The sequence below is a fragment of the Eoetvoesiella sp. genome (assembly GCF_035555955.1).
Classification (GTDB): Bacteria; Pseudomonadota; Gammaproteobacteria; order Burkholderiales; family Burkholderiaceae_B; genus Eoetvoesia.
Map to the genome: position 1 here is coordinate 1 of NZ_DATMGA010000009.1, position 57671 is coordinate 57671.

At 62.5% G+C, this 57671-nt stretch carries 53 protein-coding genes (1 of these 53 running past the window's edge); 15 read left to right on the forward strand and 38 right to left on the reverse strand.

Annotation, left to right across the window (positions count from 1 at the left end):
- On the forward strand, nt 1-344 hold a 344-nt coding region (locus VNT00_RS01480), incomplete at its 5' end, for a hypothetical protein (RefSeq protein ID WP_325583779.1).
- Between the two features lie 45 nt (nt 345-389).
- Nucleotides 390-560 carry a hypothetical protein gene (locus VNT00_RS01485; protein ID WP_325583781.1) on the forward strand — a complete coding sequence of 57 codons (171 nt, stop codon included), beginning with the start codon at nt 390-392 and terminating at the stop codon, nt 558-560.
- 39 nt (nt 561-599) lie between these two features.
- Here the strand turns inward: VNT00_RS01485 and VNT00_RS01490 are convergent, their stop codons facing one another.
- Nucleotides 600-1352, reverse strand: coding sequence for a carbonic anhydrase (locus tag VNT00_RS01490; RefSeq protein WP_325583783.1), 753 nt, complete (start codon nt 1350-1352; stop codon nt 600-602).
- Between the two features lie 182 nt (nt 1353-1534).
- Between VNT00_RS01490 and VNT00_RS01495 the strand changes: the two genes are divergently transcribed.
- The 4 genes from VNT00_RS01495 (at nt 1535) to VNT00_RS01510 (ending at nt 6679) form a co-directional block, all read left to right on the forward strand.
- Complete coding sequence (locus VNT00_RS01495; RefSeq protein WP_325583785.1) at nt 1535-2116, forward strand: hypothetical protein; 582 nt, start codon at nt 1535-1537, stop codon at nt 2114-2116.
- A gap of 95 nt (nt 2117-2211) precedes the next feature.
- Entirely contained in the window at nt 2212-3795 is a 1584-nt protein-coding gene (locus tag VNT00_RS01500) for an EAL domain-containing protein (protein WP_325583787.1), read from the forward strand.
- A gap of 74 nt (nt 3796-3869) precedes the next feature.
- Complete coding sequence (locus VNT00_RS01505) at nt 3870-5687, forward strand: cation:proton antiporter (protein WP_325583790.1); 1818 nt, start codon at nt 3870-3872, stop codon at nt 5685-5687.
- Nucleotides 5688-5812: 125 nt separating this feature from the next.
- A complete protein-coding gene (locus VNT00_RS01510; RefSeq protein ID WP_325583792.1) occupies nt 5813-6679 on the forward strand; it encodes a c-type cytochrome in 867 nt (288 codons plus the stop codon).
- 15 nt (nt 6680-6694) lie between these two features.
- Here the strand turns inward: VNT00_RS01510 and VNT00_RS01515 are convergent, their stop codons facing one another.
- Nucleotides 6695-6958, reverse strand: coding sequence for a DUF2249 domain-containing protein (locus tag VNT00_RS01515; protein WP_325583794.1), 264 nt, complete (start codon nt 6956-6958; stop codon nt 6695-6697).
- 258 nt (nt 6959-7216) lie between these two features.
- Between VNT00_RS01515 and VNT00_RS01520 the strand changes: the two genes are divergently transcribed.
- Both VNT00_RS01520 and VNT00_RS01525 read left to right on the forward strand, forming a co-directional pair.
- Nucleotides 7217-7792 carry a transglycosylase SLT domain-containing protein gene (locus tag VNT00_RS01520; protein ID WP_325583795.1) on the forward strand — a complete coding sequence of 192 codons (576 nt, stop codon included), beginning with the start codon at nt 7217-7219 and terminating at the stop codon, nt 7790-7792.
- Nucleotides 7793-7956: 164 nt separating this feature from the next.
- On the forward strand, nt 7957-10269 hold the full coding sequence (locus VNT00_RS01525) for a nitric-oxide reductase large subunit (protein ID WP_325583796.1): 2313 nt from the start codon (nt 7957-7959) through the stop codon (nt 10267-10269).
- 66 nt (nt 10270-10335) lie between these two features.
- Here the strand turns inward: VNT00_RS01525 and VNT00_RS01530 are convergent, their stop codons facing one another.
- Nucleotides 10336-11178 (reverse strand): class I SAM-dependent methyltransferase, encoded by an 843-nt coding sequence (locus VNT00_RS01530; protein WP_325583798.1) that lies wholly within the window; start codon nt 11176-11178, stop codon nt 10336-10338.
- 227 nt (nt 11179-11405) lie between these two features.
- Here VNT00_RS01530 and VNT00_RS01535 point away from each other — a divergent pair, with 227 nt between their 5' ends.
- From VNT00_RS01535 to VNT00_RS01545, 3 genes are all read left to right on the forward strand, one after another.
- A complete protein-coding gene (locus tag VNT00_RS01535) occupies nt 11406-12287 on the forward strand; it encodes a lipid A biosynthesis lauroyl acyltransferase (RefSeq protein WP_325583801.1) in 882 nt (293 codons plus the stop codon).
- A 135-nt stretch (nt 12288-12422) separates the two neighbouring features.
- Nucleotides 12423-13343, forward strand: coding sequence for a LysR family transcriptional regulator (locus VNT00_RS01540; RefSeq protein WP_325583803.1), 921 nt, complete (start codon nt 12423-12425; stop codon nt 13341-13343).
- Between the two features lie 167 nt (nt 13344-13510).
- On the forward strand, nt 13511-14581 hold the full coding sequence (locus VNT00_RS01545; RefSeq protein WP_325583805.1) for an aromatic ring-hydroxylating dioxygenase subunit alpha: 1071 nt from the start codon (nt 13511-13513) through the stop codon (nt 14579-14581).
- Between the two features lie 54 nt (nt 14582-14635).
- Here the strand turns inward: VNT00_RS01545 and VNT00_RS01550 are convergent, their stop codons facing one another.
- The gene (locus VNT00_RS01550) at nt 14636-15208 is read right to left on the reverse strand and encodes an NADPH-dependent FMN reductase (protein ID WP_325583807.1); all 573 of its coding nucleotides are present in this window, start codon (nt 15206-15208) and stop codon (nt 14636-14638) included.
- Nucleotides 15209-15244: 36 nt separating this feature from the next.
- The gene (locus VNT00_RS01555; RefSeq protein ID WP_325583808.1) at nt 15245-16492 is read right to left on the reverse strand and encodes a YbfB/YjiJ family MFS transporter; all 1248 of its coding nucleotides are present in this window, start codon (nt 16490-16492) and stop codon (nt 15245-15247) included.
- A 234-nt stretch (nt 16493-16726) separates the two neighbouring features.
- On the opposite strand from VNT00_RS01555, the gene VNT00_RS01560 reads away from it, so the two are divergent.
- The 3 genes from VNT00_RS01560 to VNT00_RS01570 all read left to right on the forward strand — a co-directional run bounded on the left by VNT00_RS01560 (nt 16727) and on the right by VNT00_RS01570 (nt 20157).
- The gene (locus VNT00_RS01560) at nt 16727-17620 is read left to right on the forward strand and encodes a LysR family transcriptional regulator (RefSeq protein ID WP_325583810.1); all 894 of its coding nucleotides are present in this window, start codon (nt 16727-16729) and stop codon (nt 17618-17620) included.
- Between the two features lie 62 nt (nt 17621-17682).
- The gene (locus VNT00_RS01565) at nt 17683-18144 is read left to right on the forward strand and encodes a MaoC family dehydratase (protein WP_325583812.1); all 462 of its coding nucleotides are present in this window, start codon (nt 17683-17685) and stop codon (nt 18142-18144) included.
- An 87-nt stretch (nt 18145-18231) separates the two neighbouring features.
- On the forward strand, nt 18232-20157 hold the full coding sequence (locus tag VNT00_RS01570) for a cytochrome c/FTR1 family iron permease (RefSeq protein ID WP_325583814.1): 1926 nt from the start codon (nt 18232-18234) through the stop codon (nt 20155-20157).
- A gap of 58 nt (nt 20158-20215) precedes the next feature.
- On the opposite strand, the gene VNT00_RS01575 is transcribed toward VNT00_RS01570, so the two are convergent.
- The 33 genes from VNT00_RS01575 to metE form a co-directional block, all read right to left on the reverse strand.
- Complete coding sequence (locus tag VNT00_RS01575; protein WP_325583816.1) at nt 20216-21073, reverse strand: GNAT family N-acetyltransferase; 858 nt, start codon at nt 21071-21073, stop codon at nt 20216-20218.
- Between the two features lie 69 nt (nt 21074-21142).
- Complete coding sequence (locus VNT00_RS01580; RefSeq protein ID WP_325583818.1) at nt 21143-21904, reverse strand: SDR family NAD(P)-dependent oxidoreductase; 762 nt, start codon at nt 21902-21904, stop codon at nt 21143-21145.
- A gap of 93 nt (nt 21905-21997) precedes the next feature.
- Nucleotides 21998-23038 carry a branched-chain amino acid ABC transporter permease gene (locus VNT00_RS01585; RefSeq protein WP_325583820.1) on the reverse strand — a complete coding sequence of 347 codons (1041 nt, stop codon included), beginning with the start codon at nt 23036-23038 and terminating at the stop codon, nt 21998-22000.
- A complete protein-coding gene (locus VNT00_RS01590; RefSeq protein WP_325583822.1) occupies nt 23035-23934 on the reverse strand; it encodes a branched-chain amino acid ABC transporter permease in 900 nt (299 codons plus the stop codon). The genes VNT00_RS01585 and VNT00_RS01590 overlap by 4 nt, the downstream gene beginning before the upstream one ends.
- Nucleotides 23931-24662 (reverse strand): ABC transporter ATP-binding protein, encoded by a 732-nt coding sequence (locus VNT00_RS01595; protein ID WP_325583824.1) that lies wholly within the window; start codon nt 24660-24662, stop codon nt 23931-23933. Before VNT00_RS01595 ends, VNT00_RS01590 begins: the two co-directional genes overlap by 4 nt.
- Nucleotides 24659-25438, reverse strand: coding sequence for an ABC transporter ATP-binding protein (locus VNT00_RS01600; RefSeq protein WP_325583826.1), 780 nt, complete (start codon nt 25436-25438; stop codon nt 24659-24661). Before VNT00_RS01600 ends, VNT00_RS01595 begins: the two co-directional genes overlap by 4 nt.
- Nucleotides 25435-26829, reverse strand: coding sequence for an ABC transporter substrate-binding protein (locus tag VNT00_RS01605; protein ID WP_325583828.1), 1395 nt, complete (start codon nt 26827-26829; stop codon nt 25435-25437). The genes VNT00_RS01600 and VNT00_RS01605 overlap by 4 nt, the downstream gene beginning before the upstream one ends.
- 287 nt (nt 26830-27116) lie before the next feature.
- Nucleotides 27117-28703, reverse strand: a complete 1587-nt coding sequence (gene guaA, locus VNT00_RS01610; RefSeq protein WP_325583830.1) for a glutamine-hydrolyzing GMP synthase — start codon at nt 28701-28703, stop codon at nt 27117-27119.
- A gap of 114 nt (nt 28704-28817) precedes the next feature.
- On the reverse strand, nt 28818-30278 hold the full coding sequence (gene guaB, locus VNT00_RS01615) for an IMP dehydrogenase (RefSeq protein WP_325583832.1): 1461 nt from the start codon (nt 30276-30278) through the stop codon (nt 28818-28820).
- A gap of 147 nt (nt 30279-30425) precedes the next feature.
- Entirely contained in the window at nt 30426-34478 is a 4053-nt protein-coding gene (gene purL, locus VNT00_RS01620) for a phosphoribosylformylglycinamidine synthase (RefSeq protein WP_325583834.1), read from the reverse strand.
- 69 nt (nt 34479-34547) lie between these two features.
- A complete protein-coding gene (greB, locus tag VNT00_RS01625; protein ID WP_325583836.1) occupies nt 34548-35120 on the reverse strand; it encodes a transcription elongation factor GreB in 573 nt (190 codons plus the stop codon).
- Between the two features lie 39 nt (nt 35121-35159).
- The gene (locus VNT00_RS01630; protein ID WP_325583838.1) at nt 35160-35492 is read right to left on the reverse strand and encodes a DUF192 domain-containing protein; all 333 of its coding nucleotides are present in this window, start codon (nt 35490-35492) and stop codon (nt 35160-35162) included.
- The gene (locus VNT00_RS01635) at nt 35486-36361 is read right to left on the reverse strand and encodes a type II secretion system F family protein (RefSeq protein WP_325583840.1); all 876 of its coding nucleotides are present in this window, start codon (nt 36359-36361) and stop codon (nt 35486-35488) included. Before VNT00_RS01635 ends, VNT00_RS01630 begins: the two co-directional genes overlap by 7 nt.
- Before the next feature lie 98 nt (nt 36362-36459).
- The gene (locus VNT00_RS01640) at nt 36460-37311 is read right to left on the reverse strand and encodes a type II secretion system F family protein (protein WP_325583842.1); all 852 of its coding nucleotides are present in this window, start codon (nt 37309-37311) and stop codon (nt 36460-36462) included.
- 96 nt (nt 37312-37407) lie between these two features.
- Nucleotides 37408-39204, reverse strand: coding sequence for a TadA family conjugal transfer-associated ATPase (locus tag VNT00_RS01645; protein WP_325583844.1), 1797 nt, complete (start codon nt 39202-39204; stop codon nt 37408-37410).
- Between the two features lie 3 nt (nt 39205-39207).
- A complete protein-coding gene (locus VNT00_RS01650; RefSeq protein ID WP_325583846.1) occupies nt 39208-40623 on the reverse strand; it encodes a type II and III secretion system protein family protein in 1416 nt (471 codons plus the stop codon).
- A gap of 6 nt (nt 40624-40629) precedes the next feature.
- Complete coding sequence (gene cpaB, locus VNT00_RS01655) at nt 40630-41673, reverse strand: Flp pilus assembly protein CpaB (RefSeq protein ID WP_325583905.1); 1044 nt, start codon at nt 41671-41673, stop codon at nt 40630-40632.
- A gap of 27 nt (nt 41674-41700) precedes the next feature.
- Entirely contained in the window at nt 41701-42384 is a 684-nt protein-coding gene (locus tag VNT00_RS01660; RefSeq protein ID WP_325583848.1) for a hypothetical protein, read from the reverse strand.
- The gene (locus VNT00_RS01665; RefSeq protein WP_325583850.1) at nt 42381-43196 is read right to left on the reverse strand and encodes a hypothetical protein; all 816 of its coding nucleotides are present in this window, start codon (nt 43194-43196) and stop codon (nt 42381-42383) included. Before VNT00_RS01665 ends, VNT00_RS01660 begins: the two co-directional genes overlap by 4 nt.
- Nucleotides 43189-44520 carry a hypothetical protein gene (locus VNT00_RS01670; protein ID WP_325583852.1) on the reverse strand — a complete coding sequence of 444 codons (1332 nt, stop codon included), beginning with the start codon at nt 44518-44520 and terminating at the stop codon, nt 43189-43191. Before VNT00_RS01670 ends, VNT00_RS01665 begins: the two co-directional genes overlap by 8 nt.
- The gene (locus VNT00_RS01675) at nt 44517-44795 is read right to left on the reverse strand and encodes a hypothetical protein (protein WP_325583854.1); all 279 of its coding nucleotides are present in this window, start codon (nt 44793-44795) and stop codon (nt 44517-44519) included. The genes VNT00_RS01670 and VNT00_RS01675 overlap by 4 nt, the downstream gene beginning before the upstream one ends.
- A 207-nt stretch (nt 44796-45002) precedes the next feature.
- Nucleotides 45003-45134: an entericidin A/B family lipoprotein gene (locus VNT00_RS01680; RefSeq protein WP_325583856.1), complete on the reverse strand. Its 132-nt coding sequence runs from the start codon at nt 45132-45134 to the stop codon at nt 45003-45005.
- Between the two features lie 150 nt (nt 45135-45284).
- Nucleotides 45285-45821, reverse strand: coding sequence for an inorganic diphosphatase (ppa, locus tag VNT00_RS01685; RefSeq protein WP_325583858.1), 537 nt, complete (start codon nt 45819-45821; stop codon nt 45285-45287).
- A gap of 35 nt (nt 45822-45856) precedes the next feature.
- On the reverse strand, nt 45857-47365 hold the full coding sequence (locus VNT00_RS01690) for a heme biosynthesis HemY N-terminal domain-containing protein (protein ID WP_325583860.1): 1509 nt from the start codon (nt 47363-47365) through the stop codon (nt 45857-45859).
- Nucleotides 47366-47368: 3 nt separating this feature from the next.
- A complete protein-coding gene (locus VNT00_RS01695) occupies nt 47369-48706 on the reverse strand; it encodes a uroporphyrinogen-III C-methyltransferase (RefSeq protein ID WP_325583862.1) in 1338 nt (445 codons plus the stop codon).
- Between the two features lie 27 nt (nt 48707-48733).
- The gene (locus tag VNT00_RS01700; RefSeq protein WP_325583864.1) at nt 48734-49546 is read right to left on the reverse strand and encodes a uroporphyrinogen-III synthase; all 813 of its coding nucleotides are present in this window, start codon (nt 49544-49546) and stop codon (nt 48734-48736) included.
- Nucleotides 49547-49554: 8 nt separating this feature from the next.
- Nucleotides 49555-50505: a hydroxymethylbilane synthase gene (hemC, locus tag VNT00_RS01705; RefSeq protein WP_325583866.1), complete on the reverse strand. Its 951-nt coding sequence runs from the start codon at nt 50503-50505 to the stop codon at nt 49555-49557.
- 4 nt (nt 50506-50509) lie between these two features.
- Entirely contained in the window at nt 50510-50638 is a 129-nt protein-coding gene (locus VNT00_RS01710) for a hypothetical protein (protein WP_325583868.1), read from the reverse strand.
- Nucleotides 50625-51344 carry a TerC family protein gene (locus VNT00_RS01715; protein ID WP_325583870.1) on the reverse strand — a complete coding sequence of 240 codons (720 nt, stop codon included), beginning with the start codon at nt 51342-51344 and terminating at the stop codon, nt 50625-50627. The genes VNT00_RS01710 and VNT00_RS01715 overlap by 14 nt, the downstream gene beginning before the upstream one ends.
- 348 nt (nt 51345-51692) lie before the next feature.
- Nucleotides 51693-52574, reverse strand: a complete 882-nt coding sequence (gene sucD, locus VNT00_RS01720; RefSeq protein ID WP_325583872.1) for a succinate--CoA ligase subunit alpha — start codon at nt 52572-52574, stop codon at nt 51693-51695.
- Between the two features lie 22 nt (nt 52575-52596).
- Nucleotides 52597-53757, reverse strand: coding sequence for an ADP-forming succinate--CoA ligase subunit beta (gene sucC, locus VNT00_RS01725; RefSeq protein WP_325583874.1), 1161 nt, complete (start codon nt 53755-53757; stop codon nt 52597-52599).
- A gap of 84 nt (nt 53758-53841) precedes the next feature.
- Entirely contained in the window at nt 53842-54417 is a 576-nt protein-coding gene (locus tag VNT00_RS01730) for a DUF2889 domain-containing protein (protein ID WP_325583876.1), read from the reverse strand.
- A gap of 127 nt (nt 54418-54544) precedes the next feature.
- Nucleotides 54545-56842, reverse strand: a complete 2298-nt coding sequence (gene metE, locus VNT00_RS01735) for a 5-methyltetrahydropteroyltriglutamate--homocysteine S-methyltransferase (protein WP_325583878.1) — start codon at nt 56840-56842, stop codon at nt 54545-54547.
- A gap of 262 nt (nt 56843-57104) precedes the next feature.
- Between metE and VNT00_RS01740 the strand changes: the two genes are divergently transcribed.
- A protein-coding gene (locus VNT00_RS01740; RefSeq protein ID WP_325583880.1) for a LysR family transcriptional regulator crosses the window boundary here: on the forward strand, nt 57105-57671 show its 5' portion. The gene runs 366 nt beyond the window's last position; the window shows 567 of its 933 coding nt (coding positions 1-567); the start codon lies at nt 57105-57107; its stop codon lies off the right edge, out of view.

The window sequence follows — 57671 nt, forward strand, 5'->3', positions numbered from 1 at the left end:
CACGCTCGACGCGTTCAATCAATACATCTCGGATTCCTAAGATAAAATCGACGGGGGACATCGGCATTCCTTCCATTAAGCTCGTTCTTCGCAAAAACAAGTTTAATGAATGTCGCTGTCCCCCTTTAATGAGGAAGAGCCTTTCTTTTTTCAGGATTCAGTTTCCAGTTCTGCCTGCTGACACTACCAACAAGGACTACCAACAAGGCGGCGGCAGGCGCACATCAAACCGGCGCCATCCCATTGGCCGACAGGCATTGCCTGCCATTTGGATTTGGCGAAAATACGAAACAGCCGGTCACACGGCGGCATTCTTTCAATACAATGGTTGCCGCGCAGCCTGATCACAGGTGCCGGCGCACCGGCCCACCGAAGGAGACTCCGTCGCCATGTTCTTTCACAGCAACACGATTCTGGTGATCTTCATCCTGGGGATGATCGCCACCTTCATCGGCTTCGGCCTTCGCGATCGCAACCTCGGCATCACCCTGCTGGGGCTGGGCTTGCTGGCCGCGCTGTTCGCCATCATCAACAAGGCCGCGTCACTGTTCGGCGGCTAGACATGCCGGCGCGCGGCCAGGGCGGTTCGGATCAGGCGGTCAGGTAATGAGCTCGACCCGCCCAGTGTCGAGATGATAAAGCCCGCCCACCACCTTGAGTTTGCCGGCCTGGACCGCCTTGTCGAGAATTGGCGTGGCTTGTTGCAGGCGCTGCACGTTTTGCCTGATATTCTGGATGGTTGCGGCCATGAGCAAGGTGCCTTTTTTGGGCGATTCGCTTGCGGCAACCCGCACGGCAGGCATCAGTTCGGTGACGATGTTTTGAATATGGCCGGGAAATTCGGCTGGCTTTTCGAAGGCGCCTACCGCTGCATTTACCGCGCCGCAACTGGTGTGACCCAACACCATGATGGCCGGCGTATTCAGAACCGCGACGCCGTACTCCAGGCTTGCCAGAATATCGTTGGTGACATAGTTGCCGGCCACCCGCGTCACGAACAGGTCGCCTCTTTCCGCGTCAAAACATAATTCGGGACCGACCCGGGAATCGGCGCAACTCAGAATGCCTGCATAAGGGTTCTGCCCGCGCACCAATGCCGCGCGTGTGGATGCGTGGTTCCGGCTTTTGGTCTTGCCCGAGGTGTATCGCTGATTTCCGGCAAGCAGGCGTATGACGGCCTGATCAGGTGAAAGAACGTTTTCGGGCTTGGGCGGTGATTTTGCATAGGCACGCCCCACCGTCGCGGACATACCCATCAGTGAAAACGCAGCTATCGTGCCAAGGGCGGCACGCCTGGACAGCGACTCGGGCGCCCCCGCTACGGAATCCCGGCCTACGCATAATTTGCACATGTCCTGCCCCCTGTCTTTTACGTTATGGTCATAGGTTACATTTCAGAGTGAAATACAGCATTCAAGACTTTTCAGCATCTACCCGAAAACGTGCGGGCCTTTCGATGGTAATTACTTCTTGACACAAAAACAACTACAAGGATTATTCTAGATACAAAGCAATCGTCGGTACCGGAGGCCTTATGACAGCGTCCATCAGCGACACCCGCCCTGATCCACAGTTGATTCGGTGGCGTTATTTATGGTACGTGGCGGCGGCGCTTCTGGTAATGATCGCCGCCATACTCTACGGCAATACCTGGTTCCTCAATTGGGTCCACGTCATGAGCGGTGTGCTCTGGACGGGCATCGACCTGTTCATGGGATTCGTCATCGGCCCCATACTGCGCCGCGTTTCAGTCCCCGTCCGCAAGGAAATCCTGATCCGGCTGACGCCGGTAACGCTGTTCCTGCTGCCGGCCCTGTCCGTCATCACTGGCACATCGGGCTGGTTTCTTGCCGTACATCTCGGCTTCACGCAAATGCCCTGGCCCCAATTCGGCTGGATCGCCGCCGCCCTGGTTCTGATCACCCTGATGACCATACAGGGGCTCGGCTACCTGTTGCCGACCAGTGTGCGCGTCTGCCTGGAATTGCAAAAGCCGGATCCCGACGGGCAGAAGATCGGACGGATGATGAGCCGCTTTTACTATGTCGTGGCCAGCCAGGGCGTCATGCAGGTGCTGATCATCATTGTCATGGCAAGATTGGCAACCGGCGTGTAAGCCTTGCACCCCGCCGGGATTGCAACCAGGATTTATGTATTATGTAGTTCCTTTGCAAGCCCGTGCGACTCCACCCTGGTCTCGGGAATACCTGTTTGAAGAACATACACTACTGGCTGTTGCTGCAGATCGCGAAATATCCCAAGGCCTTCATATGCGGGGTGGGAGTTCTCATGGCCGCAACGCTCATGCTGGCCACGGCGGCAACGGTATTGTGGGTGGACAAAAGCGGCATCGCCGAGCGCCATGACAAGGCCATCGACATGGCTCAGGCCATGCTCGCCGAAAGCACCTCGTTGCTCGACCACCTGGCCGCGCACGGCAAGATTTCCTGCGACCAGCAAGGCCTTATCCACCTGAACGCGCATCTGCTGAAATCCCGGTACCTGCGCGAAATCGGCATGATGGACGACGACAGGCGGCTGATCTGCTCGACCGCACTGGGCCTGCTGCCCAAGCCCATCAAAGGGAACTACCCGGTCATTACATCGCGTTCGGGGCTGCAGTTGATCAATAACGTGCCGCTCGAGATGGCGAACAAAACGGTCAAGGCCACCCTCATCCAGTACAAGCACTTCAACGTGGTGTTGAGCCCCTATATAACGGACGACCTGTACACCAGCGCCGATGCGGTCTGGATGCGCACGGCAGACGGCCTGGCGCTGCTCGGATCCAGCAAGACCCTGGACGAAGCGCGGAGCATGCGCGACCGTGCGGCTCGCAGCAAAGAAACCGCGTTCACGTTTCACAATCTCGGCTACGAGCTCGTCACGGTGCACCCTCAAATAGACCTGGTCATGCAGACGCAACGCAGCCTGGGCCAGATCACGCGGCAAAACGGCGTGCTGCTTTTCTGCATGCTGATCGGATCATCGCTGATCACCGTGCTGGCGGTCGGGGTGCTGGCTCCATATGTGGCGACCTGGTCCAGCGTGCAAAACCGCGTGCAATTCCTGTGCGACGAAGAGCACCTTTTGCTGGTCTACCAGCCCGTCTTCGATCTGGCCACCATGAGGCCTGTGGGCTGCGAAGTGCTGATGCGCATGCGGGAGGGCGCAAATCTGTGGATGCCCGACCAGGTCATTCCCGCCATTTTAAGTTCGGGCCTGGCCCGCCAGTTCGACTATGCCGTTACCCGGAAAGCCGTACGCGAACTGGCCGAACACCTGCCCGCCCAGGCCGCGCCGTTCCAGATGGCCCTGAACTATTTCCCCGAAAGCGTCGACCAGGCCGCGTTGATCCCCGTACTGCAAAGCGCCTTGCGGACAGCGGCAAGAAACGATATTGAAATCTGCGTCGAAGTCACCGAGCACAGCCTTTCCAGCGAGCTCATCGCGGAAGTCAAGAGCCTGAAGGAACAGGGATTCCAGATCGCCATCGATGATTTCGGCACGGGCTACTCGAACCTGAGCTCCGTCAAGAAGCTTTCACCCGACGTGCTGAAGATCGACAAGTCCTTCATCTTCGAGCTCGAGGACGCCACGGTGCGCTCCAACCTCATCCAGGAAATCGTCAACATCGCCCGGGCGGTCGGCGCCGTCGCCATTGCCGAGGGCATTGAAAAACCCGAACAAGCCAGGCTCCTGGCCGAGCTGGGGGTTCAGTACGGCCAGGGCCATGCCCTGGCCCATCCCATGGAGCTGGAGCCGTTTCTGGCCTTCATGCGCAAGTTCAGCTAAAAACGCCGCCGCGCAGCCGTGAAGTATCATTTCCCCTACGGATCAATCCCGATCCCCGCCCACCCTCCGCGACCATGAATGAAAACGACGTCATGATTCTGGCCTGCATCGGCATGACAGCCATGTTCTGCCAGTGGATCGCCTGGAAGCTGCGCCTGCCGGCCATTCTTTTCTTGTTGATAGCGGGCCTGATCGCCGGACCGCTGACGGGCATGCTCGACCCCGACGCCCTGTTCGGCCAGTTGCTGTTTCCCTTCATATCCCTTTCCGTGGCCGTCATCCTGTTCGAAGGCAGCATGACGCTGCAGTTTCGAGAGGTGCGGGGCCTGGGGCGCGTGGTGACGCGCCTGGTCAGCGGAGGCATGCTCATATCCTGGCTGGTCACCACAACCGGCACGCACTGGATCATGGGGTTTCCATGGGACCTGGCTTTTCTGTTCGGCGCCATTACCGTGGTCACCGGACCCACTGTCATCACACCACTCTTGCGCACGGTGCGCCCCGTTGCGCCGGTCGCCCGCACCCTGCGGTGGGAAGGCATAATCATCGACCCGATAGGCGCCTTGTTGGCGGTGCTGTCCTACGAATTCATCGTCGCCTTGCATGGCAGCGCGGGCTGGGGACACGCCATCTATGTTTTCGGCGGCACGGTCTTGACCGGCGTGCTTACAGGCTTTGCCGCCGGCTTCATCGTCGGCGAAATCGTGCGCAGAAACTGGCTGGCCGATTATCTGGTGAACGTCACGGTATTGGTGCTGATGTTCGGCGCGTTTGCCGTTTCCAACGCGCTGCGGCACGAATCCGGCCTGCTGTGCGTCACCATCATGGGAATGTGGATGGCCAATCGCAAAGGCGTTCCCACCGAAGAGATACTGGAGTTCAAGGAAACCCTGAGCCTGATGCTGCTGTCGGTCTTGTTCATCCTCCTCGCCGCGCGCATGGATTTCGACAGCCTGCGGTCGCTGGGTTGGAAACCGGCCGCCATCCTGGCGGTCATGCTGTTCATCGCCCGTCCGCTGAAAGTCATCTTCTCGACCTGGGGTTCGGCGCTCAGTTGGCGGGAGCGTGCGCTGGTCGCCTGGATAGCGCCGCGCGGCATCGTGGCAGCCGCCGTATCGGCCCTGTTCGCCCTCAAGCTCCAGGCCCTGGGCATCGCCCGCGCCGAAGAGCTGCTGCCATTGACCTTCATCGTCATCATCGGCACCGTCGTGCTGCAAAGCGTCAGCGCACGGCCCATTGCCCTGGCGCTGAAAGTGGTTGAACCGGAACCCGTGGGGTTCCTCATCGTGGGCGCCAACCCCGTAGCGCGGGCCATCGGCGCCGCGCTGCAAAATGCGCAAATCCCCGTGCGGCTATGCGACAGCGACTGGAGCAGCATTGCCAAAGCGCGCATGGAGGGCCTGCCCACCTACTACGGCAATCCCATGTCGGAGCATGCACAGCGCAACCTGGATCTCACCGGCATCGGGCGCTTGCTGGCGCTGGATACCGCCGACCATTTCAATGAGCTGGCCGCCGCCCACTTTCGCGACCGGTTCGGGAAAACCAATATCTACGCGCTCCTGGGAGCGCACGAGAACGAACAGCCGAACAAACACCAGACCGCCCAGGCCCGTCGTGGATACAAGCTGTTCGGCAAAGAGACCGATTACTGGCAGCTTGCCCGCCTGATCGCCCAAGGCTGCAGCATCCACGCCACGGGGCTTACCGAAAGCTTTACCTTCGAGCAATATCTGGAAAGCTATCGGCCGGATCAGGTCATCCCGCTATTCGCCATCGACCCCGAGGGTTACGCGCGGCCGTTCGCCGTCGAGCACGCGCCAGAGCCGGGTCCCGGCTGGAAGGTGTTCAGCCTCCTGCCCCGGGACGGCCAAAGCGACCAGGCCGAATGAACTAGGCCGGATGGCCGGTCTCCTAGATCGAAATTTCCATGAGCCATTGCCGCCAACGGCAGTAATATGAGCGACGCAGCCTGGATTCGTAATCAATCGTAAAAAGAACAACGGAGACTGACACCATGCGGAAGCTTCCACAGTTGATTTCCTGTGTTTTACTGGCGGCCGGAACCACCGCGGCCTGTGCCCAGGACGACGCCGCGCTCCTCGCGCGTGGAAAGTATTTGATGGAAGGCGTCGTCGCCTGTGCCAACTGCCACATCGCCCGCAGCGACAAGAGCGAACCACTGTACGACAAGGGCCTTTCGGGCGGCATGCTGTTCGACGACCCAGCGTTCAAGGCCTATGCGCCGAACATCACGCCCGACCCCGAAACCGGCATCGGCAAATGGACGGACGCTCAACTGGCGAAAGCGATACGCGAAGGGATACGGCCCGATGGCAGCCTGATCGGCCCGCCCATGCCCATACCCTTCTACCGCAACCTGTCCGACGCGGACCTGGCGGCGATCATCGCCTACCTGAAGGCCCAGCCGCCCATAAAGCATGCCGTCGCCAAGTCGACCTACCACATCCCCCTGCCGCCCAACTACGGACCGCCCGTGGCGCACGTCACCGCGCCCGCCCAAGGCGGCACCCGGCAATACGGCGAATACCTGGCGAATATCGGGCACTGCATGGACTGCCACACCCCGCGCGGCAAGAACGGCATGCTGATCATGAGCCGTTTGGGCGCGGGCGGCCAGGTAATCAAATGGCCGGATGGCTCGGAGGCGGTTACGCCCAACCTCACGCCCGACGAAAGCGGGCTCAAAAGCTGGAGCGACGCGCAAATCGAGCGCGCGATCCGCGAGGGCATCGACAAGAACGGCAACCCCCTGAGGCGCATCATGGCCTTCGATTGGTACAAGAACATCGACGCCCAGGACATGTCGGCGCTGATCGCCTACCTGCGTTCGCTCAAGCCCCAACCCACAGGGGCCAACTGATACACAAGCCCCCCTCTACCCGCACACGACGAAATCGATCACGATCTGCCCGGGTTCGCGCGCCACATACCGGATTTGCACCGCCTCGCCGAAATGCCCCTCTATTTGGGCAAGCAGCGGCAAGGGATCGTGGTCGTTGGCGAACCGCATGGTTTCGCCAGGCTGAAGGGCCGACAAGGCGCCGAAAATGGCGGCATGGCGGAACCGTTTGGCGATGCCGCGCGCATCGAATACATGAACGGCATTGGAAAGTACGGGAATTTCGGAGTTGTTTGCCATATTGCGTCTCTGTGTGTGAAATGAACCAGGCATCGGGCCCGGGCAATGAATTAGGCCATTAACATATATTTGATATAAATCTTATTCCTCAAACCATGTTTCGCCCGACATAGTCCCTTCGACGTTATGGGTATTGCCTTCCCCGCCGCCGGCCCGCCTGATTTCTTGTAAAGTATTGTTCGACGCCCCGCCGCGAAGCCTGCGACGAGGCGCGGGGCATTCATGCCGCTTCACACCAGCAAAAAGGAAAACGGATCGATGCGAGGACTGCTTTACGCGCTGCCATTGTTGCTGCTGGCCGGCTGCGCCTCGGTTTCCCCGCCCGACAATCCCGAAAACCTGTGCGCCATCTTCCGCGAAAAACCCGACTGGCATGACGCCGCCATCGATGCGCGCGACAAATGGGGAGTGCCGCCGCAGGTCCCCATGGCCATGATGTATCAGGAATCCAGTTTCCGCGACGACGCGCTCCCGCCCCGCTACTACTTCCTGGGCTTCATCCCCTGGGGCCGGGTCAGTTCCGCCTACGGCTATGCACAGGCCAAGGACGAAACCTGGGACGACTACAAGCGCGAGGCCGGCGGCTGGCTCTCGAGCCGCGACAACTTCCACGACGCCATGGACTTCATGGGCTGGTATATAAGCAAGACCCAGCGCCTGAACGGGGTCTCCAAATGGGACGCTTACGGCCAATACTTGAATTATCACGAGGGCTGGTCGGGCTATCGCCACCGCAGCTACGACGGCAAGGCCTGGCTCAAGCGCGTCGCTCAAAAGGTGCAGGCGCGCGCCGAGCGCTTCGGCGCCCAACTGAGGCACTGCGACCTGGACTGAAGCGACTCGGCTGCAACAGTCCGCCAAGCCTCCACGCCTCTTGCGCTTCATGACGCCGTTTTAATTTACATTTAAATACAAAATTATTACGGCTGAACATAATCTGAAGCGGCAGAATGCATTCGTATGCGCCCCCAAGAGCGCGTTGACGAAGGAGAAGCACCATGAGCCATGCCGACCATATGACAACCGAATCGCTGACGGCCAACGACCCGCCGCTATCCGCCTGGTGGCTGCGCAGCATCCTCATAGTCATGGTCGTGGGGTTCGCGGGCATCATCGCCATTACCGCATTGGCGTACCGCGACGCACCACCCATTCCAGCGCAAGTCGTCGATATGCAGGGCCGCCAACTGTTCAGCCGCGACGACATCCAGGACGGCCAGGCGATTTTCCTTAGATACGGCCTGATGAACAACGGCAGCATCTGGGGCCATGGCGCCTACCTGGGGCCGGACTACTCCGCCGAGGCCCTGCATCGCTTCGGCCAGGACACCGCCAACGCCATTGCCCAGAACCAGTATCGCAAGCCGTTTGCCGAGCTCTCCGCGGGCGAGCAAGCCGCCGCCCGGGCGCAAGCCATTGTCGAACTGAAGACCAACCGCTACGACTCCGCGACCGGCGTATTGACCTTCACATCCGAACAAGCCGCCGCCCATCAGCAGGAAATCGCCTATTGGACACGCTATTTTCAAGACCCCGTGCGCAATGCGGGGCTCAAGCACGGCCTCATCTCGGATCCGGCCGAGCTGCGCCAGCTTACGGCCTTCATCACCTGGGCCGCCTGGGTATCGGTGGCCAACCGGCCGGGGAAGGCATATTCCTATACCAACAATTTCCCCTTCGATCCGGATGTAGGCAATGTTCCCACGCCAAACGCCATGTTCTGGAGCGCCCTCAGCCTGCTGGTCCTGCTGGCCGGCATTGCAACGGTACTGCTGGCCTTCGGGAAGTTCGAATACCTGGGATGGATCAGCACGGGCAACCGCGTCACGCCGCAACTGCTGCCGGGTCGCGCCAGCCCGGGGCAGCGCGCCCTGCTCAAGTTCTACGTCGTCGTGGCCTTGCTGTTCCTGATGCAGACCCTGGTGGGCGGAGCCGTAGCGCATTACCGCGCCGATCCGGGCACTTTCTACGGCTTCCAGCTGGAGTCCATTTTTCCCAGCAACCTGATGCGGACCTGGCATCTGCAAACGGCTGTCTTCTGGATAGCCACCGCCTTCGTGGCATCCGCCCTGTTCCTGGCCCGTTCGCTGCGCTCGGACGAACCGCGCGGCCTGGCCACCTGCATACACTTGCTGTTCGGCGCGTTCGCCGTGGTCATTGCCGGCAGCCTGCTGGGCGAATGGCTGGGCATTTCCCAGGTACTGGGTTCGTGGTGGTTCTGGCTTGGCAATCAGGGATGGGAATTCCTTGAGCTGGGCCGGCTCTGGCAATACCTGCTGATCGCGGGCCTGTTCGTGTGGTTTGCGATACTGTGCTGGATGCTGCGCCCGGATTCGCTGAAACTGGCGGCGGCCAGGCCTCTGGCGAAAATGTTCCTGCTGTCCACGCTGGCCATTCCCGTGTTTTACATTCCAGCCTTGTTGTATGGCGCCAAAACCAATTTCACGGTCGTCGATACCTGGCGCTTCTGGATCATCCACTTATGGGTCGAGGGGTTCTTCGAGTTCTTCGCCACCACCGTCGTCGCGCTGACGCTCTATCAGCTGGGCCTGACCCAGCGCAATACCGCCCTGCGCGTCATCTACCTGGACGCCATCCTGTACTTCCTTGGCGGCCTGATCGGCACGGGACACCATTGGTACTTCAACGGCCAGACCAACTTCAACATGGCCATGTCGGCCATGTTCTCGGTGCTCGAGGTCGTGCCGCTGACCCTGCTCACGCTCGATGCCTGGGATTTCGTGCGCACTACGCGCGGCTCGTGTTCGACCTGCAACACGCCCATCGCCGTCCCGCACAAATGGACGTTCTACTTCCTGATGGCGGTCGGCTTCTGGAACTTCGTGGGCGCGGGCATGTTCGGCTTTCTCATCAACCTTCCTATCGTCAGCTACTACGAAGTCGGCACCCAGCTTACGCCCAACCACGGCCACGCGGCCATGATGGGCGTATTCGGCATGCTGGCCATCGCCCTGACCGTATTCGCGCTGCGGCAGGCCAGCTCCGACGAGCATTGGAAGGGCATCGAAAAATACGTGAAGATCTCCTTCTGGGGCACGAACATCGGCCTTGCGCTGATGATCGTGCTCAGCCTGTTCCCCAGCGGCGCGCTGCAAATATGGGATGTCATCGAACATGGCTACTGGCACGCCCGGGGATTCGACTACGTGAACAGCGATCGCTCGCGCTTCATAGAATGGATGCGGCTGCCCGGAGACCTGATCTTTATTTTCGCGGGCGCCCTGCCCCTGGTGATCGCCACGATCAAGGGCTATCTAGGCATGAAGTCCAGCTCTGCGGCCGATCGGTAATCGATATCGGTAATAAGCGGCCTTCGCCGGCGGCCCCGGAGTTGTGCCGCCGGCCCGCGGCGTCCTTCAAGCGGCTTGCTGCTCGGGCGTAAAAAAGCGCCCGCGCATTTCCTCCAGGCCCAGCATCTTCAGCAGATTCTCCAGCCTTTCGGTCGCCTTGCGGCGCGGCAGGTTCTTGTAGGTGGCGATGATCAATTCATTCTTCAATGAATGCTCCCAGCCGACCAGTTCGGTAACCGTGACCTGGTAGCCGTGCGCCTCAAGTTGAAGGCTGCGCAGCACATTGGTGGCCTGGCTGCCGAATTCCCGCGTATGCAAGGGGTGGCGCCAGATCTCGGCCAGCGCGCCCGCCCCCAGCGAAGCGGCTTTGTTCCGTCGCAGCACACTGGCCACCTCGGCCTGGCAGCACGGCACGACGACAATGTATTTGGCGTGCTTGTGCAGCGCAAACCGTATGGCGTCGTCGGTTGCGGTATTGCAGGCGTGCAGGGCGGTTACGATGTCAACGCGTTCCGGCAGCAAGCTGGACGTGATGGAGTCGGCCACCGACAGGTTCAGAAAGGACATGCCCGGAAACTCCAGGCGCTGCGCCAGGCGGGCGGCACTTTCAACCAGTTCCTGGCGTGTTTCGATGCCATACAGATGCGATTTGTCTTTCAACTGCTTGAAAAACAGATCGTAAAGAATGAACCCGAGATAGGATTTCCCCGAGCCGTGGTCGACCAGCGTAATGCCGTCGCGGCCCTGCTTCAGGTCCTCGAGCAGGGGCTCGATGAACTGGAACAAATGATAGACCTGCTTGAGCTTGCGCCGGCTGTCCTGGTTCATCTTGCCGTCGCGGGTAAGGATGTGGAGTTCCTTAAGCAGTTCGATGGACTGTTCGGGACGGATTTCGTGGGAGGAGGACATGGGGGGCAACGCAACGAAACGTTCAGGAATGACCCTGCTAGTTTACCCAATATCGGCGGCGGGCCAGCATTGCCGGCGGCGGCTCATGCACGGGATTACCGCCCGCATCCCCGAATGGTACTATTGAGCCCTTTGGCAAAGACCGCACGCCTTCGGCAATGGCTCGCGCCTCTGTGCCTGCTCCAGCCGACGTCGCCGCTGGCCGTCGGCCCTTACCAGGCTATAACTTGAATCATAAATTACAACATGCCTTGACCGCGGGTTTATTGCGCGCACTTGCCGCATTGCCTTACGGCCTGGTCGCCCGATCGGGCGAAGCCCTGGGCCGATTGCTGTACCGGCTTCCCAGCAAGCGCAAACGCATTCTGCATACGAACCTGCGCCTTTGCTTCCCGGAGAAGACCGACCAGCAACGCGACAACCTGGCGCGCGCGACATTCCAGCATGTCATCCGCAGCTATTTCGAACGCGGTGTGCAATGGTATGGCAGCGCCACGACGCTGACCCGCCTGACCGAGCTGCATAGCGCCATAGAGCTGGCCGACGTGTATGAGCAGCCAACCATTTTCCTGGGGTTCCATTTCACCGCCATCGAGGCCGGATGCATGTATTACTCCATCCACCACGAAGTGGCTTCGCTGTATACCCCCATGTCGAACCGGGCAGCGGAAAACATCTCCCGCACGCAACGCTCGCGGTTCGGGACCGAAATGATTCCGCGCGGCAGCAGTGCGCGACAAACCCTCAGCGTCCTGAAGTCGGGCAAGCCCATCATGCTTGCGGCGGACATGGACTTCGGGCTGCGCGACTCGGTGTTCGTGCCGTTTTTCGGAGTGCAGGCCTGCACGCTGACCGCGGTATCCCGGCTGGCCAAGATCAGCGGCGCGCGAGTCGTGCCATTCGTGACCGAAGTGCTGCCCGGCTACCGCGGCTACAAGCTGCGCATTTTCGAGCCGCTTCAGAACTACCCCTGCGGCGACGTCAAGGCCGATGCGCTATTGACCAACCAGTTCCTGGAAGCGCAAATACAGAATATTCCCGAGCAGTACTACTGGGTGCACCGCCGCTTCAAACGCCGCCCGGAAGGCGAGCCGTCCGTTTATCAGTAGGCTGATCCACGTACAGGCGTCGCGGTCCATCGCGACGTATCGCCCGGGGCACGCCGAGCCGGCAGCAACGGCGCTGTCGCGATCCGCATCCATGGTTTATGCTCGTCAGACGCAAACGATCCAAGGGGACTTCGCATGCACGTTCATGCCAAGGCTATCAGGTATTTCGACGCGATACGAAGATTGGGCTCGATCCGGGCGGCCGCGCGGCAACTGCATGTCGACCCTTCCGCGGTGAACCGCCAGTTGCTGAACCTGGAGGAAGAGATCGGTGAACCGCTGTTCGATCGCCTGCCCAAAGGCCTGGAACTGACCCAGGCGGGGGAAATCTTTGCCCAGCATGTCATTACCGTGCTTCAGGACGAACAGCGCACTCAGCTCGAACTGGCGAAGCTGCAGGGCATGGAACGGGGCGAGGTACGCGTGGCATGCGCCGAAGGGCTCAATACCGATTTCCTCCCCAACGCGCTGGAAACAATGATGGCCCGCCATCCAGGGGTTCGCATCCAGACCTTCGCGCACGGCTCTACCCAGGTGGGGGAAAGAGTCCTGAACGGCGACGCGGATATCGGCGTCGCTTTTTCGTTGCCGCCGCGCGCCGAGCTTCGATGTCTTCAGGCAGAGCGCTTCAGGCTGGGAGCCATCATGGCCCCCAGCCACCCCCTTGCCAACAAACCCAGCGTCGAGCTGCGCGAATGCATCGGCTATCCGCTTATCCTGGCCAGCCCCGGCGTAGCCCTGCACACGCTGCTCGAGCCCTTTCTGGCCGCCCTGCCGTCCTCGCTGCCATCGCTCCTGCATACCGATTCCATCGAGCTGATGCGGCAACTGGCGGCGCGCGGGCGCGGGCTTGCATTTCATACCCGTGTCGGCCTGGACGCGCTGCTCGAGGATGGCCGGCTGGTCTACAAACGCCTGCGGGACAATGTGCCCGTGGCCCAACTGGGAATCTATGTCCGTGCCGAACGCACCCTGCCGCCGGCCATCGAGGTATGCGCCGCATTGCTGGGCGAAGAACTGCGGCGGTACGCCGGCCAGGAAGACCTGGAAACCTAGGAAGCAAAAACCTCCGGACTTCGGACCCGAAACATTCCCAGGCGCCACCGCGCAGCGTTGCAAAGCACGCAACACGATGCTGTTAATTTGCCAATATGCAGCAACACATCGGCTCCCTATACTGCCTCCATACAGCTTGAAAAAGTTTTGGCTGCCAAGGAGATGATATGGGCACTTTCGTGAACAACGCCTGGTATGTCGCGGCCTGGGGCAATGAAGTCAGGCGCGAACTATTGCCTCGCACCCTGCTCGGGCAGCAGATCCTGTTGTATCGCAAGGAAAACGGCGAGGCCGTCGCGCTTGTGGATCGATGCCCCCACAAATTGGCGCCTTTGTCGCTGGGCGAACTGAAAGGCGATTCCGTGCAATGCGGCTATCACGGCTTGACCTTCGATTGCTCGGGAACCTGCATACGTGTGCCGGGGCAACGAAACATTCCGACCGAGGCGCAAGTGCGGGCTTTTCCCGTGATGGAAAAATACAATGCCATATGGGTCTGGATGGGAGACCCCGAGCAAGCCGACACAACCGCCATCATCGACGTTCCCCATTACGGCGACCCGGGCTGGGGGCTGGTCGATGGCCAATACCTGCACTTCAAGTCCAATTACCTGAACATCACCGACAATCTCGTCGACCCGGCCCATACCAGCTACGTGCACAAGAACACCATCGGCAATGCCGCCGGCGAAGAGGTCGGCGTCAAGGTCGAGCAAAGCGACTCCCATGTGCTGGCTTATCGCTGGATAAACGACGCGCCCCAGGTTCCGCTCGTCGAACGCATGGGCAAGCTGGCCGGCAATGTGGATAGATGGCAGTACTACTATCTGCACCTGCCCTCGATTTCATACGTCGACTTCGGCTGTATCCCCGTGGGGACGGAGCCCACCGAAGCGAACAAGGACCGGGGGTTCCGCTCATTCAGCTTCAACTTCCTGACACCCGAGACAGAATCCACCACGCACTATTTCTGGCTTCATCTGCGAAACTACCACCCCGACGATCCGCAGGCCTCCGACGATGTGGCGCGCCTCATGAACCAGACATTCGAGGAGGACGCGACGCTGCTCGAATTCATTCAGCGCGAGCAGGAACGAACAGGAGTCAGGGAATATGCGCGCATCGCCATCGACAATGCGCCCTTGCGCATACGCAGGCAGATCGAACGGTTGCAGTCGAAGGAGCAATCCGCCGAGGCCGCGGCAATGGATTGCGAAGCAGAAACCGCCATACGCTGACGGCTGTGCGCAGCTGGACGAAGCGCCCCGATTCAGGCGGGCCCCGGCCAGCCGCTATTTAGGCCTGGCATCCAGGCAGCGCTGCACGTACTGGGCAAACCCCGCCATGAACTGGGCCAGTTGCTGCCGGGTGCCGTCGTCGACAAGATTGCCTTCCTGATCGAACCGTTCGCCGGCGCGCGACACGAGCAGGCGCTGTTCGACCCACAACTGGGTGCCCAGCGTGCGCAGCACCGGCAGCCAGCCGCTTTGCGACAACACGGTTCCAAAACCGCCGGGGGAGGCTCCGATCAATGCCACCGGCTTACCCGTGAATATGCGCACGCCGTCGGCGGGAGGACGCGAAGCCCAGTCGATCGCGTTCTTGAATACGCCGGGAATGCCGTTGTTGTACTCGGGCGTGACCAGCAACAGGCCGTCGGCAGCCTCGATTTCGCTTTTAAGCCTGGCCACCGAAGCCGGAATGCCCTGCTCCTGCTCGATGTCCCCGTTGTACAACGGAACGTCGTCGATGGATGCGGCCTGAAGCGTCACGCCATCCGGCAAGGACTCCGCCGCCGCGCGAAGCAGCCCCCGGTTGTAGGAACGGCGGCGCAGGCTTCCGGCAATGCCAACCAGCTTGATCATGAGCGTTCTCCTCGAGTAAATAATAATACCCCTAACTCATCGGAATCGAACGGTCGAGCCGGCAACGGCGCTATTGGCCTGCCTGGCGGACACCGCTATATCGAGCGCCAGCGCCATTGCCATGGCAACTGCGCCAATGAAAAACAACCAGCGGTAATCGCCACCACTGCGGGAAAAGACGAAGGACAATCCGTACGCCGCGGCCGCCTGGGACAAAGCGAACCCCACCGTGGCGGTTCTCCAGGCGGAATTCTGTTGAGCGGGACGATGCGCCAGCAATTCCTGCACACGTCCCAGCACCAAAGGAACCGTGCCGGTGACAAATGCCCCCACAACTACGCTGGATGCAGCCAGCCAGAAAGCATCAACATCCAAGGCAGGAGCCGCCACACCGAATATTTCCAACGCAAAGGCGAAACGCAGGGCACGTCCGAAACCGATGCGATCCGCCAGCATGCCAGCCAGAACCGGGCCCGCGGTCGCCCCCGCGCCAAAGAGTACCCAATATCCGGCGCCAGCTCGAAGCCCCTGCCCAAGCCCACGCGCCACAAAGTCCACGAGAAAAATCATGTGCGGCACCCAGCCAGCCGCGTTCAAGGCATATTCGATATACAGCGGCCACAAGAGAAGCCTGGCCGGAGGTGCGCGATGACAAGGTTCGGCTGACGGCGCCGGCGTCAACGCATCGGAAGGCCATCCCCGCCAGGCAATCGCCGTCAACAGCAGAGAAAGAAGACCCAAACCGATCCAGGCCCCGCTCAGGCTCCCTCCAAGCAGCCACGGAACCATTGTGCCGGATGCAACAACCCCCGCGCCGACTCCCATGAAGATGGCCCCGCTTGCCACGCCGCGACGCGCTGGCGAAATCCCGGGTAGCACCAAGGGTGCGGCAAGCACCATAAGGGTGCCACCGGAAAAACCGGCAAGCAAGCGCCATGCGAAGAACCAAAGGAATGAAGCAGGATGGGCGCAGGCAAAGAAGGCAAGTGTTGCAAGCACCATTGCGCTTCGCAGCACCGTGGGCGTCGACACCCTGCCCGCAAGAAACCCGCCGGCCAGAGCGCCAGCCAAATAGCCCGCGAGGTTGGCAGCGCCCAAATATGCAGCTTTCGATGGGTCGAACCAGCGAGCATCGACAATGGCAGGCAATAACGGCGTATACGCAAAACGCGCCAGCCCGATACCGACCAGGCTGGCGCAAAAGCCTGACAGCACTCCCCGCCATGCGGCCACAGTCCGGCCATCGCGCGTCTTGGTCTCCTGGTGGATTGCAGGCTTGCTCATGAATAGTCCTTTGTCCATGTGAATGAAACAAGGCTACGCGCGATATCCAATCTTGAAAATTGAATTTATCAGATTATTTATATCTATAAAAAAGATAAGTAGTAAACTTCAGCGGTAGATGATATTTCTGCTCAAAACGTCGCCAATGGCGCATATATTAAGAACTTCGGCCCGAGCGGCAACATCGCCCCGGCACGCTTCGCCATTACGCATTTCCATTTCAATAGGGAATATATGGACATAGCTGATCTGAAAACATTCGAGGCGGTCGCCCGCCACGAAAGCATGAACAAGGCGGCAACCGAGTTGCATACCGTTCAGTCAAATGTGACAACACGGATCCGTGCCCTGGAAACCGAACTTGGCGTCGAGCTTTTCAAGCGCCATGCGCGGGGGGTCGTAACGACTCCGGCGGGACAACGCCTCCTGCCTTTCGCAAACAGGGTCGCCAAGCTCATCGCCGAAGCCCGGACAGCCGCCAAGGATGAGGGCACGCCCAACGGCTCTCTTTTGCTGGGCGCATTGGAAACCACGACGGCACTTCGTCTGTCTCCGCTTCTAACGGATTTCGCCAGACGCTATCCGGATGTCCGCCTCGTCGTCAACACCGGCACGACGGCCAAACTGCTGCTCGAAGTCCTGGAGTCGCGGCTGGACGGCGCTTTTGTCGCAGGGCCGGTCACGCATCCCGACCTGCATCAAGAAACAATCTTCACCGAAGAGTTGGTACTAGCTACCAGCCCCGCCATCCAATCGCCAAAAGACCTGGCGAATGCCACAGAGCTACGCACAGTTGTCTTTCAATCCGGATGCTCTTATCGACAACGGCTGGAATCGTATCTATCGGGCCTGGGCATCGTGACGGCCAAACCCCTGGAGTTCGGCTCGCTCGACGCCATCCTGAGCTGTGTTTCCGCCGGCATCGGAATCACACTGCTACCGAGAGGCGTCGTCGTGCAGGCAGCCGAAACCAAGAAAATCGCCCTGCACCGCCTTCCCCGCGAACAAGCGCACGTTCAAACGCTGTTCATCCGCCGCCGCGATAGCTACGTTTCCAGTGCGCTCTCGGAATTCCTGCAAGCAGCGGCTCGCTTTCACCAGACTGGCCGATATCAGGAGCATATGTAAGAGGTTTTCCCTGCGGCCAGCCTACCGCGGCCATACACCACCGACAAAAAGGAATCCGTTAAATGCCGACAAACGCTTCTCAAGAAAAAATCCACCTCGACGATATTGCGCCGGGCGATGAATTCCTCAGCTCCGAATACCTGGTCGACGCCGGCCAGATCGTTGATTTCGCCCGGCAGTTCGACCCTCAGCCTTTCCATCTCGATGAAGCCGCCGCAAAGAACACGTTCTTCCGCGGCCTGGCGGCAAGCGGCTGGCACACCGGAGCCATCACCATGAAGCTGCTGGTGGAAAGCCTGCCATTCGCGCAAGGCGTCATCGGAGCGGGCGGCGAGATATCCTGGCCGCGCCCCACCCGGCCTGGCGATGTTCTTCACGTGAAAAGCACGGTGATCGACGTCGCCGCGTCCCGATCCAAGCCAAACCAGGGCATCGTAACGGTGGAAAGCCTCACTCTGAATCAAGACGGCGAAGTGTGCCAGCGCCTGGTCGCAAAATTGCTGGCATTCCGAAAGCCGGCCTGAACGGCGGAAAAGTCTCCGTCATGGCCGCCACGGATGCATTATCTATACTACAATTCAAGAATGATTCCTATTCAAATTAAAATCGCAATGAAACACTGGTTGATCACCATCGCAGCGTGCCTTCTTGTCGCGGGTACGGCATCTGCACAATCCGCTCCTCCCCCCGCCGATGCCAAGCAGCTGTGGCAATTGCTGGACTACGTCGCCGTGGACTACGGCGGGGCCGTGGCCAACGGCAAGGTCGAAAGCGAAAGCGAGTATGCGGAAATGCTGGACTTCACCGACAACGCCGCCAAGCAAATCCAGCAGCTTCCGGCCCATGCGTCAAAAGACGCCATCGCGGCCGCCATCGGCGGCCTTCGCGCCGCGGTCGAGCACAAAGCCGACGCGGCAGAGGTTGCCCGCCTGGCCCATCACGCCAATGCGCTGCTGATCGCCGCCTACCCCATTCCGGTGGCGCCCAAGTCGCTGCCCGACCTGATGCACGGCGCCAGCCTGTATGCCGCGCAGTGCGCCTCCTGCCACGGCGCCAAGGGTGGCGGCGACGGCCCGCTCGCCGACAAGCTGGATCCCCCGCCCATCGCCTTCACCGACGCGGATCGCGCCGCGTCGCGCAGCGTGATGGCACTTTATCAAGTCATTTCCCAAGGCGTATCGGGCACCTCCATGCCCAGTTTCTCTTCGCTGAGCGACGAAGACCGCTGGGCCCTGGCCTTCTACGTGGGCACACTTTCGCACGACGACGCCATGCGCAAGCACGGCGAGCAACTCTGGAAGGAAGACTCCACCGTAAAAAGCCGTTTCCCCGACCTGGCCGCGGTTACGACAGTCACCGAGGCGGCCGCCGCGCAAACCATGCCCAAGGAAGACGCCAGGGACGTAACCGCCTACCTGCGCGCCCACCCTGATGTGGTGGAATCGGGCGCTGCCACGGGCGGCTTGTCGCTGGCCCGCCAGCGCCTCAAGGAAAGCCTGGCCGCGCTGCATGCGGGGGACAAGACAAATGCGACGAGGCTCGGCCTGTCGGCCTACCTGGACGGTTTCGAGCCCATCGAACCCGTGGTCGGCGCGCGCAATAAATCGCTGCTGGTGGCGGTGGAAGACGCCATGCTGAACTATCGTTCGGCGGTCTCCAAAGGCGACACCGCGCAAGCCGAAACCGCAGCCGCCCACCTGCACGATCTGTTCCGGCAAGTCGACACCGAGCTGGGCGCGGCCCAGGCCGAGCCCATGACGACCTTCATCGGCGCGCTCACCATCCTGCTGCGCGAAGGCGTCGAAGCGCTTTTGATCGTGGTCGGCATGATTGCCTTCCTGAAAAAAGCCGAGCGCCGGGACGTGCTGCATCACGTTCATGCCGGCTGGATAAGCGCCCTGGTCGCAGGTGGACTGACCTGGGCAGTGGCGACCTATCTGGTGGCGATCAGCGGCGCCAGCCGTGAAGTCACCGAGGGCGTCGGTTCCGTCTTCGCGGCCGTGGTGCTGCTGAGCGTAGGCTTGTGGATGCATCAAAAAAGCAGCGCAGGCCGCTGGCAGGCGTATCTCCACGAAAAATTGTCGTCAGCCATGACGCGCCGCTCGGCCTGGGCCCTATTCGCGCTGGCCTTCATCGCCGTCTACCGCGAGGTCTTCGAAACCGTGCTGTTCTATTCCGCGCTTGCCGCCGACGGCAACGGCGGCGCGCTGCTGGCGGGTTTCCTGACGGCCGTCGTGCTGCTGGCGGTCATCGCCTGGGCGCTGTTGCGCACCAGCGCGCGCATGCCCATCGGCAAGTTCTTCTCCATCACGTCCGTCCTGGTGGCCGTGCTTGCGATTGTCCTCATCGGCAAGGGCGTCGCCGGCCTGCAGGAAGCGGGTTGGGTGGGCGTGCACCCGCTCTGGGCTCCACGCATCGAAGTTCTGGGCATCTACCCCACGCTGGAGACCCTCGTGGCGCAACTGGTCGTGCTGGTCATTGCAGTGGGAGGTTTCGGATTCAATCTCCTTAGCGCACGCAAGCCCCAGACTGCCTGACAAGGCGGAATCCTGGGCCTCCAGCCCCCGCCCGGCTTCCCGGCACTGGCGGGGCTGATCAGCCAAGCTCGAACGTGGTGACGCCGAATATCTTTTCCAGGGCGATATCCGGCGTTTGCCGGTTGTACATGCGGGCCGTGCCGAACACCTCCTGCATGCCTAGGCCCGCGGCAAGACGCATGGCGGCCGCGTTGGGTTCCGGCACATCCAGAAACACCGGCCCGCCGCCCCGGGCCTCTTTGGCCAGAGCCAGCAACAGCGAGGCCGCGATGGCCTCGTCATCGGCAAACAGCGGGCCCACCTTCCAGCCTTCGCGGCAGGGGCGAATGACGCCGTAGCCGCGCAACGCCCGGTCTTCTTGCCAGGCCAAGGCCACCGCGCCCGGCGACTTGAGCCAGGCGTCGAGAAACGCCTGGCGATCCGCCGGAAATACAAGCCGATCATAGCGTGCGATGGTGCTCGCGCCGATGCTGCCTATCTCGACAATGTTGGGAAAACACGCCGCTTCCGCGCCCGGCCCGGGTCCTTCCCAGGCATAGCGTATATTGCTGTAGGCCAGCTTGAAGCCCGATTTGCGGTAGTTGTCCTGTTGCGCCTGCACGCCATCCAGGCCCACATTGCGCGCGCCGAACTGCCGCAAGGCGCCGTTCCACAATTGCAGGCCATAGCCACGGCCTCGGTGGGACTCGGTCACGATGTAAAAACCCAGGAAACCAAAGCCATTTCCATAGCGCACCGCCGAGATGCAGCCTATGGGCTCGTCGTCCAGCAAACCCACAAGAAAGCCGCCGGGATCGGCCGCGAAAAAAGCCGCCGCATCGTGCAAACCAGGATTCCAGCCTTCAGCCGCCGCAAGATCCACGGCGAAATCCAGTTCTTCCCGCCGCATCGTGCGAACATGATATTTTCCCGCCATGGGTACCTCCTGAAACCTGTGCGCCGGCGCCTTGGGCTTATTCCGGACAGCAGCATGCCGACACGCCAATCACGCGCTCATGCCACCATCGACGACCAACTGGCTTCCGGTGGTAAAGCAGCTCATGTCGGAGGCCAGATACAACACCGAGAAAGCGATTTCGTCGGGCCGCGCGTGGCGTCCAAGCGGAATCATCTGGTTGAAGAACTCGGTGCCGTCGGCGCCGATGGATGCACCCAGTTCCTCCTCGATGCGTTTTTGAAAGCCGTTGTCCACCGGGCCCGGATGCAAGGTGTTGACACGGATGCGACGCGGCGCCAGCTCCTTGGCCAGCGCCCGCATGAATCCAACCTGCGCATGCTTGACGGTGATGTAAGCATAGACGCCCGGATCGCCACGCAAGCCGGCCACGCTGGAAGTGATGATGATGCTGCCCCCGTCGTTCATCACAGGCACGCCGTACTTGCAAGTCAGCATCGCGCCCTTTACATGGGTGGCATACAACTGGTCGAAAGCGCTCTCGGGATAATCCACGATGGGAGCGATGACGCCAAAGTTGCCGGCGTTGCTGAAGATTACGTCGACCTTGCCCCACCGCCCGACCGTCTCGCGAAAACACGCTTCCACATCCCGCGCATCGGACACATCGGCGACCGCGCCGACGACATCGGGGCTGTCGAGTTCCGCCACGGCATCCGCGAGGCGTTTTTCATCCAGATCGACCAGCGTGACACGCGCGCCCTCGGCAAGGAACAGCTGGGCCGTCGACAGGCCGATGCTGCCGGCTCCGCCCGTCAATACGCACACTTTTCCACTCAGCAACTTCTCCACGACATACCTCCTTGATCCATGCCTTGGCTTCGCCCCGCATTCATGGCGCGCAACACTCGCGGACCGCGGCCGTCGGCAACGGTTTCGGCCAGCCTACGGGCGCCGCGACAAGCTCGCCCGCAAAGCCTCCAGGCGTACCCGATAACCCACGGGAAGCAGATTGATCCCGAAGCGCCGCTCGACCGTACCCCAGATGCCGCGCGGCAGGAACAAGGCAAAGGCAAGCGCCGTCGCCCCCAGGAAAATCAGGTACCACACGCCGGTCGAACCAAGAAAATTCTCTACCAGAAAAAATATGATGGCACCAACGATGGCGCCTTCGAAGGTGCCGATGCCGCCGACCAGCGCCATGAAGATCATGAAGGCCGACCATTGCACCGAGAAGAAGGAGTTGGGCTGAAACGTAATGGTGCTTGCCACCCACAGCGCACCCGCAACCGCCCCGCCAAAGGCTGCCAGGACGTACAGGATGCGCTTGGTGTTCAGCACCTTTACGCCCACGGCCTCGGCCGCATCCGTATCGTCGCGAATGGCCTGGATGGAGGCGCCGATCGGGCTGCGCAATAGCGCAAACATGACGGCCAGAAGCGCGACCATGAAACCCAGCGCCGACCAGTAGGTCAACGCGCGATGCACCGATGGCGAATAGGCCATGAGCTGCGACAGCGACGTGCCGGTTTCGCCGTTGATAATGGGATCGAACATGACAAGCAGCACGGCAAGCTCGGCAACCACCCAGGTCGCGATCGCGAACCGGCCTTCCGTCAGCTTCAGGATGATTGCCGAAATGGGAACAGATAATAGCCCGACGCCCACCGCCCCCACAAGGATGGCGACATATGGATTCAAGCCAAAGCCCGCGAGGCGAATCACAAAATAGGCCCCAAGCCCGAAAAACCCCTGCTGCCCGATCGAAACCATCCCGCCGTAACCGGCCAGGGCATTCCACATTACCGCGAGAATCACGTAAATGAAGAGCCTGGTGAGGCTGCCGATGGCATCCGCGCCCAGGAACATGGGCCCGAAAGCCAGCACAACGAGCGCGACAACGATGGCCCCTATCGCGATCACTGCGGTCCTGGTCCAGCGCTCGATGCGAAGGGCCTCGGTCTGGGTAACGGAACCTGGCATCATACCCATTGCGCCAACCTAGCCTTGATTTGCCCGAGTGAAGGCTTTGACAACACCACTCTGCCTATGACGATCAGCAAAAACACACTATGACCGGCAATCAAGAAGCCTTGCGGGCTCAGCAAGGCGCCAAACGATTGCGCGACGCCCAGTATCATTCCTCCCAGCAACGTCCTCCACAACGAATCGGCGCCGCCGATTTCCGCGGCCTCGAAGGCAAACAGCAGCACCGCCATGCCGGAATAAGGCGTTACCCCGTCCCGCATGACGAGGAACATGCCGGCGATGCCAACAGTTCCCAGTGCAATTGCCGCCGCAATGGCATTGATCTTGCGCGCGCTGATTCCGACCAGTCCCACCGTTGCCGGATCCTCGGAGGTGGCCCGGATGGCCCGCCCCAGCTGGGTCTTGGCCAGGAACAGGCTCAACCCGCCGAATAGCGCCACCGCCACGACAAAGATCAGCACCGCCAGCTTGCCGACGTAGAGGTCGGGCCCGATGGTCCAGCTGCTGTAGGACAATGTGCCGATGTAGGGTGCGAGTGAATGCGGACTGGCGCCGAATTGAAGGAACAGCAGGTTGTTGACAAGAATGGCAAAACCGAAAGTCGCCAGTATGGGAACCAGCAGCCCGAAACGGCTGCTCGGGTCGAGGACGCCTCGTTGGAATCCCCAGCCCAGAAGGGCCATGGCGGGAACGACCCCGATGGCGGCAAGAAAGGGGTTGATGCCCCAGTTGGCGGCAAGCACCCAGAATGCAAAACTGGCAACGACCACCAAGGTCCCGTGGGCCAGATTGATGATGCGCATGACCGAATACATGAACGCGAGGCCGCACGCTATCAACGCGTAATGGCCGCCAAGCAGTATCCCTTGCACCAGCGCGCCGATCCAGTTCATTGCGTGGTCACTCCTTCGCTGCGTGTTTGACGGGTCCCGAAATACGCCTCGATGATCTGCTCCCGACTGAGCTTGCCCACGGCATCCTCGAGCACGACCCGCCCCTCGAGCATGCAAATGACGCGGGTCGCCACGGACAAGGCACGATCCAGATCCTGCTCGACCAGCAGAATGGTCGTAGCGGCGCCCACAAGACGCCCGATCGAGGCATAAACATTTTCCACCGCCGCCGGAGACAGCCCCAGCGACACCTCGTCGAGCAGCAGAACGTCCGGATTGGTGATCAGGGCCCGCCCGATTGCCGCAGCCTGCTGCTCGCCCCCGGAAAGCGTCCCGGCTTTCTGCCTGAGATGCGGGACGAGATTGGGAAAAACGTCGAACACCGAGTCGATGCTCCATGCCCCCTTGCGGCCTGCCGCGTTGGCAAGGGCGAGGTTCTCGTATACGGTCAGGTCCTTGAACAGATGGCGGCCCTCGGGCACCAGTGCGATTCCCCTTTTTACCCGCTGATGGTCGGGAACCGACGTTACGTCGGCGCCATCCAGGACCACCCGGCCCGAGGCAGGCATATGGGCGCCCGCGAGCGCGCGAAACAAGGTTGTCTTGCCTGCGCCATTGGCGCCCACGAACGCCACGATTTCGCTTCGGTCTATCTTGAAGCTCACGTCGCAAACCGCCTGCAGGAGCCCATGGCGCACGTTCAAAACCTCAACCTCGAGCAGGCTCATTGCACGCTGCCTCCGAGGTACGCCGACGTGACCATCGGGTTGGCCATGACTTCATCGGGCTTGCCGTCAGCGATGATTTTTCCTTGATGAAGGCAGACGAACCTGGCCGCTGCCTTTCGCAGCAACGGCACCATGTGTTCGATCCAGACGATGGTAATGCCCCGATCGCTCAGAGCCCGGATCATGGCCAGGAGCTCCATCGATTCGCCCTCGCTGAGGCCTCCTCCGATCTCGTCCAGCAGCAATACTTTTGGCTCTGTCGCGAGAGTGCGGGACAGCTCCAGCCGTTTGCGGTCGAGCAGCCCCAGCTCTTCGGCCCGACGATTGGCCACCCCCAGCATGTCGGTATGGGACAGGGCGTCAAGAGCACGCTGGTACGCCTCTTTGCGGCTTAGGCCATGGGTGTTCACGGCCGCAACGAATACGTTTTCAAATACGGTCATGCCGTTGAATGGGCGGGGAATCTGGTGGGTTCTGACCAGCCCGCGACGGCACCGCTGGGCCATCGACTGGTGAGTCACATCCGTGCCTTCGAAAAGCACTGCGCCCGTGACCGGGCGCAGTGCTCCTACCAATGTGCCAAAAAGCGTCGTTTTCCCGGCACCGTTGGGGCCAATGATGCCAACCAGCTCGCCGGTACGAACTTCGAGGCTGACGCCATTCAGTACGCGGGACGCGCCGAAGCTGACACTGACATCGCAAGCCGCCAGCGCCGGCCCTGACACCAGTCGCGGTGAGACTCCGACCTCGTTGTTATCCGCGACTGCTGCGGTCATAGGCTATAAGGGACAAGCTTGCGTTGAATCGGAACGTTCGGATCTTCTGCGTTGCTGACGACAACCCAATCCAGCGGGAATTTTGACCCCGGCGGCGTCTTCACCCACTGCGCCCCGATCATGGGCGTGGTGGCTGTGTTTGGATATGGACCCTTCTTGAAGTTCACCCTGCCCAGGGTCGTGATCATGTCGATGTTGGGGATCACATCGCGAATCGCTGCATGGTCCGTGGGATTCTTCGCGGCCTTGAGGGCTGCGACCCCGACTTCAAACAACGCCAATGTCGCCCCTTGCTGCTCCGCCCATATCTCGTTTTCGGCCTTCTCGTAGCCGTCGGCCAGCTCCTTCGAGGTTCCGCCGGTCAAGGGTGACTTGTAGGGAAACCCCGGTGCCCAGAACGTTGCCGCCGAGACGTTGTAACCCAGGGGGCCAAGCGCCTCGATCTGGCCGGCAAAACTACCTGACTTGCTGAACTGCGCGATTTTCAGATCCTGCAGGAAATGCAGCTGCGCGGCTTGCCGCCAGAACGCCTGAATGTCGCTCGGCAACCCAACCTCGTTGAAGATCTCGCAGCGCTCACGCCTGAACAGGGCAATCTGCGACGAAAAATCCGTGGTGCCGTCTGCGTATGCGCCGGGGTCGATGACCTTGTAGCCGTTTTTTTCCAGGATCGGCGCGAGATGCCCGCGGAACCCGTTGCCGTCTGCGTCATTGGGGTACATGACCGCGACTTTCTTGTTGGTTTCTACCAAGGGCCACTGCGCAAGGTAGGCATCCACGAATTGCGCAACGCCAAAACTGAAATCGAACGCCCACTTGAAATGCCCTTGCTTGCCGCCGCGCCCGAAATAGAAGGATTCCAGTGGGCAGTCGGTGCCGATACTAGGCACGCCTTCCGCCTCGCACGCGTCCGATACCGGGTTGACCGTCTCGGGCGTCGATGTCGTGAGCATCAGGTGAATGTGGTCTTTGTGGATGAGTTCCCGGGCGAGCTGGCTGGCCCGCGCCGGGCTTGACTGGCCGTCCCGGTCAAGGATCTTGACCGTGTACGTCTCGCCCCCGATGGTGATTCCGTTGGCCAAGGCCTTGCGGATGAGCGACAGCATGTACGGATCGGACTTGTTGAACGCGCCGAGATTGCCTGAACGAGGACTGATGTAGCCGATCCGGATTTCCTTGGCCGGGTCGGGGGCCGCAAAGGCCCGGTGGCTGCGGCCCAGCATCACTGCCGCACCCGCGGCGGCCGTGGCGCCCGCGATAAGTGTTCTACGGCGCGACATGGACTCAGGCAGGTTCTTGTCTGGGCTTGACTCCAGGTTCGGAGCCGGGCTATCTGGCGGTTGTTTTATGCTTTTTGCCTGCTCGCCATTTACTCTTTTACCAACTTTCATTGTGAAACCCTCCGTATCGCTGATTACACGGAACCCGTGCACCAGCGTGTCTGGGGCGGGTTACCTAATGCCTACTGCAAACTCGGTGAGTGCCTGAATTGTAAACCCAATCGACCAAGGTTTACCAAAATTTTCCAGCGTCTTGTAAAACCCACCCAGCCAGGCGTATCGACCCATTGCGCATGCAATGGGTCGAGCAATACGGTAGGCCTGCACAACAGTGCGAGCGACAGAGAGTTATTGATTTTTTTATTTTTAATAGTTAAATCAACAGCTTATAAAGAAAATTACTCCCACTCGATTGTCGCAGGCGGTTTGCTCGATACGTCGTAGGTAACGCGGTTGATGCCGCGTACTTCATTGATGATGCGCGACGAGACCTTCTTGAGCAGCGAGTAAGGCAGCTCTGCCCAATCGGCGGTCATGAAGTCGGAGGTCTGCACGGCGCGCAGGGCCACGACGTAGTCGTAGGTGCGGCCGTCGCCCATGACGCCCACCGACTTGACCGGCAGGAAGACGGCGAAGGCCTGGGAGGTCAGGTCGTACCAGTTCTTGCCGCTGACGGGGTCTTCGGTCTTGCGCAGCTCTTCGATGAAGATGGCGTCGGCGCGGCGCAGCAGGTCGGCGTACTCCTTCTTGACTTCGCCCAGAATACGCACGCCCAGGCCAGGACCGGGGAAAGGATGGCGGTACACCATGGCGTGCGGCAGGCCCAGGGCGACGCCCAGCTTGCGCACTTCGTCCTTGAACAGTTCGCGCAGCGGCTCGAGCAGTTTCAGGTTGAGCGTTTCGGGCAGGCCGCCCACATTGTGATGCGACTTGATGGCGACGGCCTTGCCGGTCTTGGCGCCGGCCGATTCGATGACGTCGGGGTAGATGGTGCCCTGCGCCAGCCAGCGCGCATTGCTGAGTTTGCCGGCTTCGGCCTGGAAGACTTCCACAAATTCGCGGCCGATGATCTTGCGCTTGGCCTCGGGGTCGGAGACGCCGGCCAGCTTTGCCATGAACTGATCCGTGGCGTCGATGTGGACGATCTTCATACCGAAGTGGTCGCGGAACATGCTCATGACCTGTTCGCCTTCATTCAGGCGCAGCAGGCCGTGGTCGACGAACACGCAGGTAAGCTGGTCGCCGATGGCTTTGTGGATGAGCGCCGCCGCCACGGAGGAGTCGACGCCACCGGAAAGGCCCAGGATGACTTCGTCGCTGCCGACCTGGGCGCGGATGCTGGCCACGGCCTCGGCCACGTAGTCGGGCATGTTCCAGTCGCCTTCGCAGCCGCAGATTTCATGCACGAAGCGCGACAATAGCGCCTGGCCTTGAGCGGTGTGCGTGACTTCGGGGTGGAATTGCACCGCGTAGAAGCCGCGCTCTTCGTCGGCCATGCCGGCGATGGGGCAGGAATCGGTGGAAGCCATGAGCTTGAAGCCGGGGGGCAACTGGGTAACTTTGTCGCCATGGCTCATCCACACCTTGAGCATGCCGTGCCCTTCGGTGGTGGTGAAGTCCTCGATACCGTCGAGCAGGCGGGTATGGCCGCGGGCGCGCACTTCGGCATAGCCGAATTCGCGATGGTCGGACCATTCGACCTTGCCGCCCAGTTGCAGCGCCATGGACTGCATGCCGTAGCAGATGCCCAGCACGGGCACGCCGGCCTCGAAAACCCTGGCCGGCACCTTGAGCGAGTCTTCGCTATAAGCCGAAGCGTGGCTGCCCGACAGAATGATGCCCTTCAGCCCCTGTTGCGCTTCGATGAAGGCCGCGTCGACATCGCCCGGATGGATCTCGCAATACACGCCGGCTTCGCGCACGCGGCGCGCAATGAGCTGGGTGACTTGTGAACCGTAATCAAGAATCAGGATACGCTGGTGCATGGCTGGAAAGTCTGTAGGACAAGGCCGGCTCGCGCTTTGCAGACGCCGATCCGGCCGATGGTTTGACATGAATGAAAGAAGCCGGCCATGTGGCGGCCGGCTTCGTGAACGGCATCAATCGGCCCGGTAGTTCGGCGCCTCTTTGGTGATTTGCACGTCGTGCACGTGCGACTCGCGCACGCCCGCCGAAGTGATTTCAACGAATTCGGCCTTGGTGCGCATTTGCTCGATGGAGGCGCAGCCGCAATAGCCCATGGAAGCCCGGATGCCACCCACCAATTGATAGATGATGGCGATGACGCTGCCCTTGTAGGGCACGCGGCCTTCGATGCCCTCGGGCACGAGCTTGTCGGCATTGTTGGCGGGATCCTGGAAATAGCGGTCGGCCGAGCCGTCGCTCATGGCGCCGACGCTGCCCATGCCGCGATACGACTTGTATGAGCGGCCCTGGAACAGCACGACCTCGCCCGGCGCTTCTTCGGTGCCGGCGAACATGCCGCCCATCATGCAGGTGAAAGCGCCCGCCGCCAGCGCCTTGGCCACATCGCCCGAATAGCGGATGCCGCCGTCGGCGATGAGCGGCACGCCCGTGCCTTCCAGCGCCTTGGCCACGTCGGCAATGGCCGTGATTTGCGGCACGCCCACGCCGGCCACGATACGCGTGGTGCAGATGGAGCCGGGGCCGATGCCGACCTTGACACAATCGGCGCCGGCCTCGACCAGGGCCTGCGCGGCTTCCGCCGTGGCGATGTTGCCGCCCACCACCTGAACGCGCGGGTAGTTTTTCTTGACCCAGCGCACGCGCTCGATGACGCCGGCCGAGTGGCCGTGGGCGGTATCGACCACGATGACGTCGACGCCGGCATTGGCCAGCTTTTCGACGCGCTCTTCGGTGCCGTCGCCCACACCGACCGCCGCGCCCACGCGCAACTGGCCCTGGGCGTCTTTGGCGGCGAAGGGGTGTTCGGTGTTCTTGACGATGTCCTTGACCGTGGCCAGGCCGCGCAGCTCGAATTTGTCGTTGACGATGAGCACGCGCTCGAGCCGGTGCTGGTGCATGAGGGATTGGGCCTGCTCCAGCGTTGCGCCTTCGGGCATGGTGATGAGGCGTTCCTGCGGCGTCATGACGTCACGCAGCGGAACATCGAGGCGGTCTTCGAAGCGCAGGTCGCGGTTGGTGACGATGCCGACCAGCTTGCCGCCTTCCACCACAGGCAGGCCCGAAATGCCGTGCTGGCGCTGCAGGGCGATGGCATCGCGCACCTTCATGGCCGGGGTAACGGTGACGGGGTCGATGACGATGCCGAATTCGTGGCGCTTGACCCGGGCCACTTCGCGGGCCTGCTCGTCGGCACTGAGGTTTTTATGGATGATGCCGATGCCGCCCTCTTGCGCCATGGCGATGGCCAAGCGCGATTCGGTCACGGTGTCCATGGCAGCCGAAACCAGCGGGATATTCAGGGAAATGGAACGCGTGAACTGGGTGACCAGGGAAGTGTCGCGAGGCAGGACCTCGGAATAGGCGGGGACCAACAACACATCGTCGAAGGTGAGCGCTTTTTTGATGAGACGCATTAGATAGCTCCGTACGCAAAGCAAGATTATACGCTTATCCGGGCGGGCATCCTAGCGTCCCGCCCTGTGGAACGGCAGGGCATGGGTCCATGAAACCAGCCTGCCGGGGCGCCGCTCCGGGCAAGGAGCGAACGCCCTTCCCGCCGCCTACCCGAGCCAGACCCGCGCGTTGCGGAACATGCGCAGCCAGGGGCTGGCGTCGCCGCCGCTGTCGTGTTCGCCCCAACGCTTGGGCGACCACGACATCATGACGTTGCGCGTCACGCGCTCGGGATGCGGCATCATCACGGTGAAGCGGCCGTCGGCCGTGGTGACGCCAGTCAGGCCGTCCGCGCTGCCATTGGGATTGTAGGGGTAGGTTTCCGTGGGATTGCCCCGGTTGTCCACGAAGCTCAGCACCCGCGCCACATGCGACGCCTTGCCCTGCAGGCCGAAGTTGGCGTAGCCTTCGCCGTGGGCCACGGCAATGGGGATGCGGGCGCCGGCCATGCCTTTGAAGAACAGCGAGGGCGAGTCGGCAACCTCGACCATGGACAGGCGCGCCTCGTATTTTTCGGATTGATTGCGGGTAAAGCGCGGCCAGTGCTCGGCGCCCGGAATCATGCTGGACAGGGCCGCCATCATCTGGCAGCCATTGCACACGCCCAGCGCAAAGGTGTCGGGGCGCGCAAAATACGCGGAAAACTGATCCGACAATTGCTGGTTGAAGCGTATGGTCCGCGCCCAGCCTTCGCCGGCGCCCAGTACGTCGCCGTAGCTGAAGCCGCCCACTGCCACCATGCCCTGCACGTCTTCCAGGCGTATACGGCCGGACAGCAGGTCGGTCATGTGCACGTCCCAGGCCTCGAACCCGGCCTTGTCGAAGGCCCAGGCCATTTCGACCTGGCTGTTGCAGCCCTGTTCGCGCAGTATGGCTATTTTGGGGCGCTTGCCCGTGGCAATGAAAGGCGCGGCAATATCTTCCTGCGGGTCGAAATAGACAACTGGGGCAAAGCCCGGGTCGTCGGCGTTCTTCCAGACGTCGAATTCGGCCTGGGCGCAGGCGGGGTTGTCGCGCCTTTCCATGATGCGCCGGCTGACTTCGCTCCAGTGCTGCGCCAGTTCGACGCGCGGCTTCTGGTAGATGCACTTGCCGTCGCGGTAGAACTGGATTTCGTCCTGCGTGTTCAAACCGCCCAGCACATGCGAATGCGCGGAAAGGCCCGCCGCCCGCAACTGCTGCAAGACGGTGTCGCGCTGCCCGGCGGGAACCTGGATGACGGCGCCGGCTTCCTCCGCAAACAAGGCCTGCAGCGTGATTTCGTCGCGCTGCACCGACACCTGTTCGGGGCGGATCTTGTAGTCGCCCCAATCCGACACATTGGGATCGATGGTCAGCATGTCCAGGTTGACCGACACGCCGACGCGGCCGGCGAAGGCCATTTCGCACACCGTGGCCAGCAGACCGCCGTCGGAACGGTCGTGATAAGCCAGCAAATGCCCATTCTTGTTCAGTTGGCGAATCACAGTAAAGAAGGCGGCCAGCGCTTCGGCATCGTCGATGTCGGGCGCGGACTGCCCCACCTGATTGAACGCCTGGGCCAGGATGGAGCCGCCCAGCCGCTTCTTCCCCAGGCCCAGGTCGACCAGGATCAGCACCGTGGCGCCCGCATCGGTGCACAGTTGCGGGGTGAGGGTCTGGCGCACGTCGGCCACGGGCGCAAAGGCCGTGACGATCAGCGAAACCGGCGACACCACCTCGCGCTTGCCGTCGGCCGCATCCCAGGCCGTGCGCATCGACAGGGAATCCTTGCCCACGGGAATCGACAGGCCAAGCCGCTGGCACCAGTCGCTGACGGCGGCGACCGTGTCGTACAGGGCCGCATCCTGGCCCGGCACGCCGCAGGCCGCCATCCAGTTGGCCGACAGCTTGACGTCTTTCAGCGACTGCACGTCGCTGGCAACTAGGTTGGTCAGCGCCTCGGCCACGGCCATGCGCCCGGAGGCGGCCGCATCCAGCATGGCGATGGGGGTGCGTTCGCCCATGGCCATGGCTTCGCCGCGCACGCCTTCGAAATCCGCCAGGGTGACGGCGCAATCGGCCACCGGCACCTGCCACGGACCCACCATTTGATCGCGGCTGCTCAGGCCGCCCACCGAACGGTCGCCGATGGTAATGAGGAAATTCTTGTTGGCCACCGTGGGGTGGCGCAGCACCCGCTCGACAGCCTCTTCCAGCGGAATGACCGTAAGATCCAGGGCCTGCGAAACCCCCTCCAGGCGCTGCACGTCGCGCGTCATGCGCGGCGGCTTGCCCAGGATGACGTCGATGGGCACATCGACCGGGCGAATGTCTTCGTCCGGCCCCGCCGCCGGCGCCTCGGCCACGCCCGGCAAACCTTCGCCGTTCGTGACGCGCAACTGGCGCTCTTCGGTGGCCACGCCCACCACCGCATACGGGCAGCGTTCGCGGCGCGCAATGATGTCGAAGCGCGGCAGGTCTTGCGGCGACACGGCCAGGACATAGCGCTCTTGCGCTTCGTTGCTCCAGATTTCAGCGGCAGAGAGGCCGGACTCTTCAAGATGCACCTGCTTCAGGTCGAAGACGGCGCCGCGGCCCGCGTCGTTCACGAGCTCGGGAAACGCATTGGACAAGCCCCCCGCCCCCACGTCGTGGATGGCGATGATGGGGTTTTGCTCGCCCTGCTGCCAGCATCGGTCGATGACCTCTTGCGCGCGGCGCTCGATCTCGGGGTTGCCGCGCTGCACCGAATCGAAGTCCAGCTCGACGCTGTTGGCGCCCACGCTCATGCTGGACGCCGCGCCGCCGCCCATGCCGATGCGCATGCCCGGGCCGCCCAACTGGATGAGCAGCGCCCCCGGAGGAATGGGGTCTTTGTGCGTGAGCCGGGCGTCGATGCTGCCCAGGCCGCCGGCAATCATGATGGGCTTGTGATAGCCCCAGCGCCGATCCCCGGCCGTTTGCTCGAAAGTACGGAAATAGCCCAGCAGGTTCGGGCGGCCGAATTCGTTGTTGAACGCCGCGCCGCCGATAGGGCCTTCGATCATGATGTCCAGCGGACTAGCGATGCGCTCGGGGATGCCGTGGGAGTCGTCTTCCCAGGGCTCGGGCGCGTCGTCGAAACGCAGATTGGACACGGTAAAGCCCGTAAGCCCGGCCTTGGGCTTGGAGCCCCTGCCGGTTGCGCCCTCGTCGCGGATCTCGCCGCCGGCACCCGTGGCCGCGCCGGGAAACGGCGCAATGGCGGTGGGATGGTTATGGGTTTCCACCTTCATCAGGGTATGCACCTGGGCCTGGTGGTGGCCATAGGCCGTGGCGCCCGCGGCGGCTTCCGCCCGCGGCTGGCCCGCGTAGAACAAGGTGGCTGCGCCGCCCTGCATAATGGCGGCGTTGTCCGAATACGCCACCACCGTGCCCTCGGGCTGGGCGGCGTGGGTGGCACGTATCATGCCGAACAAGGTGTTGGGCTGCGCCGCGCCGTCGATGACCCACTGGGCGTTGAAGATTTTATGGCGGCAATGCTCGCTGTTGGCCTGCGCGAACATCATCAACTCGACGTCGGAGGGGTTGCGCTGAAGCTGTGCAAAGGCCTGGCACAGGTACTCCACTTCGTCGTCCGACAGGGCCAGGCCCAGCGCGCGATTGGCTTCCAGCAAGGCATCCTGGCCGCGCCCGAGGATATCGACGGTTTGTATGGGCTTGCCCGGCAGCGAGGCGAACAACGGCGCGCCGTCGAAGGCGGCGTCCACCACCGTTTCAGTCATACGGTCGTGCAGGCAGGCGGCGATTTGCGCAAGCTGCTCGGGCTTGATGGTGTGCGCGCCCAGCAGGCCGCGCGCCGGCTTGACCGCGTAGCGGATGCCGCGCTCGATGCGGCGCACCCCCGGCAAGCCGCAATTATGCGCGATATCGGTGGCCTTGCTGGCCCAGGGCGAAACCGTGCCGAAACGCGGCACCACCCGCAGCACCAGCGTATTCTTGTCTTCGGCCGGCGCGCCCAGCCCCTCGCCGTAGGTCAGCAAGGCCAGCAGGCGTTTTTTCTCGTCGGCGCCCAGCTCGGATTCCAGCCACACATAATGCTCGTACCGGCCCTGGATGTCGCCCACCGGCAACCCCAATTGGGCAAATCGCTTCAGCAGGCGCTCGCGGCGAAATGTGGACAAAACACAAGAACCAAGGAAATGCTGAATGGAAGTCACGGTCGGGCGCAGATGAGAGAGGGAATGAAGACTGCCATTTTAACGGGTTAACCCGGGGTGCGCTTGGCGTCAGTCGCCCTGTTCGTCCGCCTCGGGATAGCTGATTTCCAGGATGTCCAGCTCGTCGGCGCCCGCCGGCGTGCGCAGCGTGACCGTATCGCCCTCGCGCGCCTTGGTCAGCGCCCGCGCCACCGGCGATATCCAGCTGATCTTGCCCTGCAGGGGCTCGGCTTCGTCCACGCCCACGATGGTGACGCGGAACTCCTCGCCGGCCTTGTCCGAATACAGCACCGTGGCCCCGAAGAACACCTGGTCCTTATTGGGCTGGGTGGCCGGATCGACCACTTCGGCGATTTCCAGCCGCTTGGTCAGGAAGCGCATGCGCCGGTCGATTTCGCGCAGACGCTTCTTGCCGTACAGGTAGTCGCCGTTTTCAGAGCGGTCGCCGTTGGAGGCCGCCCACGACACGATCTGCACCACCTCGGGGCGCTCTTCGTTCATAAGGCGGGCCAGTTCGGCCCGCAGCTTTTTATAGCCGCCCGTCGTCATGTAGTTCTTGGTGCCGGCCGGCAGGCGCACGGTTTCCGGGCCGAGATCGTCATCGCCCTCGTCGTCGGATTCTTTGACAAACGCTTTGTTCATAACACCAACCGCCACCCATGGAATTCAAATACACAAGATTCATTCTACTAAAGCCCGCCGGATCGCGGATGGGTAATCAGCATTGCCGGCGCAATAGCCGGCCGGCAGTTCCACCACCGAACGGGCGCCCAGGCAAACCGCCATTCGATTGGGAGGCACCCAGGCAACAGTCCTGACAACATCGTGCCGGGCATCCAGAAAAACCAGGTCGATGGCATAAGCCAGCCCGAAGGTGTGGACGGCATGGCAAGGGTGCAGCCACAGCCCCGTGTGCCCGGCAAGACGGGGCAAGGCATGCAGGCCGCGCAGCCGCGCCCAGAACCCGGTTGCGCGATACAGAGTCAGCGGCGTTGCCGCGCCCCGGCCTACCACGACGCCTCCAGCAATTTGGCCGCCACCGGAAAGCCGATAATCAGGAAGGTGCAGGGAAAAATGCAGAAGACCATGGGGAACAGCATTTTCACGGGAGCTTCCAGCGCCAGCTTTTCAGCGCGTAGGAAACGTTCGCTGCGGCGCTGTTCGGCCTGGGCGCGCAACAGAGGCCCCAGGCTCATGCCTAGCTGGTCGGCCTGGCCCAGGGAAGTGGCCAATTGCCGCAAGGGAGGCAAGCCCGTGCGCGCCGCCATGCGATGCATGGCCTCCAGGCGCGGCATGCCGGCGCGCATATCCGCCAGCGCATGGCGAAGCTCTTGCCGCAACGGCCCGACAGGGCCATGATGCGCGGCCTGTTGCAGCGCGCCCTGCAAATTGAGCCCAGCCTCCACACATAAGGTCGTCATGTCCAGCAAGAAAGGCAACTCCCGCAACATATGCCGCTGTCGCGCCGCGCCCTGCTCCCCAAGCCAGTAAAGCGGCCATCCAAAACCAGCCAGCGCGGCAGGCAGGCTGTAGAACACAGCCGTGAAAAAGCCGGGCGAGAAACACCAGTTCAGGACGAGAGCCGCCAACGCGGCCAGCACCAGGGCGGCCAGGCCCTGCATGGCGAAGATGTGCTCGGGCCTGTACAAGGGCTCGATGCCCGCAACCAGCAAGCGCCTGGCCAGGGATTGCCGCCGGCGCCACGAAAGCAGAAGATTGCATGCCGGCGCCAGCGCATTGACCCAGGGCCAGGACAGCCTCAGCAAAAGCCGGGTTTTATCGGTCTCGATAGGCGGGGAACGGCGCGACAGCGGCCCCGTGGCGACCCGCATGGCCAGACAAAGCGACAGGCCGGCCAATATGCAACTTGTCCAGAACAGCATAAGAGGCTCCCAAGACGACCCCTGAAGAAACAGTCTTCGCAATCCATCAAACCCGCGGCTCCCGTGGCAGGCCGAATGGCCGAAACTTCGTTAACCCTTTAAATGGCGATATTGACGATGCGGCGTATGAACAGCACCCCTGCCAGCTCCAGGCCAGCCACCGTCGCCAGCACGCCCCAGCCCGCCGGGGTGTGCCACAGCAAGGCCATGGACTCAGGGTCCAGCCATTCGAGCGCCAAGGCCAAGACGAATGGCAGGGCCGCCACGATCCAGGCCTGGAGCCGGCCCTGGGAAGTCAAGGCCCTGACGCGGCCCAGCAGATGCAACCGGGCCCTCAGGGTGGCGCTGATGCGCTCCAGGGTTTCGGCCAGGTTGCCGCCGCTTTGAACAGCAATGGTCAGCGCCGACGCCAAAAGCCCCATGCCTTCGGTGGGCATGCGCCGGTGCAGTTGCGCCAGGGCCTGCTCGAAGGACACCCCCATGCGCTGCTCGCGCAGCATCTGGCCGAACTCCTGGCCCAGCGGAGGCGGCGCCTGGGTCACGAGGTGGCGCAAGGCCGCCTGCACTCCGGAACCGGCGCGCAGCGCCCCGGCGAGGGAAAGCAGCAGATCGGGCAATTGTTCGTCGAACCGCTGCAGGCGCATTCGTTTCATGCGTGCAAGAACGAAACGCGGAGCAAGCAAGGCGGCTGCCGCGGCCAAAAGCGCCAGCCAGGCATTGCCCGTCGCGACATAGAGGAATACGGCCAGGCCTGCGCAAACCGCCAGGTTGGCCGCCCATAGCTGGGATGGATCCAGAAACAGGAAAAACTCGCTCAGGCGATCCACCGCCTGACGCTGGAACGCGGCGCGATAGTTCTGGAACGCCCGGGCGGCCCAGCCCTGGGCGAACCAGGCGGCCGCACACACCGAGATCGCGACCGCAAGCATGGCAACGGCTGTCAGCAACATGGCTTCCCGACTCCTTCATCTGTATTGCCTAGTTCCAATGTGCGGTTTGGTGAAAAACCTCGGCCCAAGGGCCGAGGCTTGCGCTTTGGCGCGTGGTCAATTGGCATACTTCACTTCAACGCCTGAAGACGCCAAAGGCGGGAACGCCGCCGACGCCTCGTGCAATATGGAATGCTCCGAAAACAGCTCGGCACCCAAACCGGCCCGTGCAAGATCCTGGGAAGAAAAGCATTCGGGCATGGCGCCGCAGCCGAAAAACGCATGGGCTTGCCCCGCCTGTCCCTCCCTGTACCGGAACAGTTCCTGAGTCTGGATACGCCCGCTTTCCATGCCGGTGACCTCGACAATGGCCGTGACGACGCGCCGGCCGTCGCTTAATCGCGCCTGCTGCACCAGAATATGAATGCTTGCCGAAATGTGTTCGCGCACAGCCTGCAGGGGCAGATCCATGCCGGCCATCAAGATCATGGTTTCCAGCCGTGCCAGGGCGTCACGCGGACTATTGGCATGCAGCGTGGTCAGCGACCCTTCGTGGCCCGTATTCATTGCGCTCAGCATGTCGAAGGTTTCAGCACCGCGGCACTCGCCGATGACGATGCGGTCCGGCCGCATGCGCAGGGCATTGCGCACCAGATCGCGGATCTCGATTCGGCCGCGCCCTTCCAGATTGGGCGGCCTGGCCTCCAGGGCAACAAGGTTCTGATGCGCCAGCCGCAGTTCGGCGGCATCTTCGATGGTGACGATGCGTTCGCCGGCGGGTATGCAGTTCGAAAGAATATTGAGCAAGGTGGTCTTGCCGGAGCCTGTTCCACCCGAAACGATGATGTTCTTGCGCTGTACGACACAAGCCTGCAGGAACTCGCCCATGGCAGGGCTAAGCGCCCCCACCGCCAGTAAATCCTGCATCTGCAGGCGGCGTTGGGGAAACTTGCGTATGGTAAGGCTTGCGCCGCGCAATGCAACGGGGGGGATCACCGCGTTGACGCGCGACCCGTCGCGCAGCCGCGCGTCCACCATGGGCGAGCTTTCGTCGATGCGGCGCCCCAATGGCGACACAATGCGTTCAATGACGCCCAGAACAGCTTGCTCGCTGCTGAAGGTCATGCGATGGCGCCTGAGCCGGCCAGCCGATTCGACATAGATCTCATCGTGGCGATTGACCATGATTTCGCTGATTTCGGGGTCGTCCAGAAGAGGCTCCAATGGCCCCAGACCCACGGCCTCGTTGACGACTTCCTGAAGCAACCCCCGCCGATCGACACTTTCCGGCAATTCGTGATCGTCCTGGATGATGTTGGACAAAGCCGCCGTGGCTTCGGCCCGCAGCGCCGCATCGCTCATGCCGGCGATATCGCGGCGGCGCAAGTCGAGCGCCTCGAGCAACTCCGCATGCAGCCGGCGCCTGTGCTGCAATAAAGAAACCTCGGCCGCGGGCGTAGCGCCGGACACCTCGGCAACGCTCTGTTCGCGGGCGCCCTGGAACGGGTTTGGCGACGCCCACATTTGGCAGGTTTCGAGGGTCTGAGCGTCATGTCCGGCTGCCAGGCCAGACGCCCCGGCCGGCTGCTTTGGCAGATCGGGCAAAACAGCCAGCGCTGCGGCGCCAGGGCCTGCGCGCACGCAAATCAGGCAAGGCCCGATGACGATTTCGTCACCGGGGCACAAAGGCCCATAGCGGGTAATGCGCGCCCCATTGACCCAGGTGCCCGAAAGCGAGCCAAAGTCTTCGATATAGGCGCCGTCCTCGCCCTGCTCGAGGCGGGCGTGGTGCCTGGCGACGCGCCATGACGAAAACCTGAGGTGGCTTTGCGTTGCGCGCCCGATATCGCAAGGCAGCGCAACGGCCTGCATGCGCGTGGCGCCGCCTTCGAAACGCAATTCAAGCTCCAGCATGGTTTATTCTCCAAAACGTCGCGGATTGCCGGGGCGGCCGCCAGCGCCTTCACTCCATTGCGAACCCTTGCCCCGATACGGGTTCCAGCCCGACGATGCATGTCCGCCGGACGGCTCGGGCAAGGCGACAGGAGCTCGCACCGGTACGTTGATGAGTTCATTCGCCTTGAACGTCGTGTGCAGGATTTCGTTGGCGTGGCGTATGCGCTGCATCAGATCGGGATGGTCGGGAACGACCACGATCGGCGTCACGAAAATCGCCAGCTCGGTTTCGCTGTGCTGAAAACGGGTGGATTTGAAGAGTTCGCCAAGTACGGGAATATCGCCCAGGCCCGGCAGCTTGCTGACATTGCGCGACTCCTCGCGCGACAGGAAACCCGCCAGCACCAAAGTTTGACCCGAGCGGACATTGAACTCGGTCGACGCCCGGCGCGTCTTGAGCGACGGACCATTGGGAACGGACAGGGTGGTATCCACGGAACTGACCTCGACCTCGATGTGCGAGCGCACCGCGCCGTTGCGCTCTATCTGCGGCGTGATGCGCAGCGATACGCCATAAGGCTTGAAGACGGTATTCGTGTTTCCGTTGGCGTCGGTGGTGGAATAAGGCACCTCGCCTCCGGCGAGGAATTCGGCGGTCGCCCCGCTTCGCGCCAACAGCTGCGGTTGCGCCAGAACGACTGCAGTTCCTGTCTGCGCCAATGCATCGATTCGGGCCGACAATACCGCATTGATACCAAAATAGCCGGCCATGGCGGCCCCGGAATAAGGCAGGAGCACGACGGATTCCCCGGGCCGCTCCGCCAGCTTTCCAGAGCCGGCGTCCCAGGCCAGTCCCGCATTGAAACCGCCCTCGGTTTCCCGTCCCCAGCGCACGCCCCACTCCTGCAATTGAGAGCGCGGCACCTCGACCACCTGGACATCCAGGAGCACCATGTGGTCCCAGCCCACCTGGCTGGTGAAATCGAGCAATTGCGGATAGCGCTTGCTCAATGCCGCCACCCTCTCACGATCGCCATCGGACAAATCGTCGCCCTCGACCAGCAGCTTGTCGCCCACCGTGGAAATGCGCACATTGGGAATGCGTTCCAGCACCTGGCGCAATTCGTGCTGTATCTGCCGGGAGCCTTCGGGAGCCACCTCGACCTGATAACGATGGCGCTGGCCGTTGGCCGACCAGATATGCACCGCGCTTGCCCCTTCGTGTCGCGCGAACACAATGACCTCTTTTTCTTCCGTGGTGACGGCATTGAGCACGTGGCCATCACCCACGGCAACCCGAGCCACATCAGGCACCGCCAGCACCTTGACTTCGCCCACCTGCATCCGCAGCAAGACTTCGGAGCGTGCGCCTGCGCAAGGACTCCAGGCCAGCGACGCCGATATGCCGAACACAACCGCGCACAGAAACGCCTTCATGCCGCGTCACTCTTCATCGAACCCGGAGGCGCCATGGAGGGAATAGCCCGATTCGGACAATACCTGCGGCGGCTCGAACGCGAAGAGATCGCGCAAACTGGAAAGCTGCGGATCGGATGCCGGCGAACCCGACCTGCCCTTTTGGGCGCCAAGCCACGCACTGACAAGCTCGGGGGTGTACGGCAGGTTGAAGACGCCGTTGTTCGAAGGTGCCGCGCGGCCTGCACTGGAGGGGCGCAGGGCCGGTACGCTGCGTGCGGCCTGATTGCCATAGATGACGGGCGCCCTCTTGGGCTTTGCCGCAATAGCGGGAGCAGCAGCGCCAACACCAATAAGGCTGGCAAGATCGCCGCGTACCGCCCTTGGGTCGGAACGGTGGTCGTCGGGACGCCGCAGCAAGGCGGTAATGGTGCCGCTTTGCCTGGCTGCCACCAGCTTGATTGCGTCTTCGGGAGAAGTATCGAGAGTTACTGTGGAATAGATCTCGGCCGCGGATCCGGGCCCATCGCTGCCTGGCCGGGTGTTGCCGCCGGTCGCCAACACCAGCACTCCTTGCAATAGCGGTGCAGTAACGCGCCGGCGCTGATGCTCGAACGATACATACAGATCGATGAAATCGCCGGGTTCCAGCAGCCCGGACACCGAATTGATGGCATCCACCGGCATCGTAATTGCCCGGCGGCCATTGCCGAGCTGGTCTGAAAACGGAGCGCTGCGCGCGCGTGCCGTATGCACCGGCAATATGGGATCGCCCGCGCGCAACGGCGCAACCAAGGTATGGCCCAATAGACTGGAAAAGCCCTCGGGAGCAATGCTGCCGCTGGACACCAGGGCGGCGGGCATCTGGCGGACCGCCAGATGCTCGGTATCGAGCCTGGTGCCCGCAGGCAGATCGAACGCGGCCACCACGCGCTGCGCCATGGGAACCTTGGCGTCGTGTTCGATTTGCAGGATGCGGTTTTGGATGTGCTGCCGGGCCGCCCATGCCGCAAACAGGCCCGCCGCTACGGCCACCAGCAACATGGCCAGGGAACGATTGAAAACGGGCATGCGCACGAGTTGTCTCCTGTACTTGGATTATTCAATGTGTTGCAGGAACACGGCGCTGTCCGGCCCCATGGGCAGGGAGGCCACAAGCAGGCTGGACGACGCCCGCCGCCAGACCTCGGCCCGGGGCCACCAGGCCATTTGCGCCTCATGCTGCCAGCCGCTGCTGCGCAAATGCCGCTGCAGATAGGCGGTGAAATCACCGGCGGACAGCGAGGCGCCATAAACCTGTTGCATGACCCGCCTGCCGTCCACCTCGGACTCCTGACTGAACCGCAGTCGCGCACTTTTCGAAAGCCACGGAAAAGCTTGCCCGGAACGCTTCTGCAGCAAATGCTCCAGCTTTTTCGGGCTGATCTGCAATATCGAAACTCGTCCGTGGGCGCCTCCGGCGCGCTGCTGGATTTCCGCAAGCCAATGCCAGTCGGCGCGAATGCCCGTAAGAAGAACGCTGTTGTTGTAGGCAATGACCCGTTGGAAACGGTCGCCATGCCCGGCCAGCTTTTGGGCCGTCGAAAACAAGGCGGCGGATGACGAAAACTCGCGCCAGTGGATGGGAACGCCATACACATGCGCGGCTTGCGGCTCGGCCCAGCGAAAGCGCTCTGTGTCCATGCCGGCAAGTTCATTGAGCGCACCGACATCGGCACGCGCCGGCGTACAAGCCAACAGCAATATTCCCATATACAAACAGAACACCGAAAGCGGATTCATGGCAGCCCCCCTGTGCCGGCGGAAAAATGCTGTTCCGGAACCATGCCTTGCCAGGCCCCGAGCCAATCGAATACCGGAGCCGGCCGCTTCCACGCGCCTTCCACCCCGACTAGCGCGGCGGCAATCTGCCGGCCAAGGGCGGAAGAAGCCGCCGTGGCATCGCCCCACGCCAATGCGGACTGTCCAACCCGGGCCTGGGTATCGCGATCGCCCGACGCATGCCCCGCGCCCGACAAAATGGCGGTATGACGAGCCAGCCTCGGATAGTAAGCGTCGAACTGACGCAACCCCGCCCCAAAAGACGCGTCCGGCAGGGAATCGGCCGCGCCCACCGCCTGCGGCGCAGCGATGACGTGTGCCGAAAATATGCCCGGGTCCTCAAGCCGCCACTCGCGCCGAAGGCGCCGGGCATCGGCATGATCGCCGCCCGGCTGAGCCTTGGAAGAAAGCTGGGCATCGCGCACAACCTGCAGCGTTACCTCGCTGCGCGAAGCGCTTAATATTTCGTGTCCCCGCCTGTCCCGCCATTGACGGCCCGGCCCCATGAAGAACGACTGGCGCACCACGCCGGCCGGCCGATAATCCGGGTGACGAGCCAGGGAAAATGCCGCGTATCGGCTGGCATGAGAGGCTTGCAAGGCCATATCCTGGAAACGCAACAGCCACGCGCTTCCAATCCACAACGACAACAGGGCCAACATAACCGCCATCCCTTCCAGCAAGGCCTGGCCGCTTTCCCCATGACCGCGGGCATGAGTATTGAGACGCCCGGCGCCGCGACGGCGAGTACGGCGTATTCGGGAATTATTCATGGCGCCGCTCCGATCCGGACTGTGATGGCACACTTGAGTCCAGCCTGGCCTGCCAATATGGGTGGAACAGGCTGGGAAGTTCGTGGCGCCCGTCTTGCCGGGGATCGGGCCTTGCGAAAAAAGTGGCCGCCGCGCTGTGCGTGACAACGGTAAGCCCCTGCGGCCCGGGATGCTGCAGCCTGACGGCAAACCGCAGCGCCTCGCCCCGGCTGCCATCGGCGCCAACGTCGATGTAGTCGGCAAGCCCGCGCCCAGGCCAACTTGGGCGGCCGGCAACCGCCCTGGAGTTGGCCAGAGGGTTGGCGTCGCCGAACACAATGTCCCATTGCGTTGCCTGCTGAACCCAGCGCCAGAAATCCTGGGCCGAAAAGTCCTCGGGTGGATCATCGACATGCGGCACGCCGGCCGAAGCCTGCCGGTCGGGCGGGATCCAGCCCCACCCCATGGGATATTCGCGGTAGTAGCAGCCTATCCATTTATTGGATCGCAAGGCATGGAAGGACTGGGTATCCAGCGACTGCCAGCGGCCCGAGGCGTCGAGCTCGGTTGCGCCGCGCCGGCGCAATTCGTGGCGCAGCCAGGGGCAGCGCGCCTGCACCACCCATGGATTGCTTGCCGTGTGGTTGCGCGGCCCCAGGAATTTGTACATATTCGCGGCCTCGACGATGAAAGGCCGCAGTATTTGCCGCGCCCCGTACCGCCGAACGTAGCCCTCCCAGTTGTCGTCGCTGATGGAGAGGTCGAAATTCGAGGATTCGGGATAGTGCTGTCCCAGGACGGCCCGGGCAGCCGCCAGCCTTGCCTGCGGCACACTGGCGACGATTTCGTCCTGGACGGCAGCCAGTACATCGTGCACGGTGCGGTCGTGCGCCGCATAGGCGCCGGCCAGGCTGCCGTGGATGGCCGCAAGGTTTTCCATGCCGGAGGCCGAGCTGGCCGCCAGATAGGCCGCGCCATGGTCGGCGCCGAACAGCATGGCAATGAGATATGCGGGGGGATTGCCCGTGCCAAGTTGACGAGCCTCGGTACCGCCAAGACTGGCCCACGACCCCAGGGTGACCAGATGCGCCATGGCCACCTGATGCCCAACCTGGGCACGATTGATGTAGGACAGCATGTTCAGGGCTCGGGCCTGAACCAGAGCCGCGCTGTATGCGGCCGCATCCAGGCCGTGCAGTTGCCTGGCCTTGGCGGCCACAACCTGCCCAACGGCAAAATAGCGCAGCAAGGCCACAGCCGCCACGCCTGCAAGCAACATGCCCAGCACCAGGGCCTGGCCCTGCTGCCTGCGGCAAGCCTGGCGCCTGCGCGCGGCGGATTTCATTGCCCCGCCCCCGCATTGCCGGTAAAGGATTTAAGGCTTTTGGCCGCGGTCTGCGCCGCCGCAGATTCGGCGGCCGACTGCGCCATGCGCGACTGCTCGGAGCCGTCTTCGCCGGCAAGTTCCTTGGCCATGGCAGCGGTTTGCGAACGCACCACCTGGCCAAAGGTTTGGTAGACGGCAATGGCCGCCACCGCCACCAGGGCCACGATGATGATGTATTCGGTCATGCCCTGACCCCGCTGTCTTGGGTAAGCTTTGCGCACCGCCGCCTCCATGATTCCACGCTACGAGGCTTGCAGTTTGGCCCACCGCTGCCAGGACCACAATTCGCAAATACCGAGATGGGCGAATTTGCGCTGGGAGTCTATGCTTTTTTGCCTTGGGGCGGCCCCAAGGCAAAAAAAACCTCCGGCATGAACTAGGCTAGTTCATGCCGGAGGTTTCCGGGTACTACTGTATGGATTGCGGCAATGCCGCAACCATTACTTGGTCGATTTGGTAATGGCGTGGCCGGCGTTGGAAATGTCTTCGCCTGCGCCGGCAACGGTGTTGGAGCAGCCAGCCAGGGCCACGCAGCCCACAACCGCCAACAGCATCAAGATCTTCAGTCGCATAAAACTCCCCTTATAGTCAGTTGGAGATTGGATTTAACAACAAAAACCTGTGTTTCGCCACTGCCTCGGCGGCCTTCTTGCGAAGGCATATTCGCAAGGTTCGCCTGCAATCCATATTGATTTTACCGGCGGCGCGCCGCGTGGCGTTGCCTACTTGGCGGCCTTGGCGTAGCGCTCGGCGCTGGCCACGATTTCCTTCCGGGCGGCGTCGGGGCCTTCCCAGCCCTTTACCTTGACCCACTTGCCTTTTTCCAGCTCTTTGTAGTGCTCGAAAAAGTGCTGGATGCGTGCCAGTTCTTCGGCCGGAACGTCCTCGGGCTTCTGGATGTGGCGGTACGGGGGGTACAGCTTTTCGACCGGCACGGCCAGCAGCTTCGCGTCGCCGCCGGCTTCGTCGTCCATCTGCAGCACGCCGATGGCGCGGCAGCGGATCACCACGCCCACCTGCACCGGCAGCGGCGCCAGCACCAGCACGTCGACGGGGTCGCCGTCGTCGGAAATGGTTTGCGGAATATAGCCGTAGTTGGCCGGGTAATGCATGGCGGTCAGCATGAAGCGGTCCACGAAAACCGCGCCCGATTCTTTATCCACTTCGTACTTTACGGGGTCGGAATTCATGGGGATTTCAATGACCACGTTGAATTCATCGGGCAGTTTCTTGCCGGCGGGCACTCGGTCTAAGCTCATTATGTCAACCTTGAGGAAAGTTAGTGAATATGTATTCAGTTCCGGCCATGGCCGCCACGGGGGGTGTCGGAGGTTTGCGATAAGTCGACCCCCGGGATCGGCGCGCTGTCGAAGTATTCGTCCAGGTCGGCATCACCGGCCATCGAGGCCGGCGTGGCGTCGTCCTTGGGCGCTTCGGCGGGCAAAGGCCGGGAAAGGTCGGCATCGGCGCCGAGATAATCGGCTGCGCTGGCGGCAATGGGCGAAGCCGGCGAAACACCGATGGGCTCGGCCTCGGGCATGGCGTCGACGTCGATAAGCGTAGGGTCGCCGCGTGTATCGGCGGCGGGCAGCACCGTGCTTGCGGGCAGCACCGGCAACACGCCCGCCACACTGGCCCCCAGCCGCCAATGCTTCATAGCGTCGTTGCTGCGGCCCAGCCTGTCGTACAGATTGCCCAGCAAAGCATGGATGCGCACGTCGCTGCGGATTTTCATGCTGCGCAGCAGATAGCGCTCGCCCAGCCCCCACAACTGCCCGGTGAGGCACAAATTGCCCAGGGCGGCCAGCAGAGCGGAATCGTTCGGATGCGATTTGAGCCAGGTTTCGGCCTTGTTCAGGCGCCTAGCCACCTGCTCGGGCGGGCATTGCGAATACGCATTGAGCAGCCGGGTATCCAGCCGCACGTTCAGGGCGGCCTCGAGAATGCGCCCGGCCTCTTCATGCTGGCCGGCTTCGTCGTGCAATGCGGCCGCTGCCAGCGCGATGTCGGGCAAGGCTTTTTCGTCGGCGCGCAAATCGCCCCAAATGCCTTTGAAGCCATCCAGGCCCGCAGTCCGTATGCGCGCCGCGGTGGAAACCTCGATGAGCTGTACGGCCTCGGATTTGTCGATGGCGCCCCGGCGCTGCAAGAACCGGGTCAGCTCGTACACATGACCGTAATCGTGCAACTGGCGATAGGCGCGCAGCAGCAGGCGGGTGGCGTTAAGATGCCGCGAACTGGCGTTATGCAGAGGCTGCAAAAGCTCCAGCGCCTCTTGCGGGCGGTTCTGGTCGAGGTACATTTCGGCCGCGGCGGTGGCGGCGGCCTCTTTGAGGCGCGGCTCGTTCCCGGCGGTCTCGCGCGCGACTTCCAGGGCCTCGTCGCGGCGGGCGAACTCACCCAGATGATGGGCCGCCCTGGCCTTGGCCAACCCGGCAAGCACCTTGGTGCTGGGCGTGCGGGTTCTGTCGAGCAATTTGGCCAGTTCCTGCTCGGCCTGCGGATAGCGGCCTTCCAGCACGTTGATCCAGCCGTTTTCAAGCAGTTCGTGATCGCGTTTTTTGGCGCGCAGGCCGCGCCACGAGCGGAAGCGCTCGGGCCCCGACGTTACCCAGGCGATGACGCGCAGCACCACGTACAGCACGATGAAGGCGGCCAGCACCAGCAACACGGCCAGCGCCAGGGAAAGCTCGATGCGCCAGGGCTGAGCGATGATGAGCACGTTGCCGCCGTGTTCGCGCAGCACCACGCCCAGGGCAACCGCCACGATCAATACCAGCAGAGTCCAGAACCATGTCCTCATTGTTTATTCCTGTGGCTGGGCAGACTGGACGGACGGAGCGGGGGCGGCTTCCGGCCCGGCGGCGGGAGCCGCGCCATCAGGGCCGGCCGGGTTTTGGCCGGCGGCGCCCTGGCCGGGCTGGTCTTCGAGCTGATCGACCGAAGACGGGCTATCGGCCTGTTCGCCGGCCGTGGCATTGGCCGCGCGCAAGGCGTCCAAAGCCTGCATGCTGTTGCTGACCGTCGGCAATTTGACGGCGATATCGGTATCGGCCAACTGGTCGGCCAGTTTCTGGGCGCGCCGGGTATCGGCGGCGGTCGTATCGTAGTGTGTCTTGAGGGCCTGAACCAGCACGCTGGTTTCCGACTTCCACACGGCGGGCTGATGCATCATGAGCGCAAGTTGGGCGGTCATGACGCGCAAGCGCAGGTTTTCACGCAGCTGGCCGGCCTGATCCGGCGACATCAGCAAGGCGGAGGAATTCTCGACGCGCCGAACGCTGATCAGGCCGCCAAGATCCTGGCGCACCATGACCCAGGCTTCGTCCGCCCATTGCCCGACCCGATGCAGGCCTTTGCTCCACCAGGAAGCATTGGGGTCGATCGGCGCGCGGGCCGCTGATTCTTGCCTGGCAAGCGCCGCATCGCGCTCGGTCGTGTCGACCTTGGGCGCCGCATCGTCGGGAACGAGCAGCGGCGCGCTGCCGATGAGCGAACCGAGTTCCTCGAGCCGCGAGGACATCTGCGCGACGTCGATGGTGGAAACCGCGCGCAGGCGATCGAGGTCGCCATTGATGGATTGCTGCAAGCCGGCCAGGCTGGGCCGGCTTGCCCGCGCCAGCTGCGCCTGCGCGGTTTCGAGCGCAATGATGGCGTTGCCCACGTTGCCGCCGAGTATGAGCTGCTGGTGCGCAACCTGCACCAGGTGGTCGACGTCGTTGATGAGCAGCAGGTCGGAGCCCTTGTCGGTAAGCAGCTGGAAAGCCTGGTCGAGACTGGCGACCTGGTCGCGGGAGTCGTTCAGGGCGACCTGCAGGGCATTGATATGGGCGCCCTGCTCTTGCGCCAGCGACAAGGCCTGCTGGGCCTGGCTGGCCGCCTGCCGAGCCGCCGCCGAACTGCTTTGCACTTGCTCGAGCATGGCCGCCTGGGACTGGTGGAACATTTTATGCTGGTACCAAAGCCCCGCCGCAAGCGCGACGGCAATGAGCAGGACCACCACGAACGCAATGCCCAGGGCGGAACGGCGTTTGGCGCGTGCCGCCGCCGGCGGGGATGCGGGTTTGGCCGAATTGGCGGTTGGCCTGGATGTTGTTGCGGCCGCGCTGTCGGCCGACTGGATCTCGGTTTTAGGTTCAGTCATGACGAGATTGTAATCCTTGACGCTGGCTTATAGGAAAGCAAGTGATACGACGGTCTGAAAAATAGTTTTATCCGCCGGTGGACATATTTTTACCATTGGTGCCGGATTTTTGCCCGGCACCGTACGAAGCAAAGCCTGCAAATGCCGTGCTATGCGTTCGTGGATCACGACGAAACGCGCGTCGCGCCAAAACGCCTGCAGTCCCGGCGCCAGCAGGTTCCGGTGAAATGCATCGACGCCTTCCGAACTGGTGAACAGGCCGACCACGACGCGGCCCGGCGCCAGGCCGGCGGCCAGGGCCCCGCGCTGGCCGTCCGTCCATTCGCATGGGCGGCGCCGGTACACAGCGTAACGATGCACCCGCGCTCCGGCAGCCTCGAGGCGCTCGCCCAGCCATTCCCGCCCGCTTTCTCCGCGTACGATGGCCACGCGCTTGAACGTGCCGATGCCTGGCTCCAACAGCCGCCATAGCGCCTCGGAATCCTGCGGCGTATCGGCTTGCGGGTGCACGATGCACTCGGAGGGGATGAAGTCCGACTCGCGCAAAGGCCTGGCGCTGGCTTCGCCCACCGCAGCGGCAATGGTGGAAGCCGGCCACTCGGCGCAGCCCTGCTCGGCAAGCTGATCGAGATAAAAAAAAGCCGCATTGGCGCTGACGAACACGATAAGGTCGTAATGCCCCGGCAACGGAAACCGCGACGCATCGACAGGCAATGGGCTGACGGCCAGGGCCGGCAGTTCCAGCGCCTCGAGTCCAGCTTCCCGCAAACAGGCCGCCAGGACCTGATTGCGGCCTTGCGGCCGTGTCAGTACGACCAGGGGAGCGGCGGGCCCAGGCACCTGCCGCCTTACGCCGCAGACGGGCCGGCCGCGCCGAGCTTGGCCAGGATGGCGCGGGCCCCCTTGCCCAGGAGTTCTTCGGCTACGCTTTCGCCCAGTTGTTCTGCCGATCCGGCCGGGCCGCTGGCCTGGGCGCGAATGATGCGGGAACCGTCGGGCTCGGCCACCAGGGCCTGCAAGAACAGCCCGGCCCCCTGCATTTGCGCATAGGCGGCCAGGGGGACCTGGCACGAGCCGCCCAAAACGCGCGACACGCTGCGCTCGGCCAGCACGCAAGCCGTGGTGCCGGCGCTGGCCAAAGGCGCAAGCCACGCATGCATGTCGGGGCGGGCAAGCAGGACCTCGATGCCCAGCGCCCCCTGCCCTGCGGCCGGCAGGCTTTGTTCCACGTCGATGAGCCGCCGGATGCGCGACCCCAGGCCCAGGCGCCGCAAGCCCGCCGCCGCCAGGATAATGGCCGAATACTCGTTGCGGTCGAGCTTGGCCAGCCGGGTATCCAGGTTGCCGCGCAACGGCTCCACCCGCAATTGCGGGTACTCGGCGCGAACCTGGGCTTCGCGCCGCAAACTGGAGGTGCCGACCACCGCGCCCGCCGGAAGCTCGGCCAGCGAGTCGAAATCGTTGGAAACGAAGGCGTCGCGCGGGTCTTCGCGCTCGAGCACCACGGCCAGGGAAAACGGATCGTGCAGATCGACCGGCACATCCTTGAGCGAGTGAACGGCCAGGTCGGCCCGCCCGTCGAGCAAGGCGTTTTCGAGTTCCTTGACAAACAGGCCCTTGCCGCCGACCTTGGAAAGGCTGCGGTCGAGTATCTGGTCGCCGCGCGTGGTCATGGTCAGCAGGCTGACCTGGCATTGCGGATACAGCGCGGCAAGCCGGTCGCGCACATGCTCGGCCTGCCACAGGGCAAGCCGGCTGGCCCGCGTGGCGATGACGAGTTTGTCGGGCGTGCTGGGCATGGCGCTATCCGATGAACTGATTGACGACTATCGCAGCCACGATGCCCAGAATAGCCAGAATGAGCAGACCTTTAAGCAAAGACATGCTGGAATCTCCGTGTTTGTCGGGATCGGCGGATTTAAACAGACTCATTGATTGCCCCTTTTGCGGCGTTTTTGCGAGCGGCCAGCCATTTTCCCAGTACAACCACCAGAATGGCGCCTACGGCCTCGGCCGCCAGTTTAACCAGGGAAGTCACTTCGCCGATTTGATTTGCGACAACCACGTCGGTCACCAGCATGCCGCCGGCGATCCAGCCCAGCAGCGCCCCGCCGAACGTAACCACCATGGGGAAGCGGTCGATGAGCTTGAGCACCAGAGTGCTGCCCCAGATGATGATGGGAACGCTGAGCAGCAGGCCGAATATGACATAGCCCAGTTGGTGGTCGGGTATGGTGTTCTGGGCGGCGCCCGCGATGGCGATGACGTTGTCCAGGCTCATGACGAAATCGGCGATGAGTATGGTCTTGACCGCCGACCAGACGGAGCTGGCGCTCTTGATGTTGTCGTGATGATCGTCGTCGGGCAGCAGCAGCTTGACGCCTATCCACAGCAGCAGCAGCGCGCCGGCGATTTTCAGAAACGGAATGTTCAGCAAGGTAAGCGCGAATGCGATGAGCGCCACGCGCAGCACGATGGCGCCGGCCGTGCCCCATACGATGCCCTGCATCCGCTGTTTGTGTTCCAGGTTGCGGCACGCCAGGGCGATGACGACGGCGTTGTCGCCCCCCAGCAGGATATCGATCATGATGATCTGGAAAAGCGCCCCCCAATGGAGGGTTTCTATGAACTCGAGCATCCGTGCTCCATATGTATTTTTGCTGTTCGGGAAGGCCGCCGAACCCCGCGTCCGGACAACCTGGTTTAGTGTGCGGCTCGATGACGCAGCCACAGTCTATTATATGGGTCGAAAGCCCTCCGGCATGCGAGCGGACAATGCAAAGCCCCCACGCTGCGCCGCTGATGCGGCTTGCTGCCCCCCGAGGGGGCGCTTTTTGCCTTGGGGCGGCCCGGCGGCAAAAAAAGCCCCCACGCTGCGCCGCTTACGCGGCTTGCTGCCCCCCGAGGGGGCACTTTTTGCCTTGGGGCGGCCCGGCGGCAAAAAAAAGGCCCGAACAGTTCGGGCCTTTTTCAGTTGCGCCAAACCTTACAGCACGGACTTGAGCAGCTTGCCCATTTCGGAAGGATCGCGGGTGGTGCGGATGCCGCAAGCTTCCATGGCCGCCAGCTTGGCGTCGGCCGTGTCGGCGCCGCCGGAGATCAGCGCGCCGGCATGGCCCATGCGCTTGCCCGCCGGAGCGGTGACGCCGGCGATGAAGCCTACGACGGGCTTCTTCATGTTGTCTTTGGCCCATTCGGCGGCGTTGACTTCGTCGGGGCCGCCGATTTCACCAATCATGACCACGGCATCGGTGTCGGGATCGTCGTTGAACAGCTTGAGCACGTCGATGTGCTTCAGGCCGTTGATGGGGTCTCCGCCGATACCCACGGCGCTGGACTGGCCCAGGCCGAGTTCGGTGAGCTGAGCCACCGCTTCGTAGGTAAGCGTGCCGGAGCGGCTCACCACGCCAATGCGGCCCTTGCGCGAGATATGGCCGGGCATGATGCCGATCTTGAGTTCGTCCGGCGTGATCAGGCCCGGGCAGTTGGGGCCCAGCAGCAGGGTTTTCTTGTTCTGGTCGCGCATGCGGTTGCGCACTTCCAGCATGTCGCGCACCGGGATGCCTTCGGTAATGCAGACCACCAGATCCAGGTCGGCTTCGACAGCTTCCCAGATGGCGGCCGCCGCACCCGCGGGCGGAACGTAGATGACCGAAACCGTGGCGCCGGTCTGGGCCTTGGCTTCCTTGACGGAGCCGAAAATGGGCACGCCTTCGAAGTTCTCGCCGGCCTTTTTAGGATGCACGCCGGCAACGAACGCGTTCTTGCCGTTGGCGTACTCGCGGCACATATGGGTGTGGAACTGGCCGGTCTTGCCGGTGATCCCTTGGGTAATGACTTTGGTGTCTTTGTTGATCAGAATCGACATTTACAAATCCTCGGCAATATTCTTATTTCGCGGCGGCTACGACTTTGGTCGCGGCTTCGGCCATGGTGTCCGCACTGATGATGGGCAGGCCCGAATCGGCCAGCAGCTTCTTGCCCAGCTCTTCGTTGGTGCCCTTCATGCGCACCACCAGCGGAACGCTCAGGTTGACGGCCTTGCAAGCGGCGATGACGCCCTCGGCGATGACATCGCAGCGCATGATGCCACCGAAGATGTTGACCAGGATGGCTTTGACGCCTTTGTTCTTGAGCATGATCTTGAAGGCTTCGGTGACCTTCTCGGCCGTTGCGCCGCCGCCGACGTCCAGGAAGTTGGCCGGCTCGCCGCCGAACAGCTTGATGGTGTCCATGGTTGCCATGGCCAGGCCGGCGCCGTTGACCAGGCAACCGATATTGCCGTCAAGCTGGATATAGGCCAGGTCGAACTTGCTGGCTTCGATTTCGGCCGGGTCTTCTTCGTCCAGGTCGCGGTAGGCCACGATTTCGGGATGGCGGAACAAGGCGTTGGAATCGAAGTTGAACTTGGCATCCAGGGCGATGATGTTGCCGTTGCTGTCGCGGTTCAGCGGATTGATCTCGACCAGCGAGGCATCGGTTTCCATGTAGCAGCGATACAGCTTCTGGAAGAGATCCACGGTCTGGGCGGTCGAGCCGGCGGGCATGCCGATGGCGTCGGCCACCTTCTTGGCCTGCTCGGCGGTCAGGCCAACCAGCGGATCGATGTATTCGGTGATGATCTTTTCGGGCGAGGAATGAGCCACTTCCTCGATGTCCATGCCGCCTTCGCTCGAAGCGATCAGGGCGACCTTCTGCGTGGCGCGGTCGGTAACCAGCGACACGTAGTATTCCTTCTGGATGTCCGCGCCTTCTTCGATGTACAGGCGGTTGACCTTCTGGCCTTCAGGACCGGTCTGGTGCGTAACCAGCTGCATGCCGAGAATCTCGGACGACAGCTTGCGGACTTCGTCCAGCGAACGGGCCAGCTTGACGCCGCCGCCCTTGCCGCGGCCGCCCGCATGGATTTGCGCCTTGACGACCCATACCGGGCCGCCCAGCTTCTCGGCTGCGGCAACGGCCTCGTCTACGGAAAAAGCAGGAATTCCGCGGGGCACTGCAACGCCAAACTTCTTCAGCAGTTCCTTGCCTTGATACTCGTGAATTTTCATTTGTTACCTGTCAGAACGTAAAGGATAATAAAAAAGCGGGGCTTGAACGGCAAAAAAGCCGCACAAATGCATCGGCATTGGCGGCTATTCGCGCCGAACCTCGGCATCGGGGCCTGTATACCACTCGGGATAGAACTCTTTGGCGACCTCGCCGTCCAGCCTCAAGGCATGACAGCCCTCGAGCTGGAATGGCCGCTTGTTGGGGAGCTCGGCGTCCCGCTGCTTGCGGGGCCTGCCTGCCCGCGACTGTATGGCCACGGTCGGCAGCAGATACGACATTTCGGTCATGTGGGTACAGCCGGCCGTCCGGCCGAAGCGTTCCTTGACCGCGTTGCGAAAGCCGCGCAACAAATTCATGCCCACCAGATCCTGGTAATCGGGTGCTATCTGGAAACAGTTCTGGTTGTACGGCGCGGCATCGTACGCGGCTGCGGCCGCCTTGATGGTGAACTCGTCGTCGATCGTGACGCGCAGCTGCATTTTGTGCACCGGCAAGCCGGCCGGATGCAGCGCCCCGCTATGCTTGGAGAAGTCGTAGCCCTTGACATCGAGGAGCTCGGCGTCCAGATCCCACAGGCCGTCTTCCCGAAGAAACGCCTCCACGCGCACCGTACGGGTGTGCATGGATTTGCGCGGGGAGTCTGACGGCGGCAGGGACATGTAAAACGTTGGCGTAAGCTATAAAACCTTGCAAGTATAACGCAGCCGCGGGGCGGCACGCTCGGCCGGCGGGCCGGGGCCCGCCCCGGAGCCCGCGCGGCCGTGAACGCGCGGGACGGTCCGGAAATCAAGCAGCCTGGCGCAGCAGCCTGGCGGCCTCCACCATGGCGACCAGCGCCGCTTCGGTTTCGGGCCAGGCGCGGGTCTTGAGCCCGCAGTCGGGATTCACCCAAAGACGCTCGCGAGGCAGGCGCGAGCCGGCTTTTTTCATGAGGCCCACCATCCATGCAACGTCGGGCACGTTCGGCGAGTGTATGTCGTAGACGCCCGGCCCGATGTCGTTCGGGTATTCGAACTGCTCGAAAGCATCCAGCAGCTCCATATTGGAGCGCGAGGTCTCGATGGTGATGACATCGGCGTCCATGGCCGCGATGGCTGGCATGATGTCGTTGAACTCGGAATAGCACATATGCGTATGGATCTGCGTTTGCTCGCCGACCCCGGCCGTGGCCAAGCGAAAGCAACCGACCGCCCAGGCAAGATAGGCCTGCCAGTCGTCGCGGCGCAAAGGCAGGCCCTCGCGTATGGCCGGCTCGTCGATCTGAATGACGCCGATGCCGGCGGCCTCCAGGTCGGTGACCTCGTCGCGCAGCGCCAGCGCCAATTGCCGGCAGGTCAGCTCGCGCGGCTGGTCGTCCCGCACGAACGACCACTGCAGCAGCGTCACCGGGCCGGTCAGCATGCCCTTTACCGGTTTGCCGGTCAGCGACTGCGCGTACGCAGACCACGCCACCGTCATCGGCGCCGGACGGGACACGTCGCCGAAAATAAGCGGCGGTTTCACGCAACGCGAACCGTAGCTCTGCACCCAGCCGTTCTGCGTAAAGGCAAAGCCGGCCAGCAACTCGCCGAAATACTCGACCATGTCGTTGCGCTCGGGCTCGCCGTGCACCAGGACATCGAGTCCGATTTTTTCCTGGAATCGTATGACGTGCTCGATCTCGGCGCGGATGGCTTTTTCGTAGGCGGCGTCCGCCAACTGGCCTGCCCGCCAGTTGCGCCGCAAGGAGCGGATCTCGGGCGTCTGCGGGAACGAGCCTATGGTCGTCGTGGGATAGGCCGGCAGTCCGAGGCGCTGCTGTTGTCGTTCGATGCGCCGGACGAACGGCGCACGGCTGCGCGGCACCTGGCCCGATTCGCTCAGGCGCTTTTGCACGACGGGGTTGTGAATGCGCTCGGACTGCGCGCGCGCCCGCACCGCCTCGCGCTGCGTCTGCAGCGCCTGTTGCACCTTGGCATCGACGTTGCCTTCCAGCGCAGCCGCCAGCCAGGCCACTTCATCGAGCTTTTGCGTGGCAAACGACAGCCATCCCAGCAACTCCGCATCCAATTCCTTTTCGCCAGCCAGATCGACCGGCACATGCAGCAAGGAGCACGATGGCGCCAGCCAAAGGCGCTCGCCCAGCTTCTGCCTGACGGGCTGCAGCGCCTCCCGCGCCTTGTCCAGATCGGTGCGCCAGACATTGCGGCCATTGACCACGCCGGCCGACAATACCTGGTCGGGGCGCAGCGCCGCCACCACCTGGGCCAGTTGCCCCGGGGCGCGCACGAGATCCACGTGCACACCTTGCACCGGCAGTTCGCCAAGCAGTTCGAGATTGCCCTTCAGGCCTTCGAAATACGTGGCAAGAAGCAGATTGACGCCGGCCCCTGACAAGGCCTGGTAAGCCCGGGCGAATGCGGACTTCCAGGCCTGGGGCAAGTCCAGGCCCAGAATGGGCTCGTCGATCTGCACCCACTCCACGCCCTGTTGAGCGATGCGAACCAGCACCTCGACATACACGGGCAATAGCGCATCCAGCAGCGCCAGCTTGCCTTCGTCCTGGGCGCCGCCCGCGAACGCATCGCCCTTGCCCAGCCACAGCCAGGTCAGGGGGCCCGGAATGACGGGCTTGGCCTTGTAGCCGAGCGCGGCGGCCTCGCGGATATGCTCGAACAAATCCTCGCGGGCAAGGCGGTAGGTCTGGCCGGGCACCAGCTCGGGCACGATGTAGTGGTAATTGGTATCGAACCACTTCGTCATTTCGCAGGCCGCCGCCGGCGTGCCGCTCGGCGCGCGGCCGCGCGCCATCCTGAATAGCGTATCGAGATCGACGGGCTCGCCGGAAGGCTGGGCGAAGCGCGGCGGCACGGCGCCAATCAGCGTCGACCATTCCAATACATGGTCGTACCAGGCGAAATCGCCCACCGGCACAAACGCCGAACCCGCCTGCGCCTGCACGGCCCAATGGCGGGCGCGCAATTCGCGGCCCACTTCCAGCAGTTCGTCCCGCGACTTCTTGCCCGCCCAATACGCTTCAAGCGCCCATTTCAGTTCACGCTGAGCGCCGATGCGGGGAAAACCTAAATTATGAAAAATACTCACACTAAATCCAAAATGGTTGAAAATTTCTAGTGGTTATTATTGTGCTACCTGTGGCTAATGAATCAAAATCAAATACAACATTTATAAAATGAGTTATTCTCATGCTAAGGATCGCCGGTCACAGGCTCTGCGGCGCGGGCCTGAGGCCCAGGCTTTTGGCGCCGGGCCGGAACCTGGCTTCAGGCGGGGGACTGGATCCGGAACGGGGCCTTGCCCTTTTCGACATCAATAATTCACTTGCGATTATTCGCAACACAGAGCCATGCTGGAAATCCGCCATCTTGAAACCCTGACCGCCATTCGTGAAGCCGGCAGCCTGCAAGACGCCGCCGAACGCCTGCATGTGACGCAGTCGGCGCTGTCGCATCAGTTGCGCGACCTGGAGGTGCGCCTGAAAACCCCCTTGCTGAACCGGCGCACCCGCCCCGCCCGCCTGACGACCGCCGCGCTGCGCATCCTGGCGCTGGCCGACGACATACTGCCCAAGCTCAAGGCAACCGAAAGGGAACTCCAGCGCCTTTCGGCGGGACGCACGGGAAGGCTGCACCTGGCTATCGAATGCCACTCCTGTTTTCAATGGCTGATGCCGTCCCTGGACTCGTTCAGGCAGGACTGGCCGGACGTCACCCTGGATCTTTCGGCGGCATTTTCGTTTGCCCCGCTTCCCGCCCTGCTTCGCGGCGATCTGGATGTAGTGATCACCTCGGACCCGCAAGCCCTGGATGCGGTCAAGTACCTGCCGCTGTTCCGCTACGAATTGGTTCTAGCCGTGGCAGCCGCCAACCCGTTGGCCCAATACAAATACATACAGCCCGAGCAACTGGCCGAC

Excerpts from the sequence above, each read along its gene's own strand:
- VNT00_RS01495 (WP_325583785.1), top strand. The coding sequence starts at position 1,535 with ATGACAGCGTCCATCAGCGACACCCGCCCTGATCCACAGTTGATTCGG.
- VNT00_RS01485 (WP_325583781.1), top strand. The coding sequence starts at position 390 with ATGTTCTTTCACAGCAACACGATTCTGGTGATCTTCATCCTGGGGATG.
- VNT00_RS01660 (WP_325583848.1), bottom strand. The coding sequence starts at position 42,384 with ATGAATCCGCTTTCGGTGTTCTGTTTGTATATGGGAATATTGCTGTTG.
- sucC (WP_325583874.1), bottom strand. The coding sequence starts at position 53,757 with ATGAAAATTCACGAGTATCAAGGCAAGGAACTGCTGAAGAAGTTTGGC.
- VNT00_RS01490 (WP_325583783.1), bottom strand. The coding sequence starts at position 1,352 with ATGTGCAAATTATGCGTAGGCCGGGATTCCGTAGCGGGGGCGCCCGAG.
- VNT00_RS01585 (WP_325583820.1), bottom strand. The coding sequence starts at position 23,038 with ATGATGCCAGGTTCCGTTACCCAGACCGAGGCCCTTCGCATCGAGCGC.
- greB (WP_325583836.1), bottom strand. The coding sequence starts at position 35,120 with ATGAACAAAGCGTTTGTCAAAGAATCCGACGACGAGGGCGATGACGAT.
- VNT00_RS01575 (WP_325583816.1), bottom strand. The coding sequence starts at position 21,073 with ATGGCGGGAAAATATCATGTTCGCACGATGCGGCGGGAAGAACTGGAT.
- VNT00_RS01550 (WP_325583807.1), bottom strand. The coding sequence starts at position 15,208 with ATGATCAAGCTGGTTGGCATTGCCGGAAGCCTGCGCCGCCGTTCCTAC.
- VNT00_RS01650 (WP_325583846.1), bottom strand. The coding sequence starts at position 40,623 with ATGAAGGCGTTTCTGTGCGCGGTTGTGTTCGGCATATCGGCGTCGCTG.
- VNT00_RS01605 (WP_325583828.1), bottom strand. The coding sequence starts at position 26,829 with ATGAAAGTTGGTAAAAGAGTAAATGGCGAGCAGGCAAAAAGCATAAAA.
- VNT00_RS01690 (WP_325583860.1), bottom strand. The coding sequence starts at position 47,365 with ATGAGGACATGGTTCTGGACTCTGCTGGTATTGATCGTGGCGGTTGCC.
- VNT00_RS01520 (WP_325583795.1), top strand. The coding sequence starts at position 7,217 with ATGCGAGGACTGCTTTACGCGCTGCCATTGTTGCTGCTGGCCGGCTGC.
- VNT00_RS01540 (WP_325583803.1), top strand. The coding sequence starts at position 12,423 with ATGCACGTTCATGCCAAGGCTATCAGGTATTTCGACGCGATACGAAGA.
- VNT00_RS01640 (WP_325583842.1), bottom strand. The coding sequence starts at position 37,311 with ATGTTGCTGACAGCCGTTGCCATGCTTGCGGTCGCGATCTCGGTGTGT.
- VNT00_RS01645 (WP_325583844.1), bottom strand. The coding sequence starts at position 39,204 with ATGCTGGAGCTTGAATTGCGTTTCGAAGGCGGCGCCACGCGCATGCAG.
- VNT00_RS01545 (WP_325583805.1), top strand. The coding sequence starts at position 13,511 with ATGGGCACTTTCGTGAACAACGCCTGGTATGTCGCGGCCTGGGGCAAT.
- guaA (WP_325583830.1), bottom strand. The coding sequence starts at position 28,703 with ATGCACCAGCGTATCCTGATTCTTGATTACGGTTCACAAGTCACCCAG.
- VNT00_RS01555 (WP_325583808.1), bottom strand. The coding sequence starts at position 16,492 with ATGAGCAAGCCTGCAATCCACCAGGAGACCAAGACGCGCGATGGCCGG.
- VNT00_RS01590 (WP_325583822.1), bottom strand. The coding sequence starts at position 23,934 with ATGAACTGGATCGGCGCGCTGGTGCAAGGGATACTGCTTGGCGGCCAT.
- VNT00_RS01595 (WP_325583824.1), bottom strand. The coding sequence starts at position 24,662 with ATGAGCCTGCTCGAGGTTGAGGTTTTGAACGTGCGCCATGGGCTCCTG.
- ppa (WP_325583858.1), bottom strand. The coding sequence starts at position 45,821 with ATGAGCTTAGACCGAGTGCCCGCCGGCAAGAAACTGCCCGATGAATTC.
- VNT00_RS01565 (WP_325583812.1), top strand. The coding sequence starts at position 17,683 with ATGCCGACAAACGCTTCTCAAGAAAAAATCCACCTCGACGATATTGCG.
- VNT00_RS01570 (WP_325583814.1), top strand. The coding sequence starts at position 18,232 with ATGAAACACTGGTTGATCACCATCGCAGCGTGCCTTCTTGTCGCGGGT.
- VNT00_RS01670 (WP_325583852.1), bottom strand. The coding sequence starts at position 44,520 with ATGAAATCCGCCGCGCGCAGGCGCCAGGCTTGCCGCAGGCAGCAGGGC.
- VNT00_RS01665 (WP_325583850.1), bottom strand. The coding sequence starts at position 43,196 with ATGAATAATTCCCGAATACGCCGTACTCGCCGTCGCGGCGCCGGGCGT.
- VNT00_RS01675 (WP_325583854.1), bottom strand. The coding sequence starts at position 44,795 with ATGGAGGCGGCGGTGCGCAAAGCTTACCCAAGACAGCGGGGTCAGGGC.
- hemC (WP_325583866.1), bottom strand. The coding sequence starts at position 50,505 with ATGCCCAGCACGCCCGACAAACTCGTCATCGCCACGCGGGCCAGCCGG.
- VNT00_RS01530 (WP_325583798.1), bottom strand. The coding sequence starts at position 11,178 with ATGTCCTCCTCCCACGAAATCCGTCCCGAACAGTCCATCGAACTGCTT.
- VNT00_RS01695 (WP_325583862.1), bottom strand. The coding sequence starts at position 48,706 with ATGACTGAACCTAAAACCGAGATCCAGTCGGCCGACAGCGCGGCCGCA.
- VNT00_RS01710 (WP_325583868.1), bottom strand. The coding sequence starts at position 50,638 with ATGAGTCTGTTTAAATCCGCCGATCCCGACAAACACGGAGATTCCAGC.
- VNT00_RS01525 (WP_325583796.1), top strand. The coding sequence starts at position 7,957 with ATGAGCCATGCCGACCATATGACAACCGAATCGCTGACGGCCAACGAC.
- sucD (WP_325583872.1), bottom strand. The coding sequence starts at position 52,574 with ATGTCGATTCTGATCAACAAAGACACCAAAGTCATTACCCAAGGGATC.
- VNT00_RS01715 (WP_325583870.1), bottom strand. The coding sequence starts at position 51,344 with ATGCTCGAGTTCATAGAAACCCTCCATTGGGGGGCGCTTTTCCAGATC.
- VNT00_RS01515 (WP_325583794.1), bottom strand. The coding sequence starts at position 6,958 with ATGGCAAACAACTCCGAAATTCCCGTACTTTCCAATGCCGTTCATGTA.
- VNT00_RS01600 (WP_325583826.1), bottom strand. The coding sequence starts at position 25,438 with ATGACCGCAGCAGTCGCGGATAACAACGAGGTCGGAGTCTCACCGCGA.
- VNT00_RS01560 (WP_325583810.1), top strand. The coding sequence starts at position 16,727 with ATGGACATAGCTGATCTGAAAACATTCGAGGCGGTCGCCCGCCACGAA.
- VNT00_RS01680 (WP_325583856.1), bottom strand. The coding sequence starts at position 45,134 with ATGCGACTGAAGATCTTGATGCTGTTGGCGGTTGTGGGCTGCGTGGCC.
- VNT00_RS01505 (WP_325583790.1), top strand. The coding sequence starts at position 3,870 with ATGAATGAAAACGACGTCATGATTCTGGCCTGCATCGGCATGACAGCC.
- cpaB (WP_325583905.1), bottom strand. The coding sequence starts at position 41,673 with ATGCCCGTTTTCAATCGTTCCCTGGCCATGTTGCTGGTGGCCGTAGCG.
- guaB (WP_325583832.1), bottom strand. The coding sequence starts at position 30,278 with ATGCGTCTCATCAAAAAAGCGCTCACCTTCGACGATGTGTTGTTGGTC.
- VNT00_RS01730 (WP_325583876.1), bottom strand. The coding sequence starts at position 54,417 with ATGTCCCTGCCGCCGTCAGACTCCCCGCGCAAATCCATGCACACCCGT.
- VNT00_RS01635 (WP_325583840.1), bottom strand. The coding sequence starts at position 36,361 with ATGCTGTTCTGGACAAGTTGCATATTGGCCGGCCTGTCGCTTTGTCTG.
- VNT00_RS01510 (WP_325583792.1), top strand. The coding sequence starts at position 5,813 with ATGCGGAAGCTTCCACAGTTGATTTCCTGTGTTTTACTGGCGGCCGGA.